The sequence below is a fragment of the Shimazuella sp. NTD247 genome (genome assembly GCF_059510415.1).
This window is the reverse complement of record NZ_JCAJZU010000002.1, coordinates 1-57671: the sequence shown is the minus strand read 5'-3', so window position 1 is coordinate 57671 and position 57671 is coordinate 1. Positions and strand designations below refer to the sequence as shown.

Annotated in this window: 54 protein-coding genes, 1 pseudogene and 3 riboswitches (1 of these 58 running past the window's edge); of the genes and pseudogenes, 45 read left to right on the top strand and 10 right to left on the bottom strand. The window is 37.2% G+C overall.

From position 1 onward, the window contains the following. The 9 genes from AC5WOC_RS04565 to metA form a co-directional block, all read left to right on the top strand. A protein-coding gene (locus AC5WOC_RS04565) for an acyl-CoA carboxylase subunit beta (protein ID WP_496054217.1) crosses the window boundary here: on the top strand, positions 1-809 show its 3' portion. Its footprint begins 733 nt before the window's first position; the window shows 809 of its 1542 coding nt (coding positions 734-1542); its start codon lies beyond the left edge, outside the window; the stop codon is at positions 807-809. A gap of 462 nt (positions 810-1271) precedes the next feature. Next, positions 1272-2405 carry a M20/M25/M40 family metallo-hydrolase gene (locus tag AC5WOC_RS04560; RefSeq protein ID WP_496054216.1) on the top strand — a complete coding sequence of 378 codons (1134 nt, stop codon included), beginning with the start codon at positions 1272-1274 and terminating at the stop codon, positions 2403-2405. Between the two features lie 371 nt (positions 2406-2776). Then, positions 2777-3379, top strand: coding sequence for a DedA family protein (locus AC5WOC_RS04555; protein ID WP_496054215.1), 603 nt, complete (start codon positions 2777-2779; stop codon positions 3377-3379). Between the two features lie 542 nt (positions 3380-3921). Then, positions 3922-4188, top strand: a complete 267-nt coding sequence (locus AC5WOC_RS04550; RefSeq protein ID WP_496054214.1) for a hypothetical protein — start codon at positions 3922-3924, stop codon at positions 4186-4188. A 504-nt stretch (positions 4189-4692) separates the two neighbouring features. After that, positions 4693-5910 (top strand): PqqD family protein, encoded by a 1218-nt coding sequence (locus AC5WOC_RS04545; protein ID WP_496054213.1) that lies wholly within the window; start codon positions 4693-4695, stop codon positions 5908-5910. Between the two features lie 357 nt (positions 5911-6267). Further along, complete coding sequence (locus tag AC5WOC_RS04540; protein ID WP_496054212.1) at positions 6268-6684, top strand: hypothetical protein; 417 nt, start codon at positions 6268-6270, stop codon at positions 6682-6684. 149 nt (positions 6685-6833) lie between these two features. After that, entirely contained in the window at positions 6834-6992 is a 159-nt protein-coding gene (locus AC5WOC_RS04535) for a nucleotidyltransferase domain-containing protein (RefSeq protein ID WP_496054211.1), read from the top strand. A gap of 238 nt (positions 6993-7230) precedes the next feature. Next, positions 7231-7343, top strand: a riboswitch (SAM riboswitch). A 70-nt stretch (positions 7344-7413) separates the two neighbouring features. Then, the gene (locus AC5WOC_RS04530) at positions 7414-8694 is read left to right on the top strand and encodes a homocysteine synthase (protein WP_496054210.1); all 1281 of its coding nucleotides are present in this window, start codon (positions 7414-7416) and stop codon (positions 8692-8694) included. A gap of 16 nt (positions 8695-8710) precedes the next feature. Further along, complete coding sequence (gene metA, locus AC5WOC_RS04525) at positions 8711-9610, top strand: homoserine O-acetyltransferase MetA (protein ID WP_496054209.1); 900 nt, start codon at positions 8711-8713, stop codon at positions 9608-9610. A 344-nt stretch (positions 9611-9954) separates the two neighbouring features. On the opposite strand, the gene AC5WOC_RS04520 is transcribed toward metA, so the two are convergent. From AC5WOC_RS04520 to mciZ, 4 genes are all read right to left on the bottom strand, one after another. Next, positions 9955-10533 carry a carboxymuconolactone decarboxylase family protein gene (locus AC5WOC_RS04520; protein WP_496054208.1) on the bottom strand — a complete coding sequence of 193 codons (579 nt, stop codon included), beginning with the start codon at positions 10531-10533 and terminating at the stop codon, positions 9955-9957. Between the two features lie 140 nt (positions 10534-10673). Beyond that, positions 10674-10778: riboswitch (SAM riboswitch) on the bottom strand. Between the two features lie 295 nt (positions 10779-11073). After that, positions 11074-11730 carry an arylformamidase gene (gene kynB, locus AC5WOC_RS04515; protein ID WP_496054207.1) on the bottom strand — a complete coding sequence of 219 codons (657 nt, stop codon included), beginning with the start codon at positions 11728-11730 and terminating at the stop codon, positions 11074-11076. After that, positions 11717-12565, bottom strand: a complete 849-nt coding sequence (locus AC5WOC_RS04510; RefSeq protein WP_496054944.1) for an EcsC family protein — start codon at positions 12563-12565, stop codon at positions 11717-11719. The genes kynB and AC5WOC_RS04510 overlap by 14 nt, the downstream gene beginning before the upstream one ends. Before the next feature lie 47 nt (positions 12566-12612). Beyond that, on the bottom strand, positions 12613-12756 hold the full coding sequence (gene mciZ, locus AC5WOC_RS04505) for a Z-ring formation inhibitor MciZ (protein ID WP_496054206.1): 144 nt from the start codon (positions 12754-12756) through the stop codon (positions 12613-12615). 86 nt (positions 12757-12842) lie between these two features. Between mciZ and AC5WOC_RS04500 the strand changes: the two genes are divergently transcribed. The 11 genes from AC5WOC_RS04500 to AC5WOC_RS04450 all read left to right on the top strand — a co-directional run bounded on the left by AC5WOC_RS04500 (position 12843) and on the right by AC5WOC_RS04450 (position 21589). After that, the gene (locus AC5WOC_RS04500) at positions 12843-13379 is read left to right on the top strand and encodes an NUDIX domain-containing protein (protein ID WP_496054205.1); all 537 of its coding nucleotides are present in this window, start codon (positions 12843-12845) and stop codon (positions 13377-13379) included. Positions 13380-13458: 79 nt separating this feature from the next. Continuing rightward, complete coding sequence (locus AC5WOC_RS04495; protein WP_496054204.1) at positions 13459-14022, top strand: hypothetical protein; 564 nt, start codon at positions 13459-13461, stop codon at positions 14020-14022. 169 nt (positions 14023-14191) lie between these two features. After that, a complete protein-coding gene (locus AC5WOC_RS04490; RefSeq protein ID WP_496054203.1) occupies positions 14192-14869 on the top strand; it encodes an SH3 domain-containing protein in 678 nt (225 codons plus the stop codon). 75 nt (positions 14870-14944) lie between these two features. After that, positions 14945-15586 carry a stage II sporulation protein M gene (gene spoIIM, locus AC5WOC_RS04485; protein WP_496054202.1) on the top strand — a complete coding sequence of 214 codons (642 nt, stop codon included), beginning with the start codon at positions 14945-14947 and terminating at the stop codon, positions 15584-15586. Between the two features lie 99 nt (positions 15587-15685). After that, positions 15686-16165, top strand: a complete 480-nt coding sequence (gene fur, locus AC5WOC_RS04480; protein ID WP_496054201.1) for a ferric iron uptake transcriptional regulator — start codon at positions 15686-15688, stop codon at positions 16163-16165. 95 nt (positions 16166-16260) lie between these two features. Beyond that, the gene (gene ald, locus AC5WOC_RS04475; protein WP_496054200.1) at positions 16261-17391 is read left to right on the top strand and encodes an alanine dehydrogenase; all 1131 of its coding nucleotides are present in this window, start codon (positions 16261-16263) and stop codon (positions 17389-17391) included. 90 nt (positions 17392-17481) lie between these two features. Beyond that, complete coding sequence (locus AC5WOC_RS04470; protein ID WP_496054199.1) at positions 17482-17724, top strand: DUF4227 family protein; 243 nt, start codon at positions 17482-17484, stop codon at positions 17722-17724. Between the two features lie 93 nt (positions 17725-17817). After that, a complete protein-coding gene (deoB, locus tag AC5WOC_RS04465) occupies positions 17818-18999 on the top strand; it encodes a phosphopentomutase (protein ID WP_496054198.1) in 1182 nt (393 codons plus the stop codon). A 1-nt stretch (position 19000) separates the two neighbouring features. Continuing rightward, entirely contained in the window at positions 19001-19813 is an 813-nt protein-coding gene (locus AC5WOC_RS04460) for a purine-nucleoside phosphorylase (protein WP_496054197.1), read from the top strand. Positions 19814-19824: 11 nt separating this feature from the next. Then, positions 19825-20643, top strand: a complete 819-nt coding sequence (locus AC5WOC_RS04455; protein ID WP_496054196.1) for a purine-nucleoside phosphorylase — start codon at positions 19825-19827, stop codon at positions 20641-20643. Positions 20644-20803: 160 nt separating this feature from the next. Beyond that, a complete protein-coding gene (locus tag AC5WOC_RS04450; protein ID WP_496054195.1) occupies positions 20804-21589 on the top strand; it encodes a trypsin-like serine peptidase in 786 nt (261 codons plus the stop codon). Between the two features lie 586 nt (positions 21590-22175). On the opposite strand, the gene AC5WOC_RS04445 is transcribed toward AC5WOC_RS04450, so the two are convergent. Further along, on the bottom strand, positions 22176-22637 hold the full coding sequence (locus AC5WOC_RS04445) for a hypothetical protein (RefSeq protein WP_496054194.1): 462 nt from the start codon (positions 22635-22637) through the stop codon (positions 22176-22178). A 183-nt stretch (positions 22638-22820) separates the two neighbouring features. Here AC5WOC_RS04445 and AC5WOC_RS04440 point away from each other — a divergent pair, with 183 nt between their 5' ends. The 5 genes from AC5WOC_RS04440 (at position 22821) to AC5WOC_RS04420 (ending at position 26622) form a co-directional block, all read left to right on the top strand. Then, entirely contained in the window at positions 22821-23981 is a 1161-nt protein-coding gene (locus tag AC5WOC_RS04440; RefSeq protein WP_496054193.1) for a D-alanyl-D-alanine carboxypeptidase family protein, read from the top strand. 122 nt (positions 23982-24103) lie between these two features. Then, entirely contained in the window at positions 24104-24457 is a 354-nt protein-coding gene (spoIIAA, locus tag AC5WOC_RS04435) for an anti-sigma F factor antagonist (RefSeq protein WP_496054192.1), read from the top strand. Then, positions 24454-24906: an anti-sigma F factor gene (gene spoIIAB, locus AC5WOC_RS04430; protein WP_496054191.1), complete on the top strand. Its 453-nt coding sequence runs from the start codon at positions 24454-24456 to the stop codon at positions 24904-24906. The genes spoIIAA and spoIIAB overlap by 4 nt, the downstream gene beginning before the upstream one ends. 10 nt (positions 24907-24916) lie before the next feature. Beyond that, entirely contained in the window at positions 24917-25669 is a 753-nt protein-coding gene (sigF, locus tag AC5WOC_RS04425) for an RNA polymerase sporulation sigma factor SigF (protein WP_496054190.1), read from the top strand. A gap of 110 nt (positions 25670-25779) precedes the next feature. Next, on the top strand, positions 25780-26622 hold the full coding sequence (locus tag AC5WOC_RS04420; protein ID WP_496054189.1) for a DUF2935 domain-containing protein: 843 nt from the start codon (positions 25780-25782) through the stop codon (positions 26620-26622). Here the strand turns inward: AC5WOC_RS04420 and AC5WOC_RS04415 are convergent. The 3 genes from AC5WOC_RS04415 to AC5WOC_RS04405 are packed head-to-tail and all read right to left on the bottom strand — an operon-like array spanning position 26600 to position 30322. Continuing rightward, positions 26600-27721, bottom strand: a complete 1122-nt coding sequence (locus tag AC5WOC_RS04415) for a Ger(x)C family spore germination protein (protein WP_496054188.1) — start codon at positions 27719-27721, stop codon at positions 26600-26602. The genes AC5WOC_RS04420 and AC5WOC_RS04415 overlap by 23 nt on opposite strands. Next, positions 27718-28821, bottom strand: coding sequence for a GerAB/ArcD/ProY family transporter (locus tag AC5WOC_RS04410; RefSeq protein WP_496054187.1), 1104 nt, complete (start codon positions 28819-28821; stop codon positions 27718-27720). The genes AC5WOC_RS04415 and AC5WOC_RS04410 overlap by 4 nt, the downstream gene beginning before the upstream one ends. A gap of 1 nt (position 28822) precedes the next feature. Further along, complete coding sequence (locus AC5WOC_RS04405) at positions 28823-30322, bottom strand: spore germination protein (protein WP_496054186.1); 1500 nt, start codon at positions 30320-30322, stop codon at positions 28823-28825. A 144-nt stretch (positions 30323-30466) separates the two neighbouring features. Between AC5WOC_RS04405 and spoVAE the strand changes: the two genes are divergently transcribed. The 3 genes from spoVAE to lysA all read left to right on the top strand — a co-directional run bounded on the left by spoVAE (position 30467) and on the right by lysA (position 32789). Next, entirely contained in the window at positions 30467-30820 is a 354-nt protein-coding gene (spoVAE, locus tag AC5WOC_RS04400) for a stage V sporulation protein AE (RefSeq protein ID WP_496054943.1), read from the top strand. A 6-nt stretch (positions 30821-30826) separates the two neighbouring features. Continuing rightward, complete coding sequence (gene spoVAEA / locus AC5WOC_RS04395) at positions 30827-31399, top strand: stage V sporulation protein SpoVABEA (RefSeq protein WP_496054942.1); 573 nt, start codon at positions 30827-30829, stop codon at positions 31397-31399. 64 nt (positions 31400-31463) lie between these two features. After that, the gene (gene lysA / locus AC5WOC_RS04390; RefSeq protein WP_496054941.1) at positions 31464-32789 is read left to right on the top strand and encodes a diaminopimelate decarboxylase; all 1326 of its coding nucleotides are present in this window, start codon (positions 31464-31466) and stop codon (positions 32787-32789) included. A 413-nt stretch (positions 32790-33202) separates the two neighbouring features. Here lysA and AC5WOC_RS04385 read toward each other — a convergent pair whose 3' ends face one another. Then, positions 33203-33454 carry a hypothetical protein gene (locus tag AC5WOC_RS04385; protein ID WP_496054185.1) on the bottom strand — a complete coding sequence of 84 codons (252 nt, stop codon included), beginning with the start codon at positions 33452-33454 and terminating at the stop codon, positions 33203-33205. A 251-nt stretch (positions 33455-33705) separates the two neighbouring features. Between AC5WOC_RS04385 and AC5WOC_RS04380 the strand changes: the two genes are divergently transcribed. From AC5WOC_RS04380 to AC5WOC_RS04330, 11 genes are all read left to right on the top strand, one after another. Continuing rightward, positions 33706-34617 (top strand): COX15/CtaA family protein, encoded by a 912-nt coding sequence (locus AC5WOC_RS04380; RefSeq protein WP_496054184.1) that lies wholly within the window; start codon positions 33706-33708, stop codon positions 34615-34617. A gap of 69 nt (positions 34618-34686) precedes the next feature. Continuing rightward, positions 34687-34833: riboswitch (FMN riboswitch) on the top strand. Positions 34834-34945: 112 nt separating this feature from the next. After that, a complete protein-coding gene (ribD, locus tag AC5WOC_RS04375; protein ID WP_496054940.1) occupies positions 34946-36064 on the top strand; it encodes a bifunctional diaminohydroxyphosphoribosylaminopyrimidine deaminase/5-amino-6-(5-phosphoribosylamino)uracil reductase RibD in 1119 nt (372 codons plus the stop codon). Further along, on the top strand, positions 36045-36716 hold the full coding sequence (locus tag AC5WOC_RS04370) for a riboflavin synthase (protein ID WP_496054183.1): 672 nt from the start codon (positions 36045-36047) through the stop codon (positions 36714-36716). Before ribD ends, AC5WOC_RS04370 begins: the two co-directional genes overlap by 20 nt. A gap of 22 nt (positions 36717-36738) precedes the next feature. Further along, positions 36739-37932, top strand: a complete 1194-nt coding sequence (locus AC5WOC_RS04365) for a bifunctional 3,4-dihydroxy-2-butanone-4-phosphate synthase/GTP cyclohydrolase II (protein ID WP_496054182.1) — start codon at positions 36739-36741, stop codon at positions 37930-37932. A 21-nt stretch (positions 37933-37953) separates the two neighbouring features. Continuing rightward, positions 37954-38430, top strand: a complete 477-nt coding sequence (ribH, locus tag AC5WOC_RS04360; protein WP_496054181.1) for a 6,7-dimethyl-8-ribityllumazine synthase — start codon at positions 37954-37956, stop codon at positions 38428-38430. 42 nt (positions 38431-38472) lie between these two features. Then, entirely contained in the window at positions 38473-39186 is a 714-nt protein-coding gene (locus AC5WOC_RS04355) for a segregation and condensation protein A (protein WP_496054180.1), read from the top strand. Then, entirely contained in the window at positions 39186-39785 is a 600-nt protein-coding gene (scpB, locus tag AC5WOC_RS04350) for an SMC-Scp complex subunit ScpB (protein ID WP_496054179.1), read from the top strand. The genes AC5WOC_RS04355 and scpB overlap by 1 nt, the downstream gene beginning before the upstream one ends. A 121-nt stretch (positions 39786-39906) precedes the next feature. Beyond that, on the top strand, positions 39907-40245 hold the full coding sequence (locus AC5WOC_RS04345; RefSeq protein WP_496054178.1) for a hypothetical protein: 339 nt from the start codon (positions 39907-39909) through the stop codon (positions 40243-40245). Between the two features lie 593 nt (positions 40246-40838). After that, a complete protein-coding gene (locus tag AC5WOC_RS04340) occupies positions 40839-41507 on the top strand; it encodes a (2Fe-2S)-binding protein (protein WP_496054177.1) in 669 nt (222 codons plus the stop codon). A gap of 86 nt (positions 41508-41593) precedes the next feature. After that, entirely contained in the window at positions 41594-42271 is a 678-nt protein-coding gene (locus tag AC5WOC_RS04335) for a DUF2953 domain-containing protein (RefSeq protein WP_496054176.1), read from the top strand. A gap of 203 nt (positions 42272-42474) precedes the next feature. Further along, positions 42475-50688 (top strand): SDR family NAD(P)-dependent oxidoreductase, encoded by an 8214-nt coding sequence (locus AC5WOC_RS04330; RefSeq protein WP_496054175.1) that lies wholly within the window; start codon positions 42475-42477, stop codon positions 50686-50688. Positions 50689-50799: 111 nt separating this feature from the next. On the opposite strand, the gene AC5WOC_RS04325 is transcribed toward AC5WOC_RS04330, so the two are convergent. After that, positions 50800-51174 (bottom strand): hypothetical protein, encoded by a 375-nt coding sequence (locus AC5WOC_RS04325; protein ID WP_496054174.1) that lies wholly within the window; start codon positions 51172-51174, stop codon positions 50800-50802. Between the two features lie 854 nt (positions 51175-52028). Between AC5WOC_RS04325 and AC5WOC_RS04320 the strand changes: the two are divergent. The 6 genes and pseudogenes from AC5WOC_RS04320 to AC5WOC_RS04295 form a co-directional block, all read left to right on the top strand. Further along, positions 52029-52365, top strand: a pseudogene (locus AC5WOC_RS04320) (PEP-utilizing enzyme); the annotation flags it as partial. A 206-nt stretch (positions 52366-52571) separates the two neighbouring features. Beyond that, the gene (ytfJ, locus tag AC5WOC_RS04315) at positions 52572-53000 is read left to right on the top strand and encodes a GerW family sporulation protein (RefSeq protein ID WP_496054939.1); all 429 of its coding nucleotides are present in this window, start codon (positions 52572-52574) and stop codon (positions 52998-53000) included. 319 nt (positions 53001-53319) lie between these two features. After that, the gene (locus tag AC5WOC_RS04310) at positions 53320-54786 is read left to right on the top strand and encodes a phytoene desaturase family protein (RefSeq protein WP_496054173.1); all 1467 of its coding nucleotides are present in this window, start codon (positions 53320-53322) and stop codon (positions 54784-54786) included. A 324-nt stretch (positions 54787-55110) separates the two neighbouring features. Next, entirely contained in the window at positions 55111-55335 is a 225-nt protein-coding gene (locus AC5WOC_RS04305) for a hypothetical protein (RefSeq protein ID WP_496054172.1), read from the top strand. 132 nt (positions 55336-55467) lie between these two features. Continuing rightward, a complete protein-coding gene (locus tag AC5WOC_RS04300) occupies positions 55468-56001 on the top strand; it encodes a hypothetical protein (RefSeq protein WP_496054171.1) in 534 nt (177 codons plus the stop codon). A 588-nt stretch (positions 56002-56589) separates the two neighbouring features. Further along, a complete protein-coding gene (locus AC5WOC_RS04295; protein WP_496054170.1) occupies positions 56590-57639 on the top strand; it encodes a lactonase family protein in 1050 nt (349 codons plus the stop codon). The last annotated feature ends 32 nt before the right edge of the window (positions 57640-57671 follow it).

Here is a 57671-nt window from a genome sequence, read left to right as displayed (position 1 = left end):
TACCACAGAGTAATAGGGAAAATTCACCAGTGGAAAAAGTACCTGATCAAGAAAATTGGGTAGAAGATTTAATAAATATAGTCCCAACAGAAGGAATGAAAGCCTATGATGTAAAAAAAGTAATAGAGAACATTTTTGATAATGGTGACTTTTTAGAAGTACATCAAAAATTTGCTCGAAATTTGGTTGTAGGTTTTGCGCATTTAAATGGAAAAGCAGTAGGTGTAGTCGCAAACCAGCCAAAATTTATGGCAGGGGGGTTGGATATTGACGCGTCGGACAAACTAAGTCGTTTTGTTCGATTTTGTGATTGTTTTCATATACCACTCATTACTTTTGTAGATGTTACGGGTTTCTTTCCTGGTGTCATGCAAGAACATCAAGGAATTATTCGACATGGTGCTAAAATTATTTATGCTTATACCGAAGCGACTGTACCAAAAATAACAGTAATACTTCGTAAAGCATTTGGCGGAGCCTATGTTGCCTTAAATAGTAAATCGATAGGAGCGGATTTGGTCTATGCATGGCCTTCTGCAGAGGTAGCTGTCATGGGTCCAGAAGGCGCAGCTAATATTATATTTCAACGAGAGATAGACGAGAGCAAGACCCCAGAAGAGATGAGAAAAGCCAAGATTAGGGAGTACAAAGATCAATTTGCGAACCCTTATGTAGCTGCTGCGTACGGTATGGTAGATGATGTAATTGATCCACGAGAGACGAGGAAAAAATTAATACAATCGTTAGAGATGTTGGAGCGCAAAAAGGTGAATACGCCTAGCAAAAAACATGGCAATATGCCCTTGTAATAATTCTGTAAAATACGTATAATATAAATGTAATAAAAGTGCGCTGTCCTACCTACATCTAAGATAAAATCAACTAAAATTTAAAATAAATTAACTATACCTGTTCGTTTTAAATCTGTGCAAATCTCCTCCTACACTTAATAGGAGCATATTCGTATTTGCGAAAACATGGTCGATTCGATTGGGGGACAAAAGAAACGTGAGTTTATTTATGATTAATTGGAATAAAAGCTATGTTATTGGTGTCATAGCAAATAATGAGAGAAAGGAGAGCTACATGTATCTATTTTGACAGTTAAAATAGATACAATACGGCAGGAACTTGTCGGAATTAACGCCTCTGGAGTGTTACACCAAACGCATGCATTTACTGCGACACGTGGAAAGAGGAAAAATATAAACTCATAGGGGAAAATAGTTCGGAAAAATGAGTTTATATTAAAACAGTAGCATACGTGAACGGTGGTAAATAAAAATCGGTTAATCGACGAATTTATACGGTTGGTGCAAATTGACAGTGAATCAGGGAACGAGCGAGCCATTTGTGATTTTCTAAAAGAGAAATTGTCTTCTCTTGGTCTAGATGTTGTGGAGGATTGTTCTGCCACGTTTACCAAACATGGTGCTGGAAACTTAGTGGCTACTTATACAGGTAGCATTCCAGATGCTCCAACCATTTATTTCACATCTCATATGGATACTGTAGCACCAGGCAAGAAGGTGAAACCTTCAATACTCGGAGATTATATCGTGACGGACGGAACAACCATTTTAGGTAGTGATGATAAAGCTGGAATAGCTGCTATCATTGAAGGAATACGTCTGCTACGTGAATGGAAGATACCTCATGGAAACTTGCAGTTTGTTTTTACAGTCGGGGAAGAATCAGGTCTTGTAGGTGCACGTCATCTGGACAAATCATTGATGGAAGCAGAATACGGTTTTGCCTTCGATGCTGGGGGCCAAGTGGGGGAAATTATTACTTCTGCGCCAGCGCAAGTAAAAATCGAAGCAGCTATCCATGGTAGAGCTGCCCATGCTGGATCAAGTCCAGAAGCAGGTATTAGTGCCATTCAGGTTGCAAGCCAAGCGATTTCCCGCATGAAATTAGGAAGAATTGATTCTGAAACAACTGCAAATATTGGGATGTTCCAAGGTGGAATTGCAACAAATGTCGTTCCTGAATATGTAAAAATATATGCGGAAGCCAGAAGCAGAAATGAGAAAAAACTGGTTAATCAAGTAGAAGAGATGGTTATGGCTTTTGAATTGACAGCCAAACAAATGGGTGCAACAGCAGAAGTGGAAACAAAATCATTATATCCAGGTTATTCCTTTACAGAACATGATCTAGTAGTACAAAAAGCAATTGCGGGCGTAAAAAAAGTTGGTCGGACTCCACATTTAGGCGTTAGTGGTGGAGGAAGCGATGCAAACGTATTAGCTGGTTATGGCATTCCTACTGTTAACTTAAGTATTGGTTACGAAAACATCCATACTACCAACGAAAGAATGTCTATTCCAGAGTTAGTCAAGGCAGCGGAATTAGTCGTTGCGTTAGTGGAGGAAAGTGCTTATGAAAAAGCTCTTTCATAGCGTAGCCATTCATACTTTACTGCTTTATTGAAAAATAGCACTTATAATTTTATACCAATGTCAATCCGAGCTAACTTCGGGTTGGCTTTTTATTTGCGGTTCGAAATACTAAACTCAGTGCTGAGAGACAGCATAGATAGAGAATGGAGTCCAAGTGACTACTTACCCTTCTGAATTCCAGGAACTGATCTGAAGGTCATCATTAAGAAGTGATCCATTTGGATTTCATCCGGGTAGTTGCCTTGCAGCTATTCAGACAGTAACAATAATGTATAAATAAATAGAAATATAGGCAAAAAAGTGTCCAAATCCTTATTGGTTTGGATTCTTTTTGTTTAAAAAAGGCAAAACTGAAGAGAGGAGGATAGGATATGTGGTTACATCATATGTTTCACATGGTTCATCATTATGGATATATCGGTATTTTTGGACTTTTAATGTTTGGGATGGTAGGAATACCAATTCCAGATGAATTTTTAATGACCTTCGCTGGATATTTCATCAAACTTCATCAGTTGAATTATGTTTTGACTGTGTTAACTGCTTTTATTGGAAGTATGGTCGGAATAACATTTAGCTTTTTGATCGGAAGATTTTTGGGGCTGCCTTTCTTACATCGATATGGAAAACGGATTGGACTTACCCATGAAAGATATGAAAAAGTAGAAGCATGGTTTGAGCGCTTTGGCAAGATAACGATTATTTTTGGATTTTTTATACCAGGGATACGACATTTGACTGCAATTTATGCTGGAATCAGCCGGTGGACTTATTGGACTTTTTTTACCTATGCTTTTATTGGATGTTTCATTTGGGTTATGGTGTTTATCAATCTCGGACTCTTATTTGGAGAACACTGGAAAGAGTATACAATTTTGATGCATAAAGGGATTTTGCTTTTTACTCTTGTTGTGATAGTCACTCTGGTTGGGGTATGGATAGTGAAAAAAAGAAAGAGCAGCTCTAGAATTTAAATAAATTTGATATAATAATGCATGTCTGCTGAAGGTCGGCAAGTGAAGAAGGGAAGTCTTCACGGCTTCGTACCTGTCTGAAAATAACACAGATGTAACGACCAAGAACCTCCTAGATGATTTTAAGCTGTTCAGTGGAAGTCAGGAATCGATTTTTTTCGGTAACTACGAAATTATCATCTATCAGAAGAACGGAAGGGTGTCTCTGATGTAAGTGAGGTTGATATTAATAATCCCGCAAAGAAATCTTACAAAATCCCTGGGACAGAGGTAGAGATTTGTTTTAAGTGAGGAGTCAGGTAGGACTTTGGCTCTGGGTGATCAAGAACGATTACCCAGAGCTCAAATTTAATAAAAAAGATATCGAAATGTTGCTAAAAAGTTTGTTACGTATAGAATTAGTAACAATATTATCGGAATAGATTGTAATGCGATGAATGGAATATATTTATTTTTATGACTATTCCCTTTATGGAATTTTGTTTTATAATAAAATGAGAATGCTGAGAGCCAGCATTTCTACTTGATTGAATGGAGTTTCCATGCCTGATTACCAGTCAACAAAGAACCGGCGTGTCTCTATCAAAAACCTCCCAAACGGTTGGGATAAGAAGAAGAATGTTAGCGTTATGGATCAAGAGTGGGTAGACATTGGTGAGATCACGATCAAGATCTATTCTTCAGATGATAAGAGTCACCCTGGAAAGGTAGTTGTATTTCTTTCAGGAAAAATGGAACGCATTTACAAACCTAATGACACTGGTACCAAAACCATTCATGGCTCCAACGTACAGATTTGCATTAAGTAAAAGTCGCGTGGTTCTCGTCTGGGTAGTTGCTTGCGGCTACCCAGACTCCAAATATGTTCAAACCAACGAAATATAAAGAAGCACCAGAAGGATGAGTAATTCTACTCATCCTTTCATCATCTTTATCATGGTAGATATTGTAGTCGCATCTGGGAGAGGTTCATTCTAAATGGAATAGAAAATAATTTTATCAAGTATATTGACTATATATATTATTTTTTATACATTAACAAATAAGAACTATACTAATTATAAGTATATTCTTTATCATTAAAACTCCAAATTTAAGGGGGTTACCTGATTGAAAATTAAAATTAAAAAAGTAGCAAAAGTGAAACCAACCAAATCTCTGGAATAATTCAAATGATGGATGAATGAAGTTTGTATGGATGGCAAAAATTTATAAAAGTGAAACCGCTGCCATTACTAAATTTAGTTTAAGATCAAAGAAGCCACTATCCGCTCTGGACAGTGGCTTCTTTGATCAAAGTAGGTGACATCGAAGTGGTAACAATAGACAGCATATGTCAATTTCATCGTCTTTCGAGTAGAGAAGAAAACGAGGATGAAGTTTTGATTGGGCGCCTTGATCTTGGAGAGTTTATTATTCTACCAAAGATGGCGATCCAGATTATAGAGCTACTGGGAGAAGGAAAAACAGTAGGCGAAACGAAACATATCATGGAACAGCAGTTGCAGCAAGAGATCGATGTTGTTGGATTTGTAGAAGATTTAATTCATGAGTATCCATTTATTTATCAGATTGATGAAAAAGTAGTAAATGAGAAAGTGGAGCAAAAGGAGCAGTTTCCTTGGTTAACAAGTCGAATTGGTCAACTCTTGTTTAATCGTTACAGCTACATTTTCGTTTCCTTGTTATTTATTTTTTGTGTATTTCTTACAGTCTTTAATCCGGATTATATACCAAGATACCAAGATTTTTTCATAGGTCGTTCCCAATCAGTTATTCTCATTCTTTTCTTTTTTATTAATTTTTTTCTTCTATTTTTACATGAAGTCTCTCATTTGTTAGCGGCTCGTTCTCTCGGAGTGGATGGTCGTATCGGTTTTAGTCATCGGCTTGTCTTCCCAGTGGCAGAAACAGATATGTCAGGAATTGTTTTACTACCAAGAAAAAAACGATACAAACCTATCCTTGCAGGGATTATGTTTGATTTTACACTTGTAATTCTCTGTGTTTTACTTCTTTGGCTTCAAGATTTAGGAGTCTTTTCTTTTTCATCTTTTCAAATTAGCCTAATTCGTTATTTAAATCTGGGGCTATGGCTAGGAATCGGATATCAATTCCTCTTTTTTATGGAAACGGACATTTATTACCTGATAGCCATCATGTTAAATAGTAATAATTTATTACATTATACGCGTTTGACCGTAAGAAAATGGTTCAAAAGAGTAAAGTCGGAAGAATTAGAAGAGCTATCACAGGTTTCAAACCGTGAAAAGAGATTTATTAGGGGTTATGTTTGGTTTTACATTTTTGGAGTGTGTTGGGCTATCTTTCTGTTCTTAACCTATACTATTCCAGCAGCTTATTTGCTTATCACCCAATCTTGGAACAAATTAATTATTTCAACTTTTTTCTCTTGGTCTTTAGTCGATGGAGTGCTAACCATTTTGATCACGCTTGTCCCATTTGCCATTTTATTATGGTCATGGAGTAGAGCGTTGGGCAATAACAAACAAAATCTTGGGAATGATTAACATAATCGTTAATTGACATAAGTCTAAGGCTGAGTATAATTACTCAGCCTCTTGATCACACCTATCATGGAGATATTGTAATTGCATCCGCATTTGTTTGGTCAATAACAACAAAATATACATCGATAAATCAAAATGAAACTCACTTACCTTTTTACCCTCTTGTAATTAAACCAGCACAAATCTCTGACGTTTTCTCTGCATGATGGGTCACCAAAACGTGCTGCAACTACTCAATTTCCTGTTTTTAAAAGTTGTTAGATTTTGGAGCATTCTATTCTCAATTTTTCTATTCATCTGATACAATAGATCATAGCCTACATCCATGGCTATCTGTCTAGTGAGAAAGAGAACACCATGGCTAAGACACCTCCTGCAACTGTGGGCGAGCTTCTGCGAATGTTCGCTTCGAAGACAAAGGATTTTGATCCTACAGCAGTGCGCACGCTGGCTGAAGCTGCCTTCAAGACTGGTCAGGCCAAGCTGGCACAACTGAAGATTCTGGATGATATCGAGGGTCTGAGCATCGAAATCAACCAGTACAACAACAGTAAGGACCACCAAAAGGGAGATGCCAAGTCCAAGGCTCATGGACAGAATCTCAACCGAATGAAGACCCTGCGAAATGAAGAGAGCAAAGCGGGTAGCAATTACGAGAGTATTCGCGTAGCGTCACTGGATAAGGTCAACGAGGTCACGGAGATCGACCGCCACAAACGGGACGATTTGTACATTGCCATGCTCGGTGCAGTAACTGGAGGTCGGTGGCGGTAGGTCATCTTTTCTCCACTAGCTACTAACCCCTCCTGCCCATTGCGAGCAGGAGGGATCAAAACAAAAATAAATCTTCGCTAAAAATAAACGAAATCCCACCATCATAAAATGCTGAGCGGGGTTTTTTGGGTAAAGGAGAGAGATTTCGATTGTCCCTTATCACTACATTTACAAATTATATGACTGAGCGGTTTGATTCCATCAAAGCGATTGTCATTTTTGGAAGTTATGCGAGAGGGGAGGAAAAGGCTGACTCTGATTTAGATGCATACTTGTTATTTAATCAATTGAATCCTGAAAAGCACTGATTTAGCAGTTATTCCAATGTGGTTTCAACATCCATCCATTTTGCAAGAACAGCTGGATCTGGATAAGGACAAGGTAGTGTCGTTGTTATTCTCCCTAATAGAAGGTAAGTTGAATAAATTTGCAGTCCAATATTGAGATTTTGTAAATATCTCCATTTTTTACACTTGAATATTGATGAGCTGGAAGAAAACGACTATAATTAAGTAAACCTATTGTTTAACTGAATATTTGTTAAATCTCTTATCCAGAGAGGCGGAGGGACTGGCCCGATGATGCCCGGCAACCCTAGTGATTGATTCACTAGAAGGTGCCAATTCCTGTAGAGACTACTTGTCTCTAACAGATAAGATGCGGATCTGTAACCAAGCCTCTTCTGGATAAGGAAGGGGTTTTTTGTTTGCTAAAAAAGGAGGAAATAACATGAGTACATTTCGACCTGAGACAATTTCTGTGCATGGAGGGCAGGCACCTGATCCTGCAACAAATGCGCGGGCTGTTCCTATTTATCAGACAACTTCTTATGTCTTTGATGATACCCAGCATGCTGCAGATCTGTTTGCATTAAAGGAATTCGGCAACATTTATACTCGTATTATGAATCCTACAACCGATATTCTAGAAAAAAGGGTCGCTGAGCTGGAAGGCGGTGTTGGAGCACTCGCTACCAGTTCGGGTCAAGCAGCAATTACTTACTCCATTTTAAATATTGCCAGGGCAGGTGATGAGATTGTCGCTTCTAGCAATCTTTATGGTGGGACATATAACTTATTTCGACATACACTTCCCAAACTGGGCATTCACGTGCATTTTGTAGATCAAACCAATCCTAACAATTTTCGTAGTGCGATAACTGATAAGACGAAGGCTGTTTTTGCCGAGATTATCGGCAATCCACAGTTAGATGTGTTGGATGTAGAGGCAGTTGCTAATGTAGCTCATGAATCTGGAATTCCGCTTATTATCGATAATACTTTTGCTACTCCATATTTAAGCAGGCCATTTGAATTTGGAGCGGATATCATTGTTCACTCCGCGACAAAGTTTATTGGAGGACATGGCACAAGTATCGGCGGTATCATCGTTGATTCTGGCAAGTTTGATTGGAGTAATGGCAAGTTTCCTGATTTGACAGAGCCGGATCCTAGCTATCATGGTGTATCCTATACTCAAGCATTGGGATCTTTGGCCTATATTATAAAAGCACGAGTGCAGTTACTGCGAGATACAGGAGCTTCTATTTCACCATTTAATGCATTTTTGTTACTACAAGGATTAGAGACACTTCACCTCCGCATGGAACGACATAGCGAAAATGCTTTGCGTGTGGCTGAATTTTTAGAGAAGCATGAGAGTGTTGATTGGGTGAATCATCCCGGATTAGAAAATCATCCATCCTTTGAAAAATCACAAAAATATTTACCGAACGGTCAAGGTGCGATCTTTACATTTGGGATTAAGGGGGGAGCAGAGGCAGGGAGAAAATTGATTGAAAATGTTTCTTTATTCTCCCACCTAGCAAATGTAGGAGATGCAAAATCACTTATTATTCATCCAGCAAGTACAACGCATCAACAGCTAACAGAAGAAGAACAAAAAGCAGCTGGTGTGACCCCAGATCTCATTCGTCTATCTGTTGGGATTGAGTCGATTGACGATATTATTGAAGATTTGGCACAAGCATTAGCAAAAAGCCAACAATAAATGGGAGGGAAGGGTAGTGCCGATCAAGATTCCAGATAACCTTCCAGCTACTGGAATCCTTCAAAAAGAAAATATTTTTGTAATGCCTGAAGAAAAAGCATTCCATCAAGAGATACGACCACTCAAAATTATGATCTTAAATATCATGCCAACGAAAATAACAACAGAAACGCAGTTACTCCGTTTGCTTGGTAATTCTCCTTTGCAACTGGAGGTGAGTTTTCTGCATCTGCAAACCCACGCTTCCAAAAATACACCGCCAAGTCATTTAGAAATGTTTTATCAAACCTTTGAAGAAATCAAGGAGCAGTATTTTGATGGATTAATTATCACAGGAGCACCTGTGGAACATTTGGAATATGAACAGGTGGATTATTGGGAAGAACTCACAGAGATCATGCGGTGGAAAAGTAGCAATGTAACTTCTACCTTGCATATATGCTGGGGTGCACAAGCTGCATTATATTTTCATTATGGCATTCAGAAGTACCCATTAGCAAAGAAGTTGTCGGGGATATATAAGCACAAGGTTACGAAATCAAATACAGAGTTGTTACGTGGTTTTGATGATATATTTTATGCTCCGCATTCTCGTTATACGGACATTCGGAGTGGGGATATAGAGAAAATCCCGAATCTAGAAATATTATCAGAGTCAGATGAAGCAGGAATATATCTCATAGCAAGTACGGATAAGAAGCAAGTATTCGTTACTGGCCACTCGGAATATGATTTACTTACTTTGCGAGAAGAGTATATACGAGATACAAAAAAAGATATCCACATTGATCTCCCAGAAAACTATTTCCCGGAAGATGATCCCAAACATCTGCCCGTTCATTTGTGGAGGGCGCACGCTAACCTTCTTTTTAGCAATTGGCTAAACTATTATGTTTACCAGCAAATATTGAAATAAAAAAAGACACCGATCAAAAATCGGTGTCTTTTTGTTGTTAGAAAATAGTTTTAAATGAAACAAAAATAAAAACGAAGGACAGATGTTCTCCTTCGTTTTTATTTTACACTGTCAGGAAGCGAGTTTGGGGTTTTATTGATAGATGAGTTAATATTTACATTTTTCGGCAGCACTTTTAGTTTAAAGAAAGTATCTGTCAGGTCTTGTTGTACATCGATTGCATGTTGATCTATTTTTACTACTCCATATTGTCATCAGCCCTTCCAAAAAATTCCTAGCATATAAGAAACAGCACAGGAATAATCCACATCAAATAAGATTGATTTGTCAAAGATAACTTCTGTTTACTCATTGTATTCACTGACTAATTCGGCAGCATGAGAAACTGCTCCACCTGTTTTCATCGCAGCCGTTACTAAAATAGCATCTTGAATTTCTTCTTCTGATATGTCGTTATCCAGTGCATGTTGCAGAGCTTTTTGTTGAACAATTACATTTGGTAATGCGTGTGTAACAGCAACAATGGTTAATAATCTCGTTTTTTGACTTAACACGCCTTCTTTGGAAGCCTGATCAATAAAGGCAAGATGTTTCTCAGCATGATTTGGAAAATAAGTATCGAGTTTGTGATTGGATTGATAAAATGTAATGACATTATCGGCCTCAATTGCTCCAGTTATAGTAACAGCCTCTAATAATTCCTCGATGGACAATCCTAATTTTTTTGCTTTTTGAGTATGAAAACGAATGCAGTACACGCACTTGGTAACATGTGCTACTGCAATGGCGATTATTTCTTTGTCTTTCGCTGATAGAACACCTTTGGAAAAAATTTCATCAGAAAAATTCCGATAGTATCCGTATTGTTCACGAATATGTTTCGGGATTTGTGCGATTAGTTTTTGTGTTTCTTTTACAGACATAAAAAATTTACCCCCACAAATTTTATTATTTTAATAATTCCAAACAAGACTCGTTGCTTCATGAGTTTCGATGTTACTTCATATGTATGAAGTAACCCCCTTGTCCTGAAAAGACCAAGAGGTTTAAATTCGATTTCCTCTTCTTATCTTTCAAGCAGAACCTTGTTGGATTTGGCACAGTGTTTATCATAAACCTGTTGCCGAGGCTTCATCAGGCCAATTCCTTCCGCCTCTCTGGATAAGAATGATATTTCTTTCCGAAAGTTTAATTTACATAGAATAATATCTTAAAGCGACATAAATATTTTAATCTATTAAAAAGAACCCATCTATTCTTTCTTAAAGAAGAGTTGAGATTTTAGAAAAAGGAGTGAGTCGAGGACAGTTTCGATCGGATATTATGTTTTTATCTTTATACCGTATTTTTCATGAAAGAATCTGTGTCCCCTGATCAATGGATTGAGCAAACAAAAGATAACAGCTATAAAAGATACATAAGTTTTCGATGGAGAATAGCAAAAGACCCCTATATGATAAGAGCTAGGGGTTTTTTTGAGTAACCAAAGAGAATTGAGTTTGTGGTTGTCGGAGGATTGCTCGGACAGGACTAGCATCTCCTTCATTGATCAATAATGGAAGAGCCGCTAATTCATATATGCCAGGTTGGATGTGATCCAATACTACCCGCTCCAAAATATGAATTCCATGTTGATGCAGTGCATGATGAATAGGTAAAGTTTCACTATCATACTGGTCGACAGAAGGTAAATCAATCCCAAGCAATTTTACGCCTTTTTGCTTTAAAAATAATGGGACATCGGGAGCAATGTCTGAGCAGAAATCTGGGAATGACGTTCTGTCTTTCCACAGATTCGTACGGATTAGTAATCTTTCGGTTTGTTGAAGCTGCAAAGAATTCAGTTGATTTGTTGTGATAGAAGTGCTGTCAGTTAAATGAATAACTTGGCATCTACCAATATAAATAGAAAGATCGAGTTGATGAACTTTCTTTCCATTTTGATCAAAATGGAAAGGAGCATCGATGTGTGTGCCGGTATGTGTACTGAAGGAAATAGAGCCCACATTTGCAGTATTTGTTTCTTGTATCGTTGCATCCAGTTGAAATCGATAAGGATTGTCTCCTGGCCAAACAGTCATATTCTGATAAAGGGGCTCACTGATATCAAAGATTTTCATCGGAGTCCCTTTCTGAGGAAGGATCAGTTTGTTCTTTTGTTTTTTCCTCTTCAAGTTTTTGTAATTTGGCTAACACTCGTTTCTTTTGATAGAGCATTTGACCTGCTTCTGCAACATCTTGTATGGTGTAACGGTTAATAATCGCGCCAACCAGCATGCCGAGTATAGGTACCAATTGAAATAATTTTTTCCATCCGTAGTTGTCGCGATAGGAATAAATCACCTCTCGCCATCCTTGGAGCTTGGAAATGGCTTCTTGTTCTGTACTCATAGCAGTTAATTCGTTTAAAATAGCCTGTTTTCCAACGAAATCGGAACTGGAAAACTGAAGACATTTAACAATAAAGATTCGTTCTTCTTTTTCTCTTGGATCATATCCATAGGTGATTGCCATTTCTTGTAAAACCTTTAATGAGGTTCCAAGAACTACTGGTATATCGATTGCTAACGTAAATACACCGCCAAACCCTGTTGTCGCACCTTGCACCGTAGCGAAGTTCGCATGATTTTCTTTGTTTTTTTCTGCTACTTGGTTCATGAGATGTAACGGGACTTCAGCAATTCGATCGATTGTTATTTCATCTGATGATTGCAAAAAAAGGTATGGTTTATATCGTTGTAAAATCTTATCTTGTGCAATGAGATATTGCCCGCCTGTTTGGATATAACTTCCTAATTCATCCAGAGCGATACCAATATATTTATGAATAATTTTCGGTGTGATCTTGTCTAAAATCGCAAAAGGAATACGACCGATCTTCTCCCAAAACCATAGATCTGATTGATCTTTCTCCCATTTTTTTATTTCTGATAAAGCCTCTTGCAAGGATGTAATAGAATCTGCTTGATAGGAGTTCAGAGCTTTTCACCTCAAAATAAAATTTACTTGATAAGGCGTAGATGTGATCCTTTTTTGGTGTTACGATCAATGAATTCAGCTAAAGTGATCGGAGATTTTGCCCATTCACGCAATTGTGATCGGATTTGCCACGCTTTACCTGTTAATCGAATACTTTTATTCTTCATTATTGTCCTCCATTCTGTGCTATTCGTCCAGTGTTGCCAGAAAAAAGATATAATAAAAATATGAATACATAGGAGGAGACATTACAGTGAAAAAAAACCTAGAAGAAAAAACTCTTACATCTGAACAAATATACAGAGGGAAAATAATTGATTTGCATTTGGATAAAGTATCGCTTCCAAATGGGGGAACTTCTTATCGTGAAATAGTGAAACATCCAGGTGCAGTTGCGATTATCGCAATAACAAAAGAAAACAAATTGGTAATGGTACGGCAATATCGAAAAGCATTAGAGAAAACAATTTTGGAAATTCCAGCAGGGAAATTGGAGTTGGATGAAGAAGCGGAAACAAGTGCAAAACGAGAGTTAGCCGAAGAAACAGGGTACACTGCGAGCAAATGGCAAAAAATTGGTGGTTTTTATACTTCTCCTGGTTTTGCTAATGAATTTATTCATCTCTATGAGGCAAGTGAATTGTCACTAGGAGATATCTCATTAGACGAAGATGAATTTGTTGAATGTGCGGAGTTGACGAAGGAAGAATGTGAAGCTAAAATTCGATCGGGAGAAATTTGTGATGCAAAGACCATGTATGCTATCACATGGTGGCAAGCAAAAGAATAAATAAAAATGAAACTTTTGTGAAATATCACCTTTTGTGCTATAATAAAAGTATTCTGTTTATTGCTTTGAGGTGAGGCAAGTGAATCATGAAACACAAAACAGAAACATTTCCCTCACAGCAGCACGCTATACACTAAGACTGTGGGTATTGTATGTTTTACCATTTGTCTCAGGGTTAATTATTATCAATTTTTTCGAATGGTCTTACTTATGGCCAGTGCTACTACTTCTAACAACATTAGTGGTGATTACATTAAATCTAGTGGTAGTGTTAAATGACTGGTATCGTAAACCGATTGCTCGATATCCCATTATCTTTCAGCTTTACACTGCCTGTTTTTTTGGGATTATGATACTTGGAAAAGCACTTGGTGATGGGTTGCTTTATGGACTTCTCACTTTCGTATTTCTTGTCAACACACTACTAGGGTATTACTACCGGAGAAATATAACAGCATGTGGGACAATCTCACGAATTATATTGGTGTTAAATACGATTTTCCCAATTACATATGCATTGTTGTATGTTTATTTTAACTCCGACATTTCAATGTTTTTAGAAGCTCCTGGGATGATTAGTTCAATATGTCTAGGTCTAACGTACTTCTGTGGTGTCATCGTAGAGAGTATCTATCGGTTTTAAAATGATTTCTCTATCAGGTAACTTTTAGAAAAGTTGCCTGTTTTTTGTTTTTAAAAAAGTAACAATTTACTGCTTTTTCCTATTGATTTCTAACTATTTTTTTTGGAGAATGTTCTTAGTTCCATTCTGTTCTAATTTTCCGATAAATTGTGCGATTTTGGAGGTCTGTATGTCACGTTACATTTATCTTATTATTCTCTTTCTCTTTGCTACTGTGTTAGCAGGTTGTGGGTTGGTAACGTTTCCATCAAAGCAAAATAACGAGAATGAAAATGCATTTGCTGAACAACAGAAAAAATCGAAGAAACAAGTGGTCACTTATTCACATAAAGAACAAAAACAAGCAGAACATCAAGAGACAGCTCCGAAACCTTTCATTGAAAACATAAATAAGCAGTTTGTTCATGTGATTAGAGATGATGAATCGACGAAAAAAATACCTACAAAAGTATTTATACCAGTGAAAATTGTTATTCCTAACCAAAATGGGGAAGGAGATACTACCAAACCGACGCCACCAAAGAATCCAAATGATCCGAAAACTCCAGACAACCAAGGTGAAAAGAATCCTAAGCTGGAAGAAGCAAAAAGAAAAGCACAGGAGATAACCAATACCAATCAAACCATCACAGCAGAACAAGGAAATGTTTACGAAAAACCAGTTGAGCAATCATCAGTACTATTGCAGATAGTAAAAGATCAAAAAGTACATATTGATCAGACAAGTGTTGATGAAGATGATGCAGAAATTTGGTGTTATGTCTCTGGAAATAATGGAAAGCAAGATTTCGTAGGATGGATATCCTATAACCTTATCGAATCAAACCAATCCCAAGGGTCCTCTTAAAAAGGGGGACTCTTCCTATCATATCTTTCTTCTTTGTCTCATAGAGTAAGAGCAAGAGAAAGGACGGGGAAGGAAATGAAACAGAAAAACCGTGTTCTGCATCGAGTTATTGATCATTTGATTGAACAAAAATCGATCTATCTTTTTGTAGGTGTGTTGTTTTTAGTTGGGGTAGTATTCGGTGCAGTGATTGTAAATACATTGGATATAAATAAAAAAACGGAGCTGCTAAAATATTTGCAGTACTATTTTCATGGTCTAGCCCAAGACGATATAGCTGATCCAAGTGTTGCATTTCAACATTCGATTGGTGATTATGTAAAAATGTTGGCCTTGATGTGGATCTTGGGTTTATCCGTGATTGGTATTCCTGTTATGCTAGTCTATCTTTTTTTCAAAGGACTAGTTACTGGTTTTACAATCGGCTTTCTTGTTAACCAGTTATCATGGAAAGGTTTATGGTTTGCGGTTGCGGCAGTAATTCCAATCAATCTGATTGTGATTCCTTCTTTGTTAGTATTGTCTGTTGCTGGTATTCGATTTTCCATTACATTGATTCGAAATCGTTTTATAAGCAGCAGAGGACCAATTTATCCTCAATTCGTCAATTACTCCTTGTTAGCTTCTGCTCTAACGATATGCCTGCTTTTCGTCGCAGCAACAGAAGCTTATGTATCACCAAGTTTAATGAAGCTGGTTATTCCCATGAATTTATAGCTTGTTAAAATGATTCTTATATAATAATTTCTTTTATGTGGTTTGACTTCCTAATTCATTCTCCCCTATAATAGTGGTATGACATAGGGGGGTGTGTCTGTGGAAAAACGGGTGAATCAAATTAAACAACAACTATCTGCCCATAACTACAAATTAACCCCCCAACGGGAAGCAACTGTCCGCGTTCTGATTGAGAATGAGGAAGCACATTTGAGTGCTGAAGATGTTTACCTGTTGGTGAAGGAGAAGGCACCAGAGATAGGATTAGCTACCGTATATCGGACTCTGGAGTTGTTAAGTGACCTCTCTGTCATTCATAAACTTAATTTTGGTGATGGCGTGACACGCTACGAATTTCGAGCAGAAGGGGCAGAACACCATCATCATCATTTGATTTGCTTAAATTGCGGAGAAGTAGACGAAATTATGGAAGATTTGTTAACACCGATTGAAGCACGAGTAGAAGAAGAATATGAGTTTCAAATAGTAGACCATCGATTAACGTTTCATGGAGTCTGTAGAAAATGCAAAGAGGTAGTTGCAGATCCGAAAAAACTGGTCGGAGCAAGGGTCACATAGTAGAAAAAGAGATCATGAAAAGATCTCTTTTTTTATGGAGTAAAACAATTTAAAAAGTGGTAAGATAGAAGGGTATTGCAAAGGAGGGGCTTACAATGTTAATTGGTATACCAAAAGAGATTAAGAACAATGAAAATCGTGTTGCCATTACTCCAGCTGGAATTGATGCGTTAACTCGCGCTGGTCATCAAGTGATTGTTGAAACAAATGCTGGATTTGGAAGCGGTTTCACTGATGAAGAATACAACGAACATGGTGCTGAGATCCTCTCTTCAGCAGAAGAAGTATGGTCAAAAGCTGAAATGATTATGAAGGTAAAAGAACCACTTCCTTCAGAGTACGGCTATTTTCGTGAAAATCTTATTTTATTTACATACTTGCATCTAGCTCCAGAATTAGAATTGACAAAAGCATTGATGGAGAAAAAAGTTACAGCAATCGCTTATGAGACAATTCAATTGGATAATGGAGCATTGCCGCTACTTACTCCGATGAGTGAAGTGGCCGGAAGAATGTCTGTGCAGATTGGTGCTCAATTTTTAGAGAAACCACATGGTGGAAAAGGGGTACTACTTGGCGGTGTCCCGGGAGTTTTAAAAGGGAATGTTGTTATTATTGGCGGGGGAGTAGTTGGAACAAACGCAGCAAAAATGGCGGTTGGACTTGGTGCAAATGTTACTTTGCTCGATGTAAATCCAGATCGGTTGCGTCAACTAGATGATATATTCGGCGGACGCTTAAATACTGTTATGTCAAATCCATATAATATAAGAGAAGCCGTACGAAATACAGATCTATTAGTGGGAGCAGTACTTATACCTGGAAGAAGAGCACCGAGATTAGTCACTGAGGATATGGTAGAAGAGATGGAGGCAGGATCTGTTATCGTCGATGTTGCTATTGATCAAGGTGGATCGATAGAGACAATTGATAGAGTAACAACTCATAGTGAACCTACCTATGTAAAACATGGTGTAGTGCACTATGCAGTGGCTAATATGCCAGGAGCTGTTCCTCGTACTTCTACGATTGCATTAACCAATGTAACTGTACCTTATGCTGTCCAAATTGCTACACAAGGTGCATCAAAAGCAATTCAATCCAACCGAGCCCTTGCCAAAGGTGTAAATGTGATTGATGGACATGTAACTTATGAAGCTGTTGCGGAAAGTCTACAACTACCATACACACCACTAAACAGTGTCATGAATCAGGCTATTCTTTAGTTAAATGAGCAAAAGAAAAATGGACAATGGGGAGATAAAAGTTCATCATTCATCATAGTTTAGATTAGTACTGACTATAAGGGTGATTTGATGATTCTTTCATTACGAAAGATAAAACAGATTGGTTTATTTTTTTGTTTATTTCTCCTGTTTGTTTTTCTGATTTCTCAACTATTCCAAATATTTTCCTATTTCTTTCCACACCGATCCCCTTATCAAGAGCCGTTTGGTAATGCTGTGAAAGTATCAACGATGGATTCATCATTATATCAATCGAACACAGCAAATTCTTGGTTAGATCGATTATTCGTATTCTATTGGATTGGAGAATAGGATAAAAGGAAGCATGAAAGAAAGAGATGAAGTGCATGCTAAGGCTATGCGTTGCGTCTCTTTTTTGTTACTCTTTTTGTTGAGGTGAAAAAATTGTCTATTTCGCGAGTGGTATTGATTGTACTCGATAGTGTAGGAATTGGAGAATTACCTGATGCAGGTAATTTTAATGATGTGGGTTCACATACCTTGTTACATATTGCAGAGAATCAAAATGGTTTGCAGATGCCAAATATGCAAAAATTAGGTTTAGGAAATATTCAAGCGTTGGAAGGTGTTTTACCAGTAGATCTCCCTCAAGCTTATTTTGGAAAAATGGTAGAAGTATCAAAAGGGAAAGATACAACAACGGGGCATTGGGAGCTAATGGGTTTACGAACGGATATTCCTTTTCCGAGTTATCCAGACGGTTTTCCTAGAGAGTTAATACAGCTTTTGGAGGAGAAGACAGGGAGGAAAGTAATTGGAAACTGTGTGGCATCTGGAACACAGATCATCGAAGATTTGGGAGAAGAACATATGAAAACGGGAAGTATAATTGTTTATACTTCTGCTGATAGTGTCTTCCAAATCGCTGCACATGAAGAAATAATTCCACTTGATGAACTATATCATATTTGTGAGATCGCCAGAGAATTGACCATGGAAGACCGGTTCTCGGTAGTGCGTGTAATTGCTCGTCCTTTTATCGGTGAACCTGGAAATTTCATGCGAACGGCAAATCGGAGAGATTACAGTGTAAAACCACCTGGTCATACTGTTTTAGATTACTTAAAAGAAACCGGAGTGGAAGTAGTAGCAGTAGGCAAAATTTCCGATATTTTTGATGATGAAGGTATAACGAGTTCAGTACATACAAAATCCAATATGGATGGTGTAGATAAATTATTAAAATGTATGGAGGAAACATCAAAAGGACTTATATTTGTGAATTTAGTTGATTTTGATGCGAAGTTTGGACACAGACGTGATCCAGAGGGATATGCAAAGGCACTAGAAGAATTTGATGCAAGAGTTCCAGAAATACTGGCTGAATTAACGGAGAACGATCTATTGATCATCACAGCTGATCATGGGAATGATCCTACATTCCATGGAACGGATCATACAAGAGAATATGTACCTTTGCTGGTATATCGAACAGGAAAGACATCGGATGACAAAAATTTAGGTGTTCGAAAAACGTTTGCTGACGTAGGAGCTACGCTTGCAGATATTTTTCAGGTGCAATCGCCTATGGGGGAAAGTTTTTATACAAAGATAAAGGGTGAGTGAGATGAGTACAATTCAAGAAGCAGTAAGCGTTATTCAGCAAAAAGTAAGAAAGCAACCCAAAATCGGACTTATTTTAGGATCGGGTTTAGGAATGTTAGCAGATGAAATCAAAAATCCGGTTACGATTGCATATGACCAGATTCCACATTTCCCAGTGTCTACAGTTGAAGGACATGCCGGAGAGTTAGTAATAGGTGAATTGGAAGAGAAGACAGTAATCACGATGCGGGGAAGATTTCATCTATATGAAGGTCATGCTCTTGATGCGGTGACATTTCCAATAAGGGTAATGAAAGCTTTGGGAGTAGATACGTTACTCGTAACCAATGCTGCGGGTGGAGTGAATACAACTTTTGAGCCAGGCAATTTAATGTTGATTCAAGATCATATTAATTTAATGTATCGCAATCCTCTTATTGGTCCTAATGATGCAAGTGTTGGGGAAAGATTCCCGGATATGTCCGCAGCATTCGATGCTGATTTACGAGAATTGGCTGGAAAAATAGCAGAAAAGCAAGGTATTACGCTAAAAACAGGTGTGTATGCCGCAGTGCTTGGCCCATCTTATGAAACGCCCGCGGAAATTCGGATGATTCGAGTTCTAGGCGGAGACGCAGTAGGGATGTCAACTGTCCCAGAAGTGATAGTTGCTCGACATGCGGGGATAAAAGTACTGGGAATATCTTGTATCACGAATATGGCAGCAGGAATACTACCACAAGCCTTAAGTCATGAAGAAGTAATGGAAACTGCAGAGCGTGTAAAAGGAGATTTTGTCCAACTATTACATGGAATATTACAAGCGATACGTTAGGAGCAAAAACAATGAATCGTTGGGAGCAAATAAAAGAAGCTGTTAAAACTATCAAAGATTTGTGCCCTAAAAGTCCATCTATTGGGCTAATACTTGGATCAGGTCTAGGTGATTTAGCTGATCAAATAGAAAATGCAACAAAAATTGATTATGCAAACATTCCATATTTTCCTGTTTCAACCGTTGAAGGACATGTGGGACAACTGGTGATTGGCGAACTGGAAGGAAAAACGGTAGTAGCAATGCAGGGGAGATTTCATTTTTATGAAGGCTATGATCAACAAGATGTTGTTTTCCCTGTATTTGTGATGAAGCTTCTGGGTGTAGAAGTTTTAGTAGTGACCAATGCTGCAGGTGGAATGAATTCCAAATTTCGAGCAGGAGACTTAATGGTTATTACTGATCATCTAAATATGACGGGCTCCAATCCATTGATCGGTTCCCATCTTTCAGAAATAGGACCGCGATTTCCCGATATGAGCCAAGCTTATACAATTTCTTTGATTGATATAGCGGAGAAAATTGCTTTACAAAAAGGATTTACCATTCAAAAAGGTGTATATGCAGGAATTAGCGGCCCAGCCTATATGACTCCAGCTGAACTTATTATGCTGCGCAAACTGGGGGGAGATGCAGTTGGAATGTCCACTGTCCCAGAAGTAATTGCTGCTAGTTTCGTTGGTTTATCCGTAATTGGTATTTCGTGTATTACAGATATGGCAATTGGAGAAGAATTAGAGCCGCTTACCCATGAACAAGTGATGGAAACTGCTACCCGAACCAAACCAAAGTTTATCCAATTGGTCAAAGGTATACTTAGTGAAGTTTAACCAATGAAAGATATTAAAAATTACGTGATGTAAGAGTTTAAGTCCCAAATAAAAACAAGAGATGTCTACTTTTTCGTAGACGTCTCTTGTTTTTTCCCGCGCGGATTCCTAATTCAAAGGTATAATTGTTAGTAAGGTACTACTCGAGATTGGATGCCGCATGTTTTCTGTTTTGACGAAAAAGGCAAAGATCCTAATTGTACTCTGTTGGCTGTGGAACGCCATCATTATTTCCCCATTTCTGTTCGTTTCGGATGTTGCAAAGCCATCATTCGAAGTGCATGAAACGGGAAAGGTTGTCTCCAATAGTATGATGTCTCCATACCAGTCCATCTTTCTTCTGGTGGTTGAGACAGAAACGACATCAGAACAGTGTTCCGGATATTTGGCGACCAAGCAGATGGTTGTGACAGCAGCTCACTGTTTCCCTACGGATCAGCCTGTTTGTCAGATTGATGTTGCCATTCCGCAAAAAGGAGGGTATTGGGAGACTTTTACTAAGCTTTACGAGATCAGTTCTCAATACAACCCTTCTACTGGAGAAAATGACTTTGTCGCAGTGTATCTTCCTATTCCTGTAGAGAACTACAAGTCGGTACAGGTGAGTAGTTTTCCGGAGAATTTTCCTGTTGGGAAGGAAATTTACACTGCTGGTTATCCAGGAGATATGCAGTCGTATCCTTCACATATGGAGATGTGGTCGTCTGCTCATCGGTTCAATGGATTTATCGATTCATTCGGAGAATGTTCTGGTTCGAGTATTCCAGGGCAGTCTGGATCTGGGATGTTCTTGATCCAAAACGATGAATGGGTCTCTGTTGGTGTGCTGGACAGAGCAAACAAGGCATATACGTACTTTCATCCCTTCAATGCAACTTCAAAGAAGGAGATCAACAGCTGGCAGGCTAAAAGTCTAGCTCTAACAACAGACGATGTTATCGGGTAGTATCATGGCGAACCATATGGTCTTTCCTCAATGGTTCGCCATGACATGCAAGAATACCGAATATTACAATAATGGATAGTAGAGGAATAAACACAGGTAGGTAGTGTATGTAATATGTCAATGGGTAAATTTGGTTTGTTTGTTTGTCTTTGTTTATTTTTATAACATTGCGAGCGAGAAAACCCCACGGTTTAAATCGTGGGATGAAAGCGAGTGTTGAACGAGGGTAAGGAATTTTCCTTCACTAGTTCAACCTTTGGAAAAAAGCAAATTTACAAACAAATAATCCCATAGTGATATATGTATAGTCGTGACAGACGAAAACCAAGTTTGCTCGCGGCAAAGAAGAAATCAACAAACATAAACCGTGGGGCGCAAGGGGTTAGCTTGGTAATGAAATAGTCATGAGGCTATCGTCTCAAGAATCCAACGGCTTTAGCCGTATGGAGTTGTCAATTAGTTATGCAGAGATAAAAAATGGTGTATGGACATCAGAGAAGTCAAAGAATGAGATCTGTTCGGATAATGGATAAAAAATAGCGGCGCAACCTTCCCTATGTAGGGGAGGTCGCGCCAAACTGTTTCGTTAGAACAGCTTCGGGAGTGGATCGGGATTTCTTAGCGTTCCACGATTCCAATTGTACAGAATCGCGCCCATTCTCCCATTTCCGTCTTCCCCAGGATGAATGTATTCAAATTCTTTCACCCATTCCTTTGCAAGCTCATCATCCATTGTAGGAGTACTTGTAAGTTCGGGCAGGAGATTGAACAGTTTATCCAAATGGTCTGAGATGAGATGTGCTTCAAGAGCTGTGCCTGCGTTAGCGAGAAAAACAGCAGGTCCGGACCGCCAGCCTTTTTTCACACCTGGAATTACCCGCTGGTAAAGCTGGAAAACGTCTTCCACGGTGGGAAGCCGGTGTTCCCGCTCAAGAGCATAGACCCAAGCACGTTCCATATAAATTCGATACTCATCTGGATCACCTTGGCGCCTTACTTCCTCGGCAATCCAACGAGGAATTTTGGTGAAATGTGTTTGAATGGTCATCTTATCCGCCATCTGTTAGAAGAAAGACATTATATTAATAATAAATTTAATAACTCATCATTGCAATATTCTGCTTTTGTATAGCAATATATAAAAGAGTGTTTATTGTATTTTCCACATATCGCATATTCTTCCAATTCTCTGCGCACACTATGTTCGTACGATAGGAGGTATGAAAAAATCATGTGGAAAAGATTCAGCATTCTTTTTTCTATTTTTTGTCTAGGAATTGTCTCTATTCCTACTGGTGTATTTGCAGGGCCTGATAATACTTCTGATCTCGCACCCAATGCGCGGTCTGCTGTATTACTCGATGCGGATACAGGAGCTGTCATTTTTGAAAAAAATGGACACGATAAGCTGCCGCCAGCAAGTATTACTAAAGTAATGACCATGCTTTTGATCATGGAAGCGATTGAACGTGGACAACTAAAATGGAATGATCAAGTAAGTGTGAGTGAAAATGCTGCTTCCAAAGGTGGTTCGCAAATTTTTCTTGAGCCTGGAGAACAGATGAGTGTACGAGATATGCTTAAAGGTATAGCAGTGGGATCTGCTAACGATGCATCCGCAGCAATGGCAGAGAAATTGGGCGGCTCAGAGCAGCGATTTGCAGAGATGATGAATACTCGGGCGAAAGAATTAGGAATGAATGATTCGAAGTTTCAAAATTCCAATGGATTGCCTGTTGCCGATCATTATTCTTCTGCACATGATATTGCTTTGATGTCCAGGGAGTTATTGAAACATCCAGAAATAACAAAGTTTACGGGGATGTATCAAGATTATTTGCGTCAAGGCAGTAAAAAACCGTTTTGGTTAGTTAATACCAACAAATTGGTTCGTTTTTATCCAGGGTTAGATGGCTTGAAGACTGGATTTACAGACGAAGCTCGTTTTTGCTTAACAGCTACTGCAAAACGAGAAAACTTTCGTGTTATTGCAGTAGTAATGGGTGAACCAGATACAAAAGTACGCAATGCTGAAGTTTCGCAAATGCTAGATTATGCATTTGCCCAATTCACAAATAAGGTTTTTTACAAAAAAGGTGATGTCATTGCAAAAGTGCGGATCGAAAAAGGAGATCCAGAGTATATCACCATTCGTGCTCGTCATCCGATAAGCATGATGATGAAAAAAGGCGAAAATCCTAATGGAATACGAAGAGTTTTGCGATGGAATACACTTCATGTACCGATTAAGAAAGGCCAAGTGTTAGGTACGATGGAATTTCATAAAGATGGAAGAAAAGTTGCTGCGATGGAACTGATCAGTTCTACAAATATAGGTAAAGCAGGTTTTTGGTCTTCTGTGAAAAAAGTATTAGAAGATACATTATTTTAAATCCAAGCTGATTGCGTAAATGCAATCAGCTTTTTGTTTCTTTTTGAGTATGTACGTTTAGGAGGAAATATTAGGTAAAAAAGAGAATGTATTCGGTAACAGACTGAAGGGAGCGTGCTAGATTGTCGTTATCTATTGAAATTACTTCGAACCATTGTGTTCTTATTGTTCGTCTTTCTGGTGATTTGGATCATCATACTGCAACTGCAGTCCGAGGAAAAATCGAAGAAGAATTGATTAAAAATATTCACTCTCATCTGGTACTAAATCTAAATGATTTGCAGTTTATGGATAGTTCAGGCCTTGGTGTGATCTTAGGAAGATACAAGCAAATGACAAGCAAAGGTGGAAAAATGTATTTGTGTTCTGTTCAGCCGTCTGTCTATAAGTTGATGGAAATGTCAGGACTATTTCAAATACTGCCACCTTATCAAGATGAGAATAGCGCTATTTCTGCATGTGAGGTGGCCTCATGAATACTTATCGAAACGTTATGGAGTTATCGTTTTCAAGTCTTTCTGAAAATGAAGCTTTTGCCAGAATTGCTGTAGCTGCATTTGTTTCTCAACTAGATCCGAGTTTAGATGAGTTAAATGATATCAAAACAGTTGTATCGGAAGCAGTTACAAATGCAATTATTCATGGATATGAAGAACAAGCAGAAGAACAAGTTTATATTCGTGCGGAAATAAACGGCTCCAAAATAACGATTCAAATTACCGATAAAGGTATAGGAATTGAAGATATTGGACAAGCGCGTCAACCTTTGTTTACGTCCAAACCAGAACTAGAAAGATCAGGAATGGGATTTACGATCATGGAAAACTTTATGGATGAAGTGACAATTCGCTCAAATCTTGGTCAAGGAACAACGGTACTTCTAGTAAAGCAATTAAAAAATCATCCTCAAACGATGGCGAATTGAGGGATAAGTAATGGAAGCTGATGTACGGAATACAAGACACCGCTATTTGCCAGATCAAGAGGTGAAACAACTGATTTATTCCAGTCAGCAAGGTGATTATGCAGCAAGAGATTATTTGATCAAACACAACATTCGCCTGGTTTGGTCTGTTGTTCAACGCTTTTTAGGACGTGGATATGATGCCGAAGATCTTTTTCAAATTGGTTCTATCGGTTTATTAAAGGCCATAGATAAATTCGACTTATCTTATGACGTGAAATTTTCTACATATGCAGTGCCAATGATAATAGGGGAAATTCAACGCTTTCTTCGTGATGATGGAATGGTTAAAGTAAGTCGTTCTTTAAAAGAAATTGCAACCAAAGTTCGAAAAAAGAAAGATGAACTGAGTAAAAAATTAAATCGAGTTCCCACCTTAAAAGAAGTGGCAGAAGCGTTAGATCTTACACCAGAAGAGATTGTTTTTGCTCAAGAAGCAAATCGTGCTCCAACATCGATTCATGAGACGGTCTATGAGAACGATGGAGATCCGATCACGTTGATGGATCAAATTGCCGATGAATCTGATGTAAGTTGGTTTGATAAAATAGCACTAAAAGAAGCGATTGATCAATTGACAGAACGGGAGCGTTTGATAGTTTATTTGCGTTATTACAAGGATCAAACGCAGTCAGATGTAGCAAAAAGGCTTGGTATTTCTCAAGTACAGGTATCACGTTTGGAAAAAAAGATAATATCGCAGATGAAAGTGCATTTGTTATAACGAAAAAGAGGTTGATAAAAACCTCTTTTTTTTTGTACTTGGAGATGACTAGGGATATTGGAACTTGTTCATTAATAAACTTGGGAGAGAGGGAAAAGGAGGAGATTATATTGAGTGATAGATCCTATATTTCACCGTGGGAAGAACATTTTTTTTGGCTAAAAATTTTGTCTGATCATGCTCATTTTGTAAGGGATTATCTATCTCCAAAAGAAAAAAAGTATGTAAAACTTGCTAACAGTTATATTGATCAGTTTGCCTATTTACGAAAAAAATTGCAGTCGATAAACCCAAGTCTTACTGCGTCTTCATACGAAATGACTTCCTTCGCTAGAGAGGCTCATCCTGTGGCATATGGATATTACACACTAGAATCCAATCTAGAATATCTTCGTATCCGTAATAAAGTAAACTTAAATTTAACGCCATCTTTTTTAACCGGAACTCTTTTAGAAAATCAAGAGTATTTGCGGATTCTTGGTTATCTCAGTTGTGGACGAGAGGCACCTAACCTCTCACTAACGAATCTACTAGATTTATGGTTAGAAGACCAAGCTGGTCATGCTGAACTGCTTGCAAACGGATTAGATCCACTGGAAGGAGGGATTATTCGACAAGCAAATGCGCTTACTCAAACGTTTTTAGCCTTTCTCTTTAAAAATAGAAAAATCAAACAGATGGAGCATTTTACAGAATCGAATGTTCCCCAGCATGTAGATTTCGTTCGCGAAGTTGTTGTAAAAGTAAATGAGTTTACAAATTTGGTTATCTATGTTTTACAAAAGTACAAAGAAACTCAGCTTTTTAGTCGATTAACATACCGTTTTTTGGAGCATCATCTTCCAGAAACTTGTTACTTTCTGAAGAAACTTTCCCATTATGCACCAAATGATCCATCTATCCCATCATGTGAACTTTGGCCCCCGTATTTTAATGGCTCACTCCCGTATTAGTTAGTATAAGATTTACGTGAACATTAACTTTTGCTTTGGAAAATTCGGAGAACCAATTTCTTTGCACTTTTTTCCATTGTTCATACTGCATTGCCCTCGCGTAGACACCGAAACCGATCGGATCGATCTTATACTTTTGAGTTTTTCGTACAAGCTTCATGTATTCGGCGCTTAGTTGTTCTTGGATCATTTCGGTTAATAACTGAGCATGTTTTTCTACATCTAGAAAAAACATCCGTTCCACAAGGTCTGCGTGTAAAGTTAATTGAACATCAAATTGAAAGTGATCGTTTACGATTTTTGTATTTACTTTTCTTACAATATTTTTTATGGCAATGCTTACTCGTCGATATTCTTTTTTTTCTTGGATTTTGCTAGATGAGATATATAAGGAAATGGGAATCTTTTCTGTAAAAAATTTTTGTATACTCATGACTAAAGGACTTTCAAACAAGTTTAAGGAAGTCACATATAAGCCTTCATGTGATAGTAGAGCAAGACCAGTAATTTTGGGCTCTCTCTGGATTACTTTAAGTTGTGGGATCAGTGGTGTAAAGCGCGTGTCTAATTGCTGGGCAGTAAATTGTTGTAAATTGGGATTGAGTATGATTCCGCTGTTGAAAGAAGAATCGATCATATTTCTGATGACAACGCCTAATCTTCCTTTGTCGTCCATATTTGCGTGAAGGACATCATCGATGGATCCATCAACTAGAACCACTCTGCTATTTAAATCATCTTTAGGATCACGTAAAATAACATCCAAAAATGGCAGTACAGCTTTATTCTTTAATAATTTCTTACCAATTAAAATTACTTGGATCTTCCCTTTCACGATCATTCCTTGACTCAAAGAATCTAATTGATATCGAGCTTCACGTAAACTTTTTGCTTTTACTTTCATCACATGATAATTCTTTTTTACTTCTGTACTAAAAACTGGAGTAGTTGCATAGAACATTAGCTCATTCTTTTCATTGAGATCGATCCCCATCAATAATATGATATCCGATTTTTCCAGATAGTTAATATCGCCACAGCTAGTGAGAAAACATAGCATGCTCAGTAAAATAATGAGGAGTTTTCTTGTTGATTTCATCCTTTTGCAGCTCCTTTACGTATGTACAAAAAGATTTTGTTATAAATCCATAAAAAAATGGGAAATGAAAAAGCAAAGATAAGACCCAAATTAGCAAACCATCTTTTGAAACGAATAATAGGCTCAAATTCGATAACAGGAAAAAACAAAATACCAATCCAAACCAGCAATATCACAATGAGCATAGGTTTTGTTTTCACTTTCTTAGGAAAAAGCTGTAGTGCACCTGTTAACCCCATATATAAGTAAGGGATAACAGTCATAAATAAAATGATGATATATCCAGATATAAATATAATTTCCAATCTCTCTAAAAATGGAAAACGTATTAATTTAATTAAATCTAATGTTGGCCATACCGCATAAGTCAATTCAGCTTCACTTAACCGAACATAGCTGAGTATAGTAACAATGATTAAAACGAAAGCAGTCATCGTATTAGCTATAAAAATACCTTTGTAGGCAAATTTTTTATTTTGAAGACGTGGGTAAAACATATATGCTATTTCAAAACCTAAAAAAGACAATGCTGTTAGTGGAGTGGATTTAAAAATAGGCAGCCAACCATCTTTCATGATCGGAAGTAAATTAAACCACATGCCGTAATGTGCGGTAATTAAAATAATAGGGTACATCCAAAGCGTAATCAAAAAAGTGAAATCAGCATAGCGGCTGATCATGGGTAAACTTTGTTTGGTGATTTGAAAGATCGGAACAATGAACAGCAGTCCGAGTAATATGGGATTTGTATTTGGAAGCACCCAGACTTTAATAATAAAAATGGTGTACATAAACACATATGCTGCTGCATAAAGCGCATAGAGTACCCAGCAAAAGAGAATAACCTTCCCTAGTTTTTTTCCAAAGTACTTTGGAAGCAAATCAAACAGGGTTTCATTGGGGTGTTTTTCTAGTGTGTTAATGATCAAAAAACTCATTACAATACTTACGATCCATCCTATTAAAACTGCAATCCAACCGTCAATTCCGCTGGAAAGAAACAAATCGTGGGGAAGTGTTAATACTCCTACCCCAATCTGGGTCTTGTAGATGAGGAAGACATATTGATTTGATGATAAAGCAAAGGGTTTCTTTGTCATGTTAATTATCTTCTTCTCCTTGACGTATCGACTGGGTAGCTTTTACTGAAACAGGCCGTCGTTTCATCCATCTCAGAGGAACTCGAATAAAGGTATCCTTCCAATCGGTTATTTGAATAGGTGCAAATGCGCTTCCAAATGGCACCCCTAATGATTTCAAAGATATAATGTGAGCAAATAATACAATAAAACCAATGGTTAAGCCTACCATTCCGAAAAAAGCAGAAAGAAACATAATCGGAAAACGTACCAATCGAACTGCATTTGCCATATCGTAGTTTGGGATGATAAACCCGGCAATAGCAGTAACGGAAACAACAATGACCATAATATTACTGACAATACCTGCTTGTACCGCAGCTTCTCCGATTACAATCCCTCCAACCACCCCAACGGTTTGCCCAATAGGGTTAGGTAAACGTAATCCAGCTTCTCGTAACATTTCAATGGCAATCTCCATTAAGATAGCTTCTAATATGGGAGGAAAAGGTACTTTTGATCGGGATTCGCCAACAGAGAGCATTAAATCCAAAGGAATCACTTCATAGTGAAAACTGAGAACTGCAATGTATAGTGCAGGTAAACTTATCGCTAAAAAAAAAGCAACTACTCTCAGCATTCGTAAAAAAGTAGCGATAACCCAACGAAAACTATAATCGTCTTGACTCTGAAAAAATGCAGCTAATGTCATAGGTGCTACAAGTGCATTCGGGGAATGATCCATCAAAACGGTTACTCTTCCCTGCAATAAGTTTGATGCAACATTATCTGGTCTTTCTGTGATGAGAAATTGAGGAAAGACGGTAAATGAATTATCTTCAATCATTTCTTCCAATTCACCAATATCTAAGACTGCATCCTTACTAACGTTTTGGATTCGGGATGTAATTTCATCCACATAATCTTCATTCACGATATCTTTTAGATAAAGGACGAATAACTTGGTAGGCGAGCGTTTTCCTGCTGTATGTTCTGTTACTACAAGATTTTCATCCGTTATGTATCGTCTAATTAATGCTAGGTTTATTTCAAGCGTTTCTACAAATCCTTGATGCCCGCCCTTTATCGATGATTCGATTTGAGGCTCTGCAATAGCACGTTGCGGCCACCCTTGGGTACAAAAGGCAAGTGCATAGGCAACGGTGTCAATAAAGAGAACTGATTCACCACGAAACATAGCTTTTTCGACATCAATCCAAGAACTCAACTTCTGAACACTTCCAACGGGAATTGGGATTTCAGGCTGAAAAAGTTCTTTGGTGTGATTCAGATGAAACATTAATGGACGTAAAATATCTTCATTTACGGAGACTTTATCCACCAAACAACTAAAAAATACAAGGGAAACATTTTCTTGTCCTTTTGTTTGAAAAGAGCGAACAACTAAATCAGGGCTATTCGAAAATCGTTTCGATAAGTAATCCAGATTATTTATAATATCGCTAGAAATGAGATCTCTATTTTGGTTACTGTCTTTATTGTTGTCCGAAGATATTCTCATTGAAAAACCTCATTTGTTAATAAATTATAGATAGTATTCGAAAGTGAGAATGTGATTATACCCATTTCTTGCTGCATTCCAATTTCGGATTTGGACATACTAAGAGCATCTATCATTAGCGATAAAAGGATGTGTCACTTGGATATGGGATCTTTTCTTACAGCATTTGTTGTTGGTGGTCTTATTTGTGTCATTGGTCAATTATTAATGGATTTAACAAAGTTAACTCCAGCTCACGTTCTGACTATTTTGGTTGTGGCTGGAGCGATTTTAGATGGATTAGGATGGTATGATCCATTAATATCATTTGCGGGGGCAGGAGCGACCGTTCCGATTACTAATTTTGGTAATTCATTGGTACACGGTGCCTTGCAAGCGGTCCAAGATGATGGATTAATTGGAGTTTTAACTGGAATCTTTCAAATTACAAGTGCAGGTATTTCCGCAGCAATTATCTTTGGATTGCTCACAGCATTTATTTTTAAGCCGAAAGGCTAAGTTGTGATGAAACGAAAAGTCATCCTTGTAACAGATGGTGATCAGATCGCGAAAGATAGTTTAGAATTAGCTGCGAAAAATATCGGCGGTCGATGCATATCTTTATCAGCAGGTAATCCTTCCTCTTTAACAGCAGAGGATCTTGTTTCTGTAATTTTTCAAGCTGCATATGATCCGGTTCTTGTTATGTTTGATGATTGTGGATCTAGCAAGATTGGGGCAGGGGAAAATAATTTATATCAAGTTGCGATGCATCCTGAAATAGAAGTGCTAGGTGCGTTAGTAGTGGCTTCTAATTGTATGCGCAGTAGAGGGACGCCTGTGCAGATGTCTCTTGATTGTTATGGAAATATCATCAGTACAGGTGTTAATAAATATGGGTATCATCAAAAGCAAAAGTCAGCGAGAGTATATGGAGATACGGTTGAAGTTTTAAATCAATTGGCTGTACCAGTTATTATTGGGATTGGTGATATTGGAAAGATGAAACATCGAGATTCTATTTTACTTGGTGCGCCTATAACGACAAAAGCAATTCAATTGATATTAAATATTCACTACCAAAATGATATAAAATAATACTTTTCTCCTTTATCAGACTATCGTATAGTTATGTATTATCGGGGCAAAGGAGAAAATTATGATGTTTTTACACGGTACTTCCAGAATTAATGAACACGGACATTTGGAAATCGGAGGATGCGATACAACAAAGCTTATTGCCCAATACGGTTCCCCTCTTTATATTATGGATGAAGAAAACATTCGCAATCAAATGCGTCGCTTAAAACAAGCTTGCAGCAGTACTTCTGTTCCATTTCGATTGGCATATGCAAGCAAAGCATTTAATACTACAGCTATGTGTAGAATTGTGGAAGAAGAGGGTTATTTTTTGGATGTTGTTTCTGGTGGAGAGCTTTATACAGCTATTCAAGCTGAGTTTCCTGCAGAGCACATCTACTTTCATGGGAATAATAAATCGTATGAAGAGCTAGATGCGGCGTTATCTTACGGCATTCGTTATATTGTGGTTGACAATTTTATCGAACTCACCATGTTAGAAGATATGGCCAAAGACAGAGGACAGGTTGTTTCCGTACTTTTCCGTATTACTCCTGGAGTCGAGGCTCATACACATCACTTTGTCCAAACAGGGCAAGAGGATTCAAAATTTGGATTTGATTTAGGCAGTGGACAGGCAGAACAAGCTGTTCAATATACATTAGGCAGCAATCACCTTTTATTAAAAGGTTTCCATTCTCATATCGGGTCGCAAATTTTTGATGCAGATGCCTTTGAAGTTTCAATTAAACGCTTGGTGTCGTTTATTGAAAAATGCCACTTAGACTTTGGTTATTTTCCGACTGTATTTAATATCGGTGGAGGTTTTGGTATTCGTTATACGGATCAAGATACTCCACAACCAATTGAAACAATTGTAAAAGGAATCGCTAAAATTCTTGAAAATTCTTTCCCTGATCAATGTCCGGAAATTTGGCTTGAACCAGGGAGATGGATTGTGGGAGAGTCAGGAACTACCATTTATACGATTGGAACAATGAAGGAAATACCCAATATACGTAAGTATGTTGCTGTTGATGGTGGAATAGGAGATAATCCGAGACCAGCCATTTATAATGCGAAATATGAAGCATTGCTAGCAAATCGAGCGAATGAAGAAACTACAGAATTAGTAACAATTGCAGGAAAATGCTGTGAATCAGGTGATATGCTCATTTGGGATGTTCAGCTTCCTCCAGCTAAGACCGGAGATCTATTAGCTGTAAGTTGTACTGGGGCATACAATTTTTCCATGGCGAGTAACTATAATCGTCTGCCAAGACCAGCAGTAGTTTTAGTGGATAATGGGAAAGCAGACGTTATCGTAGAGCGGGAAACATATCAAGATATTACAAAAAATGATAAAATCCCAACAAGGCTTCTTAAACAAATAGTAAACCATTTTTAGCAAAAAAATGTGTACCTGAGCTTTCTACCTAGAATAACCGTTTTATTCTAGGTAGTTTGTTTTTTCGTAGTAGTTTTGTACCAAATAAAAAGGTTTCCCTCTCTATGAGAAGATTGGGGATGGCTTATTCTGATTGAATCTGAGAATGGCTGAGGAAGGGCTTATTCGTGACCGATGTGAATAAGTGAGGGGTAGAAAAGATGCAAGGCAGTCAGAGTGTATACATTGAATGGTTTAAGTAAGAGTATTTATCTATATCTCAAAATTAAAAATATATATAAGTTTCGAAAGGGAATAAGAAGTAATGATAACTTAAAAGTAGACACTGTAGTATGTGTGGAATATGTATTTTGTATCAAGATTAAAAAACGTATCTCCTCTCTTTAAGAATTTGTAGAGAGGAGTATTGAGGTTTATTTCAAACGTTTCACCTCAAAAAGACGAATCCCCTTATGTTCTAGGTATCGAATCTCTCCCACTTTCAGAACATCTTGGATCCTTACATCGAGTTCGATGGTTTTTCCGTTGTCGATCGCCCGATAAAGAATTCTGTGAGGTAAGGCGTAAACACCATACATATATCCAGTGTTTCGATATTCTGTCCATTCATAGTTGGAGTACTTCTTAAAAACAAAGCGATTCGGGAAAACTTCTTTTTCGGACATTTTTTCCCCTTCGAAACAATAGGGAGATTCTGACTTTAGCTTAGTTCGTTTAAATAGCGGCGTCAACCATGCGCAATCGAATTCAACAATATCATAACTTTTCCCTCGAAATGAGTGGGCTATTCGGTTTGTTGAGTGCTGATTTTTATAAATATTTTGATGTTTACAAGCATAATTCTGACGTTTTTATGTCTATTCTTAGAAAACCGTATGTCTATGTTACAATGGGTAATTGGATAGGAGGGGATGAGATGGAGAGACAATATCCCTATTTAAGAATCCTTACATGGTTGACGGTTTTTGGTACTTATTTGATGCTAATCATGGGCGCGATCGTAACAATAACAGCATCTGGACAAGGATGTGGAAATAGTTGGCCTGTATGTAAAGGTCAATTGATTCCTGAAAGTGTATCTATTGAAACGGTGATTGAATATAGTCACCGCATTGTTTCAGGTGCTGTTGGGTTTCTTATTTTAATTTTAGCTGTTTGGTGTTGGATTTCTTTTTGGAAAAACAAAAAAATTCGTTGGTTAGCATTTTATAGTTTGTTTTTTGTTATCTTGCAAGGTGCATTAGGTGCATTAACAGTAGTTTTTCAAGGAGATTTTGAAAAAAAAGCGGCATTGGCATTACATTTTGGGTTTTCGTTGGTTTCACTGGCTAGTGTAGTATTACTAAATATAGAATTGCGGCGTATGCTAAATGGAGACACTGTAACACGTTTTCCCATCAGCAAAAAGTTTCGCATTTTTGCTTGGTTTTATGTCCTTTATACGTACGCAGTGGTCTATACTGGTGCATTAGTTCGACATGCAGATGCTACGATGGCATGTGGTTACCATGTTCCATTATGTGGTCCCCAATTGTTTCCGAGTTTTTCAACACCAGCGGGTATACAAATGTTACATCGATTTGCTGCAGCTTCGTTGTGGTTGATTATGCTGGTATTACTTTTTGTTATTTTGGTAAAATATCGTGATAGAGCACAATTGAAAAAAACAGCTTGGTGGGCATTTGGTTTTATCACATTTCAAGCCGTGTCTGGAATAATTGTGGTATTATCAGGTGGACAGCTTTTAGCAGCATTATTACACACAACTATTATTTCTATCTTTTTCACCATTCTTTTGTATATGGCTACGCAAAAGAAATGGAGTTAGTTACTAAACAAAGTTTAGTACTTTTTATTGTGATAAGAGACCAAATGATTTAGAATATAACATATATCAATAGTCCTTCGGGGTCGGGTGAAATTCCCAACCGGCGGTGAGGTGTCCTAGTAGACCCAAGCCCGTGACCCGATAGAAATTTTTTCTATCGGTGGATTTGGTGAGAATCCAAAGCCGACAGTATAGTCTGGATGGGAGAAGGGCAATGAAACCTTTTTTGAAAATAATACAAAAAAGGTTGATTCGTCATGCTGGAATAACCCCGACCAAAACTATTGTTTGGTCGTTTTTTTGTAGTCAAACCATTTTTGTCTACATAATGTCACATTTTTGGAGGTATGGAGTGGAACAAGATGAGAGATGGATGCACCTTGCGATTCAGTTAGCCGAGGTTACAGCTGGTCAAACTTCACCTAATCCAATGGTAGGAGCAGTTGTAGTTAAAAATAACCGTTTACTTGGTACTGGTGCACATTTGCGCGCAGGAACTCCTCATGCGGAAGTGCATGCGCTTCGTATGGCAGGTGAGGAATCGAGAGGCAGTACGATTTATGTAACACTTGAACCTTGTAATCATTTTGGAAGAACCCCCCCGTGTACCGAAAAAATTATTGAATCTGGAGTAAAACGAGTTGTAATTGGCTCAGGTGATCCAGATAAATTAGTTGCTGGTAAAGGTATTGAGCGTTTAAGAGCAGCTGGATTAGAAGTAGTACAGGGTGTTTTAGAAGAAAAATGTTTCCTCTTAAATGAAGCATATTTTTTTCATCGAAAAACAGGAACACCTTTTGTTACTTTAAAAACGGCGACAACACTTGATGGGAAAATCGCAACTGCGAGCGGCGACAGCAGATGGGTGACAGGGGAAAAGGCAAGGGCATATGTTCATCAATTGAGACATGAACAAGATGCCATTCTCGTAGGTGCCAATACTGTTTTAGCAGATGATCCGGAACTAACTACTCGCCTACCGAATGGGGAGGGAAATCACCCTGTTCGTGTTATTTTAGACAGTAAATTACGTACTCCACTAACTGCTAAGATATTAGATACATCCAAAGCACCAACTTGGATTTTTACAACTGAAAGCAAAGATCCTTTTAAAGAAGCTGCGTTTCAAGAAGCAGGTGTTAAAATTTTCTCTACAGGTTCTGATTCTAAAGTAGATATTTCGAAAGTAATGCAGATATTAGGACAAGAAGGTATTTTATCTTTGTTGGTGGAGGGTGGAGGAGAAATTAATGCTTCCATGTTAAGAGGAAATCATGTGCAAAAAGTGATTGCTTTTCTTGCTCCTAAATTATTAGGCGGAAACACAAGCCCTAGTTCCATTGGAGGAGAAAGTCCAGAAAAAATGGCACAAGCTCTATCTCTGCATCGCTTTTCTTGGAAACAATATGGTGAAGATTTATGTATAATTGGTTATTTGGGAGAGTAAGGGGGATACAATTATTTTTACTGGACTTATTGAAGAAGTTGGTCGTGTAGTACAAATGATTCAGAGTGGGGAAGGGCTAGAATTAACCATTTCATGCTCCAAGGTACTAGAGGAGACAAAAATAGGAGACAGTATTGCCGTAAACGGAGTATGTCTCACTGTAACCAAATTGGGAAACGATTATTTTGTCGCTGATGTAATGGCAGAAACTGTGCGAAAAAGTGCGTTTGCAAACTATCGGCCTTCTACATTTGTAAACTTAGAAAGAGCAATGAAGATGGGAGATCGATTTGGCGGGCATATGGTTCAAGGACATGTAGATGGTGTAGCAACCTTGACAGAAAAAACGGAAGTAGGGAATGCGACTTATTTGCAGTTTCAATGTTTACCAGAACTAATGCCTTTATTAGTGGCAACAGGCTCCATTACTATTAATGGAGTAAGTTTAACACTGGCAGAAGTAATGCAAGATACATTTTCTGTATCTCTTATACCGCATACCTTTCAACAATCACAATTTAAAGTTTTGCAAGTCGGAGATTTAGTAAATATTGAATGCGATATTATTGGAAAATATTTAGTTAAGTGGAATCAGAAAGTAAATAAGGTACAAGTGCTTAGCAAAGAAAAATTAGCAGAGTACGGCTTTTAATTCTGGAAGGAGTACAAAAGAGATGTCTCATACTGTAGAAGAAGCAATAGCCGATTTAAAAGAAGGTCGTATGGTAATCGTTGTTGATGCCCATGACAGAGAAAATGAAGGAGATATTATTTGCCTCGCAGATAGAGTAACTCCTGAGATTATCAACTTTATGGTTACACACGGCAGAGGTTTGGTCTGTGTTTCTATTTCGAAAGAACGAGCAGAAGAGCTAGAATTAGCACCAATGGTTGTTCAAAATACAGAACGTCATGGAACTGCGTTTACTGTCTCTGTGGATTTTGATGAAGTGACCACAGGAATTTCAGCTGCAGAAAGAGCTGCTACCATACAAGCGCTTTGTGATCCATCAAAAAAATCATTTCATTTTCGTCGTCCAGGACATATCTTCCCATTGATCGCAAATTCAGAAGGTGTACTAGGACGACCAGGTCATACTGAAGCAGCGCTTGATCTAGCTAGATTAGCAGGTGGAACTCCTGCTGGGGTTATTTGTGAAGTGCTAAATGAAGATGGAACCATGGCGAGATTACCACAGCTAAAAGAGTTCTCCCAAAAGCATCAGTTAAAAATGATTACCATACAAGAGTTGATTCATTATCGCCGTACGGTCGAACCATTAGTAGAGCGAGTTGTTTCCATTAAACTTCCAACTGATTTTGGCGAATTCAAAATGGTAGGATATTCTAATACTGTAGATGAGAAAGAACATGTGGCTATTATAAAAGGTGAGATCAAACCCGATGAACCTGTGCTTGTTCGCATTCATTCAGAGTGTTTGACTGGTGATGTGTTTGGATCTAGAAGATGCGATTGTGGTCCGCAATTGCATGCTGCTTTAGATACGATAGAAGAAGAAGGATCAGGAATTATTCTTTATATGCGTCAAGAAGGACGAGGCATTGGGCTGTTAAATAAGTTGTTAGCATATAAACTGCAGGAAGAAGGCTATGATACAGTAGAAGCAAATCTGCGGCTTGGGTTCGCTGATGATTTAAGGACATATGATCTTAGCGCACAGATGTTAAAGGACTTGGGTGCTACAAAAATAAGACTGCTTACGAACAATCCTCGTAAAATCAAAGGATTGGATGACCATGGTATCGAAATAGTGGAAACTGTACCAATTCAACTGCCAACCGGTGAACATAACAAACGATATATGGAAACAAAAAAAGAGAAATTAGGACATCTACTACATCTATAAAGTAAAAGAGGTTATGAAACAATGGCGAATATTTTAGAAGGAAAATTAGTCGCAGAAGGATTACGTTTTGCGATTGTTGTAAGCCGTTTTAATGAATTTATCACACAAAAATTATTAACTGGTGCTCAGGATGCATTATATCGACACGGAGCCGACTCTCAAAACATTGATACTGCATGGGTCCCAGGAGCATTTGAAATACCGCTTATTTCGGAACAACTTGCATCCACAGGCAGATATGATGCGATTATTACACTTGGAACTGTAATTCGTGGTGCAACTACTCACTATGATTATGTTTGTAAAGAAGTTGCCAAAGGTGTTGCGTCTGTAAGCAGCAAGTATCAGCTGCCAGTAATTTTCGGTGTACTAACAGTAAACAGTATTGAACAAGCAATTGAACGTGCAGGTACCAAAGCTGGCAATAAAGGTCATGAAGCAGCAGTTAATGCAGTGGAAATGGCTAACTTGCAAAAGGCGATAAAGGCTGTGATGTAAATTACTACGTTACAAGTAAAATTAGATGCATTTGAAGGGCCTTTGGATTTATTGTTACATTTGATTGATAAAGCAGAAGTGGATATCTACGAGGTATCCATTTCTACTATTACAGATCAATATTTGAAGATTTTAGAAGATGCAAAAGCGTGGAATATGGAGATTGCAAGTGAATTTATGGTAATGGCTGCTACTCTTCTATCTTTGAAAAGTAGAATGCTGTTACCACCTGTTGTAAAAGAGGATATCCCTCTCGAAGGTGAGGGGGAGTGGCTTGATCCCCGAGAAGAATTGATAGAACGCTTATTAGTTTATAAACAATTTAAGCGGTTAGGTGATCAGTTGGAGGAACGGGAGAGTGAACAAAATCGTTTGTTTTCTCGACAACCGCTTGATCTAACACCATACACCCCAACGAAAAACCCATTGGAAGGTATCTCGCCAGATGATTTATGGAAAGCGTTGTTCTCCATACTCGAGCAACAACAAACAGAACCAGAAAAGACACTCACAAAGTTAGCAAGAGAAGAAATTTCTGTTAGTGATCGAATGGAGCAAATTTACGAGGAATTATTAATAAAAAAAGAACTTTGGCTCACAGGATTAATGGAAACAGGTGTAATTACCAAGGAAAGACTTATTACTACATTTCTCGCTATTTTAGAATTAATGAAAACCAAACCAATTTTATGTAGACAAGCAGAATTGTTTTCGGATATTTTTATTCAACTTATTCCTACAGGGGAGAAAGTCTGATGGAATCAAAAGATTGGAAAAGAATTTTAGAAGGTATTATTTTTGCTGCTGGTACAGATGGTGTAACTGTAAAAGAGCTAGCACAATGGACAGAGTTACCAAAAAAAGAAGTTCAATTGTTACTGGGTGAAATGCAAATGGAATGGAAATTAGATAACCGTGGAATTCAATTGATGCAAGTTGCAGGTTCCTATCAATTGACAACTCTACCAGAGCATACTCCTTACATACGAAAAATGGCTCAGATTCCCACTCGTGCAGGTCTATCCCGTGCTGCAATTGAAGTTTTGGCGATTATAGCTTACCGCCAACCAGTAACACGAGCTGATATTGAAGAAATAAGAGGAGTAAAAAGTGATCGGATTATTCAGCAATTAGAAAAAAAAGCTCTTATTCGACAAGCAGGCAGAGCAGAAGGTCCTGGCAGACCTATTTTATTTGGCACAACTCGCCAATTTCTACAATACTTTGGATTGAACAAAATCGAAGAACTTCCTTCTCCGGAGTCTATTTTTCATTGGCAGGAGTGGGAAGAGGATCGTAAAAATTTATATGAACGGTTAGGAGTGGAAGAAGAGGAAAACACCGCAATCGAGTAGTTGTTTGTCAAGGGAACACATACGCTGGCGAAAAAATGGAAAAATTACCAAATAATAGTGGAAATTGTTTCTAGTATTCGCTATAATCAAAAAGCGGATGTGAAAGTATAGGGAGGTTCCTATGTCAAATAACAAAGATGCCATACTACAAGAACTACGTTCATTAAATGATGCCGTTCGTGAAGCAAGAAAAGATATTTCTGATCTGAGAAATAACCAGGAACGGAATGAAAAAATGATAACTCAGCTATTGCAAATAGTTGGTACAACCAATGCGAAAGTAAGTTCATTTGATGAGAAAATGATCATGGTAAAAGAATCTTCCACGGAACTAAGATTAAGTATGGAAGCAATTACTCGAAAAATAAAGAAACAAGATGAAATGATGGAACTGCTCGCGAAACGTTCTGTTCAGCAAGAAAATGAAATTGTCGAATTAAAAAAAATCAGGTCAGCTTAATTCAAAACCCAAATAAAAGGGTTTTCTTTTTTTGTTGAACAGTAAACATTTGACACTCCCCATGGCTGAAGCCATGGGATTCTTGGGACGGTAGCCATCTGACTGCTTCATTACAAGCTAACTCCGTGAGCTCCACGGTTGAACAGAGTTTTTGTTGCTACGTCATAGCAAAGACTTACTGCTTGGTTATCGCATTTCAGTCTATCCATTTTTCGGTACGCATAGCATTTTACGTGCAAATCGATTGATTTGCACAACTCTATATACTTTCCACTTTTCCAAGAGCAACTGTCGATAGTCTAACAATAGAATGTGTGTTTGTAAAGTGTTTTTTGAAAAATTTGTCAGATTTATGAGAGGTAGAAACTTCCCTCGTCTACAAAGTGAGACTTGCCACTTTAGTGAATTGGCGAAACTTGTGCTCCCGTTGTAGTGATGCTCGCTAACATCCCACGATTCAAACCGTGGGTTTTCTGACTCGCAAGAATTATAATAAAGAATAGAGCATCATTTTTTGAGAAAATATTGACGAAGAGCTTCTCCATCCTTTACAATTGAGAACAAATATCATTATCATTTAATGGGGAATCCATATGATGGAGACAATTGCTGCCACTTCACAAATAAATGCTTTACCCTTATCGGTATTATTTAATAAATTTTCACTAGAAGACATTTTTCAGAAAAGCAGAGAATCACGAAAAGCATCTTCAACCATCGTAATAGCATCTCAATTTTCAAAAAGATATTGTTCAACTTTATTAATTCCAAGTTTGAGTCGGCTTTTAACAGGAGGAGAATTTCCAAGGATCGATCAAAATAAAAATACAATTTCTCTCTGTTTGGAGACTGGTAGTATCGATCTGGATATTTCTTTTCGCACTAGCACACCTACTCACGAAATAAATTCTATACATAAAATGGATGACTATATTGTTCATTATTTTGCTGATCACTTGGTTCCGTTATGGGAGACTATTTCCAGCGTAACGGGGATAAAAATTGATTTGCTCTGGGAAAATGCTTATATATATATCAAATGGGCTTGTTTGCAAGTAGCACAGACATCGAATGCTGAAGCTATGTTTCAATATTTAACAAAATATGCGGATGGCAGATTATTTGGATTATCAAGTAATCCATTCGATAGCTTTGATGCAAGCAGTTCTATTCGCAAAAGCTGTTGCTTGTACTTTTTACTACCTAGTTCCCAAAAAGAGAAATGCAAAACATGTCCATTAAACTGTAAAAATAAAAATTAGTAATTACAAAGAATATTCATCCCAATTTTTGCCGATCCTGAAGAGAAGGGTCGGTTTTTATATTATTAATTGGTGATGATCAAAAAATGATTATTTTGTTATTAGCAATTGCTTGTATTTTGGTTGGTCTGTATTTGTTTTTTTTGTCAAAGATTCGACTTCGTGCTTTTTATGAACGGAAAGAAGGCAAAGACAAAGGTGAAATTGTCATTATTGCACTTGGCGGCCTTCTTCATTACAAATTATCCATTCCTACTGTAGATTTCAAGAATATGGATGCAGGTGTAAAAGTCGAAAGTAAGCGTCAATCGAATACAAAAAAAGAGAAGGAAGAGACTTTTATTTCATTTGAGAAAATTCATTACTGGTATGAAAATTATGAAGAACTGTTAACTCGAATACGATCTTTTCATGATATCGTACGCTGGTTTATGTCTCATATTCATTGCAATAAGTGGATATGGAAAACAAAAGTAGGCACTGGGGACGCTGCTGAAGCTGGAGTCTTAACGGGTATTGTTTGGGGAGTGAAAACGAATGTACTTGGTTTTATCAGCCATTATATTCAATGGAACGAAAAACCAGATTTAACTGTAACTTCTTCTTTTCAACAATCTATCTTAGAAACCACCTTTGAATCAGAGTTTTCTGTTCCGGTAGGGAAATTCGTTTGCTTTCTCTTTTTATTGCGGTTTCGATCTGGAAAAAGTTCACAAGTAAAAAAACAATCATATGTTTCTGAGCAAAGAACTTCTAACCTTTAATAAATACCATTGTAGATAATAATATCCACAATGGTAAATTTTTAATTTCTAATATACAAAATTTTACACTATTATCAAAGCATATCGACTTAATAATACCACAAATATATATATTATTAGAATAATTAGATGTGACAATTAAATTAAAAATTGCTATAATAGAACTTGTAAACATAAAAATTGTAGCAATGGGGTGACTTTTTTTGGCTCATAATCATATTGCTGTGATCGGAATAGGAAATTATTATCCTGGGGCAAAAAATCCAAAAGAATTATGGAGGAATGTCCTTGCACGAAGACGACAATTCCGTAAAATGCCTAATCAGCGTTTACCACTAGCTGAGTATTATGATAAAGATCCTATTACGCCGGATAAAACGTATTCTGATTACGCTGCTGTGATTGATGATTTTCAGTTCGATTGGTCGAGTAAGCGGATTCCTAAAAGTACATATGAATCAACTGATATCGTCCACTGGCTGGCATTGGAAATAGCAAGCCAAGCTTTAGCTGACGCAGGACTAGTAAAAGAAAGTATTCCAAAAGATAAAACAGGAGTAATCGTTGGTAATTCCCTCACTGGTGAATTTATGCGTTCGTATTCCATGCGGTTGCGTTGGCCGTATGTAAGAAAAGTACTTCGTGCTACAGCGAAACAACAAGGTTTATCGCCAAGCACTCTTGGTCGGCTAGAAGAGGATATGGAAAAAATATATAAGTCCGTTTTTGCACCAGTAACGGAGGATACTCTAGCTGGTAATTTATCCAATACGATTGCAGGCAGAATATGCAACTTTTTTGATTTCCATGGTGGCGGCTATGTTGTAGATGGAGCATGTTCTTCGTCATTACTTGCAGTAGCGACTGCCGCAGATAAATTAGTGAATGGGGATCTAGATTTAGCGATAGCTGGCGGAGTTGATATAAGTTTAGATCCATTGGAGATCATTGGATTTGCAAAGACAAAAGCATTAACAGCTGAAGATATGAATGTATTTGACCAATTTTCTACTGGTTTTATTCCGGGAGAAGGAAGCGGATTCATTATATTAAAACGTTTAGAAGATGCTCGTCGTGATGGAGATTACGTTTATGGAGTACTCCGTGGATGGGGAATTTCTTCTGATGGTAAAGGCGGCATTACTGCTCCGAAAGTAAGTGGACAAGCCCTTGCTTTAAAAAGAGCATATGAAATGGCTGGCTATTCTCCTCATGAATTGGATTTTATAGAAGCACATGGAACAGGAACCAGAGTAGGGGATCGTGTAGAAATTGAAGCAATAGCTGCTACGTTAGAGATGTTCGGCTCTCCAGAAAAACGATCCATAGGAATGACATCGTTTAAATCACTGTTTGGACATACAAAAGCGGCAGCAGGCATTGGTGGGTTAATTAAAGCTATCCTTTCTGTGAATCAAAGAGTCATGGTTCCAACTGCAGGGTGCAGTGTTCCAAATTCCGTTTTTGAAGAGAAAGCACAATCCCTTTACCCTATTCTCCAAGGAGAAGTATATAAACCAGATAGGGTGATGAAAGCTGGAGTTTCGGCTATGGGATTTGGTGGTATCAATTGCCATGTTACACTGGAGTCCGCAGATTCTCCCAAAGAAGATTTGAAAACAGAAATTAGTGAAAGCAAACTACTTGTTTCTCCTCAAGAAACAGAAATATTTATTTTTACAGCCGAGTCTCAAGAAGGATTGAGAGAGAAGATAAAACAAGCATCTTTCTTATCCGATGGAATGAGTATGGCGGAACTTGCTGACTACTCTTACCATTTAATTCGAGCAATACATAAAAAAGCAAAATATCGTGTTGCCATTATTGCAAATCATCCAAAACAACTAACTACTAGATTAGAGAGAGTAGAACAAATTCTTATTGAAAAACAACTCGATGATATTGAGCTGTTTTATGATGCAGAAAATGAGATATGGATTAGTTATCAGAATGTCACTGTTCAAAAGGTAGGATTTTTGTTCCCGGGTCAAGGTTCTCAATTTATTAATATGGGTCGTTTATTAATAGAAAGATATGATTGGGCAAAAGAAATTGCAGCAGAAGCATGGAATCACATGCCAGAATCCGAGAAAATTGTATTCCGGAATTTAGATAAGAAAAAAGATAAAGAAGAGCAAAAAGAGTGGGAAACAGAATTAAAGAAAACCGAGTATTCCCAGATTACTATTTGCTTGGTGTCTGTCCTTTGGTTTGAGTATTTGAAGAAATTAGGAATAAATCCAAGTATTGTAGCAGGTCATTCACTTGGTGAGCTTTCTGCCCTTTATGTAGCAGGTGCATATGATGCAAGTACACTTTTTCATTTAGCCAAAATCAGAGGAGAGGCAATGGCTGCTTCAGGAGAAGACGCAGGAGTTATGGCGAGTCTTCTTTGCAATCAATCCAAGGCTGAGCAACTCATAGCGAACACAGATGGATATGTGGTTATAGCAAATATAAATAGTGAAAAACAGACGGTCATTTCAGGTGAACGAAATGCTGTTCATCAAGTTGTAGATTTGGCGAAAAAAGAACAAATTCAAACATATCTTTTGCCCGTTTCCAATGCTTTTCATTCTAAATTAGTACAAGATGCTTCAGATCAGTTAAATAGCCTTTCCTATCTTTCTGAAGATAAAGCATTGACCATTCCGTTTGTTTCGGGGATAGACGGTATGGAGTGGAATGAACTAAAAGTTAGAGAAGGTAAGAATTACTTTGCAAAACAAGTAATTAGTCAAGTGCGATTTACTGATATATTAAATATGCTTCGAGAAACATGTGATTTACTTGTCGAAGTTGGTCCTGGTCGAGTACTAACGGGTCTTGTCCAGTCTGATCGTTCCTACCCGTTATCATGTATCCCTGTGGAATCAAAGAGTGGACAGACAGGAGATCTTCAAAGCTTGTTAGCACTGTACTTTGTTCAAGGGGGAGAAATCAACTGGGAAGTACTTTATGAGAATCGTTTAATAGAGCCATTTGTATCAGCACAGGACAAACGTTTTATTATAAATCCAGTAGAGCTGCCTTTACAAATAGATGAGAATCATGACAATCAAATTGTCAATAATATATCTCCTTTTATATCTAAAAATAATCAAATATCCTCAATAGACTTAGAGAATTATTTACAAAAAAGAGGGGATTTCATATTTGATGTCATTCAATCCGATATGAAACATTATCAATCCAATTCTACTGAAAATATACAAATTGCTAATTCAACTACTGAATTTGCGCAAGTTAATTCTCAATCAAATAATTTAGCTGAGTTTCAGAAAAACAAGACTACTGAAGTTAGTAATTCTGAGTTTGTCGATCAGGTAATAATCCAAGAAGCATCAAATATTACTGGATATTCAATCGACTCTATTTCAATGAAACATCATGTATTAGATGATTTAAATATGGATTCCATTAAATCTGCTGATTTTGTTGCTAAAATCGTGCGCAGATTAGGAGTAACTGAACCATTAGATCCTACTGAATTTGCAAATGCTACTTTAGAGGAGCTAATGAAAACTATTTTAAATCTGGTTCCGCAAAGCGAAGAGGTACAGAGGAGTTCTAATTTTCAATTAGAAAATTTCATTTTCACAGAAGTGGCAAAATTTACTGGATTTCATAAAGAATCGATAAAAATGGAATACCGCTTACTGGATGATTTAAATCTGGATTCGATCAAATCAGCAGAGTTCGTATCGCTAATTGTGAAAGCATTAGATATAAAGGAAACCATTGATGTCACGGAATACGCAAATGCGAGTTTAGCTGAAATAGCGGGTGATTTGGAAAAGTATGCAATAATAGAAGAGATGTCATCTCATCGCACACCAATAACGCAGATGCAGCAAAGTGACGAAATAATTGTTCAAGAAGTGGCAAAATTTACTGGATTTCATAAAGAATCCATAAAAATGGAATACCGCCTACTGGATGATTTAAACTTGGATTCGATCAAATCAGCAGAATTCGTATCACAAGTTGTGAAAGCTTTAGGAATTATGGAAACCATTGATGTCACGGAATACGCAAATGCGAGTTTAACTGAAATAGCGAGCGATTTGAAAAAGTATGCAACAATAGAAGAGATACCAACTCATCATCGCACACCAATAACGCAGACGCAGCAAAGCGGTGAAATAATTGTTCAAGAAGTGGCAAAATTTACTGGATTTCATAAAGAATCGATAAAAATGGAATACCGCCTACTGGATGATTTGAATTTGGATTCAATCAAATCAGCAGAGTTCGTATCGCAAGTTGTGAAAGCCTTAGGAATTACGGAAACCATTGATGTTACGGAATATGCAAATGCGAGTTTGGCGGAGATTACTGAGCAATTAGAACGTTTTAAAAAAATAGATGAGCATGTTAAAACCGATGTTCCAGTTATTTTAAAACAAGAAGTGAAAACAAATGAAGTGAAGATACTTAATAAAAAGTCTCCAAAAGAAATCAAAGAATCAGATTCTTGGGATCGGAACCCGATAAATTGGGTTAGAGAATTTGCTTTGGAATATACAGAAATGCCACGATTAGAACGCAGCTCAAATTTCTCAAGTGAAGATAGTTTTTTAATTGTAACTGACCAAAATAGAAATACCTTAGCCCAAAAATTAGTACATCAACTTCAAAAAAATAATGTAAAGAGTACGATTGCTACTTTTTATAAATTGAAACAAAATTATTTATTGAAAGAAAAAGCATTCAGTCATATTGTCGTGATTCTACCAAAAACAGATTTGCGCAATGATATTGAAGGTATGATAGATCGTTTGCAAAGTGTTATTCAACCTGGATTAAAACATGGTTTTGATGCTTCCATTACTTATATTCAATATGGCGGTGGCAAATTTGGTAGTAGTCTAGACCAAGTGCCGCTAGGATCCAGCAGTGCAAAAGCTTTTGCTTCAAGTCTGTATCAGGAACGCCCAAATGCAAAAATTCGTATTATCGATTTGCATACAAAGTTGAAAGCATCCGAAATTGTCCATGATGTTCTTGCAGAAATAGCTGATCCCAAACCCTTTATTGTGGTGGGGTATGATAAGGATAGAGTAAGATATATTCCATTTTCTGTATTACAAGATCCAAATTTATATACTCCAAGAAATCTTGATTGGGATGAACAAGATGTTATTTTGGTAACAGGTGGAGCAAAAGGAGTCACTGCAGAATGTATGATAGGAGTAGCTAAGACAATACCTGCAAAAATAGCTCTTGTCGGAAGCTCTCCTAAAAATCAAATAGAAGTGCAAAAAAATATTAGTAGATTCCAAAAATTGGGTGTTGAATGTGAATATTATCAATGTGATATAACTGATAACGATCAAGTGAGCGAATTAATTGAACAAATAAACATGGAACTCGGAGAAATTACGGCTTTTGTACATGGAGCTGCCAATCTAAAATCAAAACGTGCAGAACAAACTACCAAGGAAGCGTTTATAAATGAAATTGCACCTAAAGTTTTTGGTGCTAGAAATATTTTGGAAAACTTAAATGATCATTCACTTAAATTGGTTATAGGATTTTCCTCTCTTGCTGGAATATCAGGCATGGCAGGAAATACTTCATATGCTTATTCAAACGAAATGTTGCAATTAATGATGAAAAACTTTGAAAATCTGCAATCAGATACACAAACATTAGTTATTTCGTTTGGTCTTTGGGATGAAGTAGGTATGGGAACAAAAGGTGGTGTAACGAAGTATTTAGAAAAGAAAGGGATCTATCCAATTCCTGTTAATGAAGGTGTGAAAAAATTCATTCACTTGTTTCATCATCAACCAGAAACAAGCCAAATTATTCTTACTTCGAGAATTAAAGATTTTCCGACATGGGTACCAAAATCAGTAAATCGGAAGAAAAGATACCATTTTATCGATGAAGTTATGTATGATCATCCGAACATTGAGATGATTGCCAAACATCATCTCCATGCTTCAAAAGATAATTATATTCAAGATCATGTATTTAATGGCACTTACTTGTTCCCTGGTGTATTCGGAGTGGAAGCGATGGCACAAGCTGCATCGTTTGTTACAGGAATAAATGACTTTAGTAATGTATTGATTGAGAATGTACAATTTAATGCTCCAGTAATAGTTGATAAAGATCAAGGTACAACGATTGAAATTCGTGCGTTTGTTTTGGAGGATGGAAGAATAAGAACCGAGATTCGCTCTGAAACATCTGGTTTTCTAAAAGCTCATTTTTCAGCAATGTTTTCATTCCAACAGATGGAAACGATCCATGAAGAAATAGAGTTTCCAGAAAAAGCATTAAATTTAAATATAGAAACAGATTTCTATAAACCGATCATGTTCCATGGTTCTCGTTACTATCAAATCGAATCCATTTACGATACGTTTTTCAATAAAGAACAAGGAATTGGGGAAACTTTATTTACTGTACGTGGTGAAGATTATGATGATTTCCTATTAGGAGATCCATATTTGCAAGATGCTCTGTTACAATCAGGACGAGTTATCGCACCACAAGATCAGTTCTTACCTGTAGAAATAGTATCGTTGCGAAAAATGAAAATGAATCAAAGTCAAGGGATTTGGCGTGGTGTCACCAAATTTATTAAACAAGAAGATAAACATTATATTTTCTCAATTATGTTGATCGATGAACACAATCGCATCGTGCAGCAAATTTCTGACTACAAAGTTTACATTTTCGAACATCTACCAGAACTACCTACTGCCAAAGAATTAGTTGAATTGTCTTTTTCTAATGAAAATCGGATAAAAGATGCATTAAAACCATATTTAATAACAGATGATCAGACCAGTATTCCTGAGATTGGGATAAAATTATTACCAAATATACACCAAGATTCAAGGGAGATTCGTCATCAGCGAGTAGAAGCTTTGTTTAAAAGCGTGACTAGAAAAAAAGGTATGCCTACAACAGTTAAACTGTCATGGGAAGATACTGGGAAACCTATTATTACTAACAATTTTAAACAAAATGGAATGGGAGTATCCATTGCACATGATGATGATTTCACACTATGTGTAATCGATGATGGTGCACAAGGGTGCGATATTCTCCCGATTGAACATAGAGATGAAGAAAAATGGATAGCTATTTTACCAATTGACAGTGTATCCTTATTGAACGAATTACAAGATCAAGGTGATACACTAGATACCGCAGGCAGCAGAATCTGGTCAAGCTTGGAAGCAGCCAAAAAAGCAAGTGGCCAGTCTGTTAAGAAGGTCGAAATGTTTAAAAAAGTTGCGGATGTTGTAGAATTTATTGCCTATACAGAGACATCTTCCTATTTTGTAATTACAGTGCAAGTGCAATTGACAAGTGAGACACCAAGAATGATTGCCTTTGTTAGTAAAGAACAAGGAACGCTACTTCAGGATATAACAGAGAGACAAAAACAATCCAGTTCGAATCTTTTTGGTTATTCTGACCGAGAAAAAGGGTTTGTTTACCGTTTTCCACTTATTTTTGAAGATAGTTCAACCATAAGTAGAAGAGTCAACTTTTCAAGTTATTCGAAGTGGATGGGAAAAGTTCGAGAACTATTTACAGCAGATATTATGGAACAAGTTAAAGAACAGATGGCAAGTGGAAAATGGGGTATGTGTACAAACTTTAATCAGACAGAAGTATTTGGTGAAGCGAAGTCTGATGATGTGATTGAAGCTCATTTCCGTTTAGAATTTATGCGTGAAGACTCCTTTGTTCAATATGTTTGTTATTGGCATAAAGTGCTAGAAAATGGAGAACTTGAACTTATTGCGTTAAATCGACAAGGTATGACTTGGGTAGAGATAACAGGACATGGGCTTGTGAAGAAAAGCCCGCTGCCAAAATATTTTAAAGAGTTTTTGGCAGATCGTTTAGCTTCTGTGGAGAATATTCCTGCACTTGAAACAACGAAGTGGTTATCCAATAAATTAGGTAAACTCCATTATTCATTGAATAATACACCATCCAATCGAATGATACTGCAAAGAAAAACGTTTGAAACCTCTCTAGAAGAATCCAATTTAGTTGGAAATGTTTACTTTGCTAACTATACGATTTGGCAGGGAGTATTGCGGGACATGTATTTTTATCAGTTAGCACCGGAGTTTTATAAAGGTGTCGGAGAGTTAGGGGAATGGATCCCGGTTAGCAACGATACCCAGCATTTAAGAGAAGCGATGCCTTTCGACTCTATTGTAGTGGAAATGTCCTTGTCAGCAAGATATGAATATGGACTCAAATTATTTTTTGAGTATTTCAGATTAGAAGAAGATGGAACAAAACAAAAATTATCTTTTGCTGAACAAAATATTATTTGGGTAAATAGAGATGAATTTGGAGTTCCGCATCCAGCACCTCTACCAGAAAAAATCACTCGAGCATTGGATAAGACCTATGTTTCTTATGTTTAAGCACATCGATGGCAAGAGAATAAAAAATAACAAACCTGACTCTGTTATTTAGAGTCAGGTTTGTTATTGAAAAATAAAAATAAGAGAGCTTTTTAAAAAAAGAAAGAAGGACTATTTGCCCCAGTTGCCAAAAAGTTTTCTAGTTAAGACTTGTTTTTTACTAATTTTTTCTATGTAACAAATATGAATATCATTATATGGTTCAGTTCGAGTTACTTCGGATACTAAAAATTCATCGTTGAAGTTAGAATTTGCTTTATGAAAATCTTCTTCTGTATTATAGAAAATATCTAGTTGGGCAACATACCGGACTTTAATGTCCTTATCAACCAAAAAAGAAAAAGGGGAGTTTTGGGCTACTTCACAATATGCTACACCAGGTACTTCAAGTAATCTTGGCACAATATCTCTTTTTAGCCATGCAATAACTTCATTTGGGTTTTGGGTTTCCTCGTGTTCTCTGAACTGCATGCTCATTTTGATCATCGAGCTCTCTCCTTCTTTTTTATATTAAACAAATTATAATCGTTTGAATTGATTCTTTGTACCCATAAATATGAAAAATAATGAATATTTTTCATCTGAATGTTCTCTAATGGTTTGGAAATGTTATATTTATTCAAATATATTGTTCGGAAATTTGCGCAAACATCCAGAAAGAGACATAAGCACCAATAACATGTCCAAGAGACACAAATGGTCGACTATAGAGAATTGATCAATTACTGGCAGAGGAATGAAAGGGTACTGGATTGAAGATTCCAGACGGGGATTATTATTTGAAAACTCTTTATAAGAGAGAAGTAGCAGATCTTGCGGAGGGTAACCTATGGGGACAGAAATAAAAAAATATAAAGTAATTTTTTTCTATATATTAGAAAAGAAAAGGGTGTTTTTAATGTATCTCTATTTCTTATATATAACACACTAACCTTCCCCACTTTAATTATAAAATAGAAACAGAATAAAATATAGACTATTCTTTTTTTAGCTGTACTTTAAGATTGGTTAATGTCTATAACAACCGATCAGGGGGCGATATAGAATGAGTTTGGTCCTCGGTTTTCAAGAAATGAATAAAACACAGCTTTTGCTAGTTGGCGGAAAAGGTTTAAATCTAGGTGAATCATAAATCATCAGGAAGATTCGTCAAATCATTTTAGAAGTAGAAACTTCTTTCAAATGAGGAAAGCTATTACTTACTATATCTTTCATTTTACTGAGGAACATGCTTATGCCGTGAGATCCAGTGAATCTTTATTATTATCACTTTAGAGGAGATTCGCAATGCTGTAGCAACGTACAATTGGATTATGAGCTCATCAACAACGAAAAGAGGAGAACGAGAAAATCTTCCAATCTGGGGCTATTGCAGGTCTTCCTGTTTCTTCTGGAGTGGTAGAGGGAAGAGCACATGTCATCTTAAAGGTGGAAAATGCAATTCTAGAGGATGGAGATATCTTAATCACGGCCTTTACTGACCCAAGCTGGACACCTTTGTTTGTTACCATAAAAGCGTTAATTACTGAGGTTGGTGGATTGATGACCCATGGTGCGTTATCGCACGTGAATAGGGCTTACCCAGCCGTTGTCGGTGTTGAAAATGCCACCAAATTGATGAAAGATGGTCAACGTATTCGAGTAAATGAAACAGATGGATATATTGAAATCTTGTAATAGATGAACGTAGCACCGCTTCAGTAACTACTGGAGCGGTGCATTACTATCTTTTCTTTATGAGTTCTCCACTCAATGTCTTAAAACATGACTAATTTGCATTTGAATATCTTTAGCTCTATTGGGGGAAGCTATCTTCATATGTAATAGCTCTGAACAATGGAGGAGGATATAAGGTGACTAACGAACATCCTATTCAAGGTTTGATGCAGACAGCAATGGAAAACCTAAGAGATATGGTAGATGTAAATACAATTATCGGTGCACCTGTAGAGACGCCTGATGGACAAGTGATAATCCCAGTGAGTAAAGTTGGATTTGGATTTGCTGCAGGTGGTAGTGAATTTTCAACTGGGACAAAGACATCAAAATCCAATGGTAATGGACATGAACCTGCAAAAGTTGATAAACATTTTCCTTTTGGTGGAGGTAGTGGTGGTGGAGTCTCCATTACTCCTGTAGCCTTTATTGTAGTTGGTGAACATGGAATTCGTTTGCTTAGTATGGAAGGTAATGCACACTTGATCGATCGCATTTTTGATATGGCACCGAATGTGTTTGGTAAGTTTAGCTCGAAGAAAAAAGCCGGAGTAACAGGTACAGGAGATGCTGCACCACAAACACCAATTGATTAATTTTTTATTTTAGCCTGAGGTATTTATTCATATCTCAGGTTTTTTGAAATTTAAATGTGAAAATTTCCTAATCCAAATAATTCAATCTTCAATATTTATGTAAGTTTGTAAAATATGAAGATGAATTTTGAACCGAGTTGATAATCAATTGCTGCAGCTGAATGTCTGTTTTTCATTAGAAAGCAGTATATTTTGATTGTCGAAATTATATATAAATCAGAAATAAAAATATATATTTAATTTATAAAAGTATCAAATATAAGTATAGTTTGTTATAATTTAATTTGCTAAAATATTAAATTACTTGGGAGGTTGTCGATTGGGAAAATATGATGTAATCGTAATAGGTGCGGGGTATGGTGGACTAACTTCTGCTGCGTTGTTATCTCAATCAGGAGCAAAAGTACTTGTTCTGGAACAGCATTATGAAGTCGGCGGTTATGTTAGTATGTTTCGTAGAGGAAAATTTAATTTTGATGTTGCTGTGCACTTAGTAAGCGGCTGTGAACCAGGCGGTGAAGTGCATTCTCTTTATGAGAGACTAGGTTTATTAGATAAAATTGATTTTATCGAAGTAAGTCCTATGTATAACCTGTATTTGGGTGATACACTGTATGAAGACATTCCCTCTAGTCTAGACCATATGGCAAAAAAGTTATCTGAATGGTTTCCAGACGATAGTGAAGCAATCTATCAAACGATTGATGAGATAAAAATGATGGGAAGAGCTGGTCTATCCTATATTTCAGGTGAAAGTATCAATGACCCTGTAGTTGGTCAACGTTTTATGGAAATCGCACCAATGCCATTTGGAGAATATTTAAATAATCGATTTTCTCATCCTCATGTGCGTCTTATTTTAAGCTCTTTGCATCCATATGCAGGAAGCAATATCAATGAAGTGTCCTCTATTTTTATGATGAGTATGCTGGCAACCTATCATCCAGGTGCGTTTTACCCTAGAGGCGGTTCTCAAATTCTCAGTGATGTATTGAGAAATTATATTGTAGATCATGGTGGACAAGTCTTGATGAGACGTAAAGTAGAGAAGATTACATATGAAGGAACGAAAATAACAGGTGTAGTAGACCATAAAGGAAATGAATATCGTGCGCCGATTGTTATTTCCAATGGTGATATGGAGAAGACAATAAACAATCTGCTGGGGAAAGAGTTATTCCCAAAATTATACTCTGAAAATATAGAAAAGTTAAAACCCTCTCCTTCTGCTGTCGTTTTGTATGCAGGGATTCGTGATGAAGATTTAGAAAACAAACTTCCTCATGAAACTTTTTTCTTTCCGGAAAATGAAATTCATGACAACCAACAGTATTTGTATAATCCATTAGATCCAAATTCTAATCCATGTATTCTTGCATGTTCCCCTTCTGCAATTGATAATTCTCTTGCACCAGAAGGTCATTCAGTTGTTTCCTTCATGGCTTTATGTAATAGGGAAACAATTGAAAAAATTAAACAGGATAAAGGCAAGGAATTTATTACCGAGCATTTTCTTCAATTAATTGATAAAAAAGTACCCAATATAAGTAAGAGTTTAATCATTCATGAATTGGCTACTCCTAGTACTATTGAGCATTATACGCTAAACAAAGGCGGTGCTGTGTATGGTTGGGCAAGAGACGTTAATCAAGCATGGGAAGCAGATATGGGTCCCACTTCTCCGATAGAGGGACTGTATTTTGCGGGGCACTGGAATCCTAATGCTCATGGTGTATATGGAGCATGTTTATCCGGCAGAAGAGTAGCCGAAATGATTATTAAATAATGTTGTCTAAATCGTAGATATAAATTTCTAATATTGCCTGATGTTAAAAGAACACGAAAAATCAGCGATCTGTGCTCAAAAGATTGCTGATTTTTCTGTTTTCTATCCACTAATTACAGCCTTATTCATTTTTATTTTTATTTATTTTGAATTTCAAAATAAATAAAATACCTGCTTTACTGCCTAAATATGATGAAAATGCTGAGATGCAGGTTTATTCTTTTTAAATTATTAATTGAAATGTTTGTTTCAAGAAGACAATTTGACTATTGTTTTATTCTTAAATATATGAATATTCCCATTTTTAAACTACAATTGGAGTACATGCAGTTCAACCTTGAAGGAAAAGGCCATGAAAAAAATCATCCCCTTCGTACGATTGCTCGTTTGATAGAAAAGACAGTATACGCTACTTGGATGAGGGGAATTGTTTTCACCATTAGTCCTGTGGTAGGTTCCATGATGAATCGAAAGAAGCAGGTAGCTCGCTACATTCGATGGGCAATGGGTACTGTAGTGATTGGTACTTCTGTCTCATGGGCCAATTGATCCTAGCTCATAGCATGGTGGGAATATTCACGAATAACTCAACCGTCTCGACCATGTCTGTGTGGTTGATCCTTCTTTACGCAAGGGTAAATGGTCTTTGGTATATCTATGCGTGCGTAGAAGAAGTATTCGGTGTATACAAGCAGATCGAAACCACCGCTATTATTAGTACTTTCTTTGCTTGACGCTGAGGGAATGAAAGATCCTGTAATGAGGGTATGGAATGCCCAACAAGCTCTTATAAACCTCGAAAAACTTAAACATACCTATCAGTTGCCTGTTGAGGATAACATTCCTGCTGTTAAGCAGTTGCTGAAAGATGCGCTCGATGTTATCGAAACAGATGAATTGTTGATCGAACGATACTGCAATGATTGCTGCAAGGTTGGATTTGTCTGGACATATTCGCAGGCAGTCTACGAATCATTCGTTCGACAGGTTGAAGTAGTCGCGAAAGAGACAGCGTGGTATAAGCACTTGAGAGAAGATGTCTATTTGGGAGTTATTGAGGATTGCCACTCTCTGCCTGGAGTTGACCTCCGTTTGGCCTATGAGGAGTTGGAACGCAGACGAGCTAGAGAACACCAAGAAGATCTGGAACAGTGGAAGATTTGGAGAGCCAGCAACTTCTGGAGTAAAAGCACGGAATCTTTGGACTATCCATAACAGCTCGACCTTTTTTTGTTTAAAACTCCCCTTCTAATTTGATTGGAAGGGGGGGCAGTTATTTAAGCTTTTTATTATGGAAATAAAAAATATGTTCAATTGCCTACTTTCAGTCTTCGTTTTCTCCTTTTACACTAAAACATATCTCTTGAAACTTCAGATTGCGGATCTTGAATTTCATTTCCTTCTTTTTAACATAATTTTAAAATCTAATATTTCTCTGTTTATCTAGCGAAAGATAACAAGAATTAATTCGAAAAAAGGTCGATGAAAAATATAGACAAAAAGGACACAAAAGATCAGCAATCTATGAATGGTTGATTTTTTCGTTCTATTTCATTTTTATTTCTTTTGAACTTAATTGTGGCTATATATGAAAGGATTAGGATATCATAGGAATCAACAGAAATTCAGCATGTTCACTGTTAGGGGCAAATGTTTTGATCATTGGATATGATTCTTTTAAAATCTGGATTAGTTCAAGCAGGAGTAGCAATAGCTGAACTTATTTTAAAATGAATTTTTTATGTTCTTCACAAATTAATGTTATAACAGATAAATAAGTTGATTTATAAAGGAGTTAATAGAATGGGAAGTTCAAAGTTTACAGGATACGTTGGAACCTACACGAATGGGGATAGCAAAGGTATTTATTCATTCGAATTAGACACAACATCAGGCAAAATCGATAATGTTAAAGTAGCTGCCGAATTAGAAAATCCTACTTATTTGAATATAAGTCCTGATTACCGCTATCTTTATTCCGTGATTAAAGAAGGAGATGCCGGTGGTGTAGCAGCTTTTTCCCTTGATGATAATGACCAGCTTACGTTTATAAATGCGGAAGTGTCGGCTGGTTCGCCTCCATGTCATGTGAGTATTGATCAAAATCAACGTTATGTTTTTTCTACGAATTATCACAAAGGAACGGTAGAATCATCAGTTATCAATCCAAACAATGGTGCGATTTATCCACCTGTATCGGTTATTCATCACGAAGGTTCTGGCCCAGATCCAAGGCAAGAAAAGGCACATACACACTTTGCTGAAATGACACCTGATGGGAAATTTTTAGTAGTAATGGAGTTAGGTAGTGACAAAATAATCACTTATTCAGTGGACAATGAAGGGAAATTAGACAAAGTAACGGATTTGAATGTACAACCTGGCAGCGGCCCTAGACATTTGGCTTTTCATCCGAATGACCCCTCTACCGTTTATGTAATGACTGAATTCAGCTCAGAAGTGATTGTTTTGACCTACAATAGTACAGACGGAAGTTTTACATCATTACAAACTATATCAACCATCCCAGCTGATTTTACTGAGAATAATCAAGGCAGTGCAATTCATGTTTCTGATGATGGGAAGTTTGTGTATGCGGGCAATCGAGGACATAACAGTATTGCTATTTTTTCGATTGATTCCCAAACGAAAAAGTTAACATTTGTAACCCGAAACTCAACAGAAGGGGATTGGCCAAGGGATTTTGCATTAGATCCAACTGGAAATTTTCTCGTTGCCTCGAATCAAAATTCGAGTAATTTAGTTTTGTTTTCCAGAGATCAGGAAACAGGGAAATTGAGCTTATTACAAAAAAATATAACAGTCCCAAATCCTGTTTGTGTGAAGTTTTAAGTCAAACAAAAACCACTTCTTTAAGAAGTGGT

Coding starts and splice junctions, on each gene's coding strand:
- AC5WOC_RS04555 (WP_496054215.1), top strand. CDS start 2,777: ATGTGGTTACATCATATGTTTCACATGGTTCATCATTATGGATATATC.
- AC5WOC_RS04550 (WP_496054214.1), top strand. CDS start 3,922: ATGCCTGATTACCAGTCAACAAAGAACCGGCGTGTCTCTATCAAAAAC.
- AC5WOC_RS04540 (WP_496054212.1), top strand. CDS start 6,268: ATGGCTAAGACACCTCCTGCAACTGTGGGCGAGCTTCTGCGAATGTTC.
- AC5WOC_RS04530 (WP_496054210.1), top strand. CDS start 7,414: ATGAGTACATTTCGACCTGAGACAATTTCTGTGCATGGAGGGCAGGCA.
- AC5WOC_RS04520 (WP_496054208.1), bottom strand. CDS start 10,533: ATGTCTGTAAAAGAAACACAAAAACTAATCGCACAAATCCCGAAACAT.
- kynB (WP_496054207.1), bottom strand. CDS start 11,730: ATGAAAATCTTTGATATCAGTGAGCCCCTTTATCAGAATATGACTGTT.
- mciZ (WP_496054206.1), bottom strand. CDS start 12,756: ATGAAGAATAAAAGTATTCGATTAACAGGTAAAGCGTGGCAAATCCGA.
- AC5WOC_RS04490 (WP_496054203.1), top strand. CDS start 14,192: ATGTCACGTTACATTTATCTTATTATTCTCTTTCTCTTTGCTACTGTG.
- spoIIM (WP_496054202.1), top strand. CDS start 14,945: ATGAAACAGAAAAACCGTGTTCTGCATCGAGTTATTGATCATTTGATT.
- ald (WP_496054200.1), top strand. CDS start 16,261: ATGTTAATTGGTATACCAAAAGAGATTAAGAACAATGAAAATCGTGTT.
- AC5WOC_RS04470 (WP_496054199.1), top strand. CDS start 17,482: ATGATTCTTTCATTACGAAAGATAAAACAGATTGGTTTATTTTTTTGT.
- AC5WOC_RS04460 (WP_496054197.1), top strand. CDS start 19,001: ATGAGTACAATTCAAGAAGCAGTAAGCGTTATTCAGCAAAAAGTAAGA.
- AC5WOC_RS04455 (WP_496054196.1), top strand. CDS start 19,825: ATGAATCGTTGGGAGCAAATAAAAGAAGCTGTTAAAACTATCAAAGAT.
- AC5WOC_RS04450 (WP_496054195.1), top strand. CDS start 20,804: ATGTTTTCTGTTTTGACGAAAAAGGCAAAGATCCTAATTGTACTCTGT.
- AC5WOC_RS04445 (WP_496054194.1), bottom strand. CDS start 22,637: ATGACCATTCAAACACATTTCACCAAAATTCCTCGTTGGATTGCCGAG.
- AC5WOC_RS04440 (WP_496054193.1), top strand. CDS start 22,821: ATGTGGAAAAGATTCAGCATTCTTTTTTCTATTTTTTGTCTAGGAATT.
- spoIIAB (WP_496054191.1), top strand. CDS start 24,454: ATGAATACTTATCGAAACGTTATGGAGTTATCGTTTTCAAGTCTTTCT.
- sigF (WP_496054190.1), top strand. CDS start 24,917: ATGGAAGCTGATGTACGGAATACAAGACACCGCTATTTGCCAGATCAA.
- AC5WOC_RS04415 (WP_496054188.1), bottom strand. CDS start 27,721: ATGAAATCAACAAGAAAACTCCTCATTATTTTACTGAGCATGCTATGT.
- AC5WOC_RS04410 (WP_496054187.1), bottom strand. CDS start 28,821: ATGACAAAGAAACCCTTTGCTTTATCATCAAATCAATATGTCTTCCTC.
- AC5WOC_RS04405 (WP_496054186.1), bottom strand. CDS start 30,322: ATGAGAATATCTTCGGACAACAATAAAGACAGTAACCAAAATAGAGAT.
- spoVAE (WP_496054943.1), top strand. CDS start 30,467: ATGGGATCTTTTCTTACAGCATTTGTTGTTGGTGGTCTTATTTGTGTC.
- spoVAEA (WP_496054942.1), top strand. CDS start 30,827: ATGAAACGAAAAGTCATCCTTGTAACAGATGGTGATCAGATCGCGAAA.
- lysA (WP_496054941.1), top strand. CDS start 31,464: ATGTTTTTACACGGTACTTCCAGAATTAATGAACACGGACATTTGGAA.
- AC5WOC_RS04385 (WP_496054185.1), bottom strand. CDS start 33,454: ATGTCCGAAAAAGAAGTTTTCCCGAATCGCTTTGTTTTTAAGAAGTAC.
- AC5WOC_RS04380 (WP_496054184.1), top strand. CDS start 33,706: ATGGAGAGACAATATCCCTATTTAAGAATCCTTACATGGTTGACGGTT.
- ribD (WP_496054940.1), top strand. CDS start 34,946: ATGTCACATTTTTGGAGGTATGGAGTGGAACAAGATGAGAGATGGATG.
- AC5WOC_RS04365 (WP_496054182.1), top strand. CDS start 36,739: ATGTCTCATACTGTAGAAGAAGCAATAGCCGATTTAAAAGAAGGTCGT.
- ribH (WP_496054181.1), top strand. CDS start 37,954: ATGGCGAATATTTTAGAAGGAAAATTAGTCGCAGAAGGATTACGTTTT.
- scpB (WP_496054179.1), top strand. CDS start 39,186: ATGGAATCAAAAGATTGGAAAAGAATTTTAGAAGGTATTATTTTTGCT.
- AC5WOC_RS04345 (WP_496054178.1), top strand. CDS start 39,907: ATGTCAAATAACAAAGATGCCATACTACAAGAACTACGTTCATTAAAT.
- AC5WOC_RS04340 (WP_496054177.1), top strand. CDS start 40,839: ATGATGGAGACAATTGCTGCCACTTCACAAATAAATGCTTTACCCTTA.
- AC5WOC_RS04335 (WP_496054176.1), top strand. CDS start 41,594: ATGATTATTTTGTTATTAGCAATTGCTTGTATTTTGGTTGGTCTGTAT.
- AC5WOC_RS04325 (WP_496054174.1), bottom strand. CDS start 51,174: ATGATCAAAATGAGCATGCAGTTCAGAGAACACGAGGAAACCCAAAAC.
- ytfJ (WP_496054939.1), top strand. CDS start 52,572: ATGCAGACAGCAATGGAAAACCTAAGAGATATGGTAGATGTAAATACA.
- AC5WOC_RS04305 (WP_496054172.1), top strand. CDS start 55,111: ATGCAGTTCAACCTTGAAGGAAAAGGCCATGAAAAAAATCATCCCCTT.
- AC5WOC_RS04295 (WP_496054170.1), top strand. CDS start 56,590: ATGGGAAGTTCAAAGTTTACAGGATACGTTGGAACCTACACGAATGGG.